Raw genomic sequence first — 57,671 nt, forward strand, 5'->3', positions numbered from 1 at the left:
GTCATGCAGCGGGTGGAGGTGAAGGAGGGCGTGCTGACTGCAGCTGACGTGGCCTCGGCCGATGAGGTGTTCGTCACCTCCGCCATCCGTGGCGTGGTGGCTGTCCGCGAAATCGACGGGCGGAGTATGCCAGCCGGGCCTGTGACGGTGGGCCTGCGACGCTAAAAAGGCCCGACCATTTCTGGCCGGGCCTCGGAAAAGGGAACGTGTGTAACCGGAAGGCTCAGTCGATCGGCTCGAGTTCCTTCACGCCGAGTTCGGCGGCGAGCTGGTTGAACTCCATGAGCTCGGCGGCGGTAAAGTGGAGGCCGCCGGCGTCGTCCGACTTCTTGCGGGCTTCGGCTTCGAATTGGCCGGGGAGGATGCAGTTCTCGTTGCCGTGACCGAAGATGTCCTTCAGCACGACCTTGAGGTTTTCCATCTGATCGCGGCCCTTGGCGAAGTCGCCGGCGGAGAGCGCGTCGGGGTGGATGACTTGGAAGTAGAAGGAGGCGGTGGTCTTTTCACCGGCCGGAGCCAGCGCGGAACGACCGCGGAGGGTCGGCAGCGAGCCACCGATGAGACCAGCGTAGAGCTCGTTGAGCAGGCACATGGCGTAGCCCTTGTGCGCGCCGAAGGGCAGCAGCGCGGCGACCTCATTCGGATCGGTGGTCGGCTTGCCATCCTTGTCGACGGCGGCGCCGGGAGGCAGGGATTTGCCCTCGCGCTTGAGGACCTGGACGCGGCCCATGGCGACGGTGGAGGTGGCCCAGTCGCTGACGACCGGGAATCCGACCGCCTCGGTCGTGGGGAAGCCCCAGGAGTGAGGATTGGTGCCAAGGGTGGGGAACTTGCCGCCGAAAGGAACCACTTCCGCGAGGGTGGAGGTGCAATTGGTGTAGGCGATGTAGCCGCGCTCGGCGGCCTCCATCACGTAGCCGCCGCCCCACAAGTAGTGGAAGGCATTGTCCACGCTGACCTGGCCGATGCCGTATTGGTCGGCGAGCTCGATGCAGCGCTCGATGGCCTGGTAGGCGACGCTCTGGCCGAGCTTGCGGTGGGCATTCCAGATCTCGGAGCCGGCAAAGCGGGACTTCACGACCTCGATCTCGGCACCCGGGACGCAGCCGCCGGTGGCGCTGCCGAAAAGGTGGTCAAGGTGCAAGGCCTTGAGCGCGTGGTGAGTGCGGATGCCGTGCCGGGCCGCTTCCGCGGCCAGCTTCGCTCCCTCGGCCGCTTCTTGGGCGGTGTAGCCACGGGATTGATAAGCGGCTTCGACGAGCTTGTCGTGGGCTGCGCGGGAGACGGTCAGGAATTCGGAAAGCACTGCGGAGGACATACTATGGCAGGCCGAAAGTAGACGACAGGTTGTCTTACAACTCAAGCTCGGATTCCTAGCTCGATTGGGTAGGTAGGAAGGATTCTCAGAAAAGGCTGACGATTGCGCCAATCATCAGGAGTCCGACGAGGACCAGCCCGATTTTCCCTCTAGACTATTGCCCAAGCAAGCGGACTAGAAGGCGGCTACAAAATGATTTGGACTTCTTAAAGTTCACAAATCTCAACAGGTGGTATCTAAAATCGAAATAGACCACAATATGTGGAGCTAATCCGGCCGGAAGCTTTCCCGTGGGGATTTCCGGGTTACGGTGGCCGATGTCCGGAATCCCTCTCGGACTGAACCTCTAACCCGCTTCTGTCGCATGTATTTAAAATCGCTGGAGATGCACGGCTTCAAGTCCTTCGCGGACAAGACGCGTATCGAGTTCCACAAAGGAGTCACCGGCATCGTCGGCCCGAATGGCTGCGGCAAGTCGAACGTGGTGGACGCCATCCGCTGGGTGCTCGGTGAGACTTCCGCCAAGGCCCTGCGCGGTGGGGAAATGTCGGACGTGATTTTCAACGGCACCGAGAAGCGCAAGCCGCTCGGGATGGCCGAAGTGACCATGACGATGGCCGATTGCGAGGCTGCGCTGAAGGTGGACTACAACGAGGTCTCCCTAACACGCCGGGTCTTCCGCGATGGCAAGTCCGAGTACCGGATCAATGGCACGCTCTGCCGCCTGAAGGACATCCACGACATGCTGATGGATACCGGGATCGGCCGCACCGCCTACTCGATCATGGCGCAGGGCCAGATCGACCAAATCCTTTCCTCGAAGCCGGAAGAGCGCCGCATGGTTTTCGAAGAAGCCGCGGGCATCACCAAATATAAGCGCGAGAAGAAGGAAGCGCTACGCAAGCTGGAGTTCACCGAGGCGAACCTGCTGCGCGTTTCCGACGTGCTCGCCGAGCAGGAGCGCCGGATGAACTCGCTGAAGCGGCAGGTCGCCAAGGCGCGCCGCTATCAGGCGCTGGCCGGCGATGTGCGGATCCTCGACACTCATCTCGGTCACAAGCGCTTCGTCGAGTTCACCGCCGAGCGCGATGAGCTGAAGACTTCCATCCGCTCGCTGGAGTCGGCGGAGTTCGATCTTGAGCGTCAGATGGCTCCCAAGGAAGAGGCTGTGGCTGACGCCCGCCTCGATGCGCGCAACTTCGAAGGCGAACTGGCCGACCTTCGTCAGCAGCTCAACGCCCATCGCAACGCGTTGTCCGCCGCGCAGGGTCGCGTCGCTTTCAATGAGGAGCGCAAGGCTGAACTCGAAGGCCGTATTTCCCAGAACCGCGAGGAGATCGAGACGACCCGTGATAAGCTCGCGCAGCAGGAGTTCGATGTCGTCGCGGCGAATGAAGCGCTGGAGCAACTCGCCCGCCGCATCGCCGAGCAGGAGATCCAACTTGGCGATCAGGAAGAGCGGACTCGGATGGCACGTGGCGGTCGTGAGGAGATCGAGGCCCAGCTCCGCGAAGCCCGCGCCGAAGCGAACCGCGCTCAGACGATCATTGCCTCCACGCAGGCGCGTATTGAAAGCTCGCTGGCTCAGCTTGAGACCAGCCGGGAGCGCGCCCGCATGCTGGCGGATGAAGAGCAGCGCCTGAACCTCGAGATCGAGGAAGCGAATGAGCAGCGCAATCGCATCGTGGTGGAGTTGGAAGAGCACTCCGCGCGTACCGGCGAGCTGGAGGAGGCCTTCCAGAAGGCCGAGCGCACCTATCAGCACACCCGCGGCGACCTCGATGCCTCGCGCACCGCGGCGACGGAGGCGAACAAGATTTTGGCCCAGCGCGACTCGCGCCTGAAGGTTGTCCGCCAGCTTGTCGCCAGCGGTGAAGGCTTTGAAAAGGGCACCCGCAAGGTGCTCGATGGACTCGACGATGCCGAGCGCTTCAAGCCCGGTATCCACGGCGTGCTCGCCGGCTTCATCGAGGCCGACCGCTCCTGCGCTCGTGCGATCGAGACTGCTCTCGGCAAGCACTTGCAAGCCGTTCTGGTTTCGGATGAGAAGCTCGCCGATGCGATCATCTCACGCCTTACCGAGAAGCGTCTCGGCGTGGCTTCGATCCTGCCAGAGTCCTTTGTCGGTCATTCGGTCAGCACCCAGATGGAAGCTGTGCCGGAAGGCGCGATCGGCTGGGCGCTGGACAAGGTGAAGTCTGATCCGCGTGTCGCCCGGGTCATCGAGAAGCTGCTGGAGAAGGTGCTCATCGTTCCAAATTACGCGACCGCGATGCGCCTGCGCTCGTCGTTGGCCGACGTGACGATGGTCACGCAAGCCGGGGAGCTGATCGGTGCCGAAGGCGTGATTCATGGCGGCGATGCCGGTGAAGGCAATGTTTCGGTCCTTGAGCTGCAGAACGAAGTCCGCGACCTTGAGACGGAGGTCGCAGGACTCGTCGAGGCCGAGGAAGCCGCCCGCCAGCGCGTGATCGATCTTGAGGCCTCGCTGTCGCAGCTTCAGGAAGAAGTCGAGATCGCCCGCGAGCGCATCCAGCGCCACAAGGTCGAGCTCTCCACGCTGCAAGGCCAGCTCACGCTCGCGACGCGCGAGGTCGAGAGCGTGCAGACGAAGATCGAGAACGTGCAGTGGGAACGCGGCGAACTTGAGAATCGTGAGCAGGCCGCGAACGACAGCCGCAGTGGACTCGAAAGTGAACTCGCGATGGCTCGCGAGCGTCTCGAGGGTCACGAGGAAGATCAGCGTCGCCTTCAATCGCAAGTCGAAGGTTCACAGCGCGACGAAGCGGAGCTGGCCCAAGCGCTCAATGAGCTGCGCACCTCGCTCGCCGTCGAACGCCAGGCGAAGCACGCTGCCGAAGCGCAACAGCAGCCGATGGAGGCGCGCCTCAGCGAACTGCGCGAGCTTTCGATCCGCCGCGAGACGGAGATCGAGTCCTTCGTCCAGCGCATTGAGTCCGCCGCTGCGGAGAATGCGCGCCTCGCCGAGGAAGTCGAAACCCACCAAGCCGAGGCGGAAGACCTCGCGATGGAGATCGAGTCCCGCTCGGCTCGCCGCAACGAGTTGCTCGAAGCGATCGACAAGGCCGAGGCCGAACTTTCCGAGGCCCGTCGCCGTCACGCCAAGGCTGCCGAGCAGCGCGGTCGCGAGGAAGTCGCAATTACCAAGATCGAGCTGCGCCTCGAAAGCCTGGTCGCTTCCATTCTGGAACGCCACCAAGTCGAGCTAGCTACCTTCGAGCCGGATGCGCATGCGTTGCTTTCCTGCATCGCTTCGCAAAAGTCGCAGCAATCGCGCGGCGGTCGCCAGAGCTTCGTGGAAAACGAAGGTGATGGTGAAGGCGAGGAGGATGAGCAGCCGATCATCGTCGTCGATGCCTCGAAGAGCAGCGACGAAATCGAGCTTCCGCCGCAGATGACCGGGGAGCCGGATTGGCAATTCGTCGAGGCCATCGTGGGCGACCTCAAGCGCCGTCTCGACGGCATGGGTCCTGTCAATGTCGACGCCATCGAGGAATACGAGGAACTCGAAGAGCGCTTCAACGAAGTCCGCTCGAACTACGACGACCTCGTCAGCTCCAAGGCGAACCTCATCGAGGTGATCGAGAAGATCAACGAGGAGACCCAGCGCCGCTTCTCCGAGACCTTCGCGCAGGTGAAGATCAATTTCCGGGATATGTTCAAGGAGCTCTTCGGCGAGAAGGGCCAGGCTGACCTGCTGCTGCAGGACGAGAACGATCCGCTTGAATCCGGCATCGAGGTGATCGCCAAACCGCCGGGCAAGAAGCTGCAAAGCATCTCGCTGCTTTCCGGTGGTGAGCGCTCGATGACCGCGGTGGCGCTGCTGTTCTCGATCTACATGATCAAGCCCAGCCCATTCTGCGTGCTCGACGAACTTGATGCGCCGCTCGACGAGTCGAACATCAACCGCTTCGTCAAGGTGCTGGATCGCTTCATCGATAACAGCCAGTTCATCATCGTGACCCACTCGAAGCGCACCATGGCGCGCGCCGACGTGATGTATGGCGTGACGATGGAAGAGTTCGGCGTTTCCAAGCCGGTGGGCATGCGCCTTACCAGCGCCGACGACGTGGCGAGCAAGGGCGAGGCGAAGACCGCCGCACAGAAAGCAGCGCTGCGACTCGACGCTTAACAGACAAACGGTTCTTCCGACAGAAGAGGGATGAGGGACGGAGGGTAGACCCGGGTGGGTGTGCTTTCCGTCCCTCGATTTTTTTGAGCTGTAGTGGCGGTCTATGACCGTTGCGCCAATCGGCCCTTCATTTCGCAAACGCGATCAGCTTGCCGGTTTGGGTGAGGATCGCGAAGCCGCCGTTACCTCGCGAACACACCGCCAAGGGATCGCCGGCATCGCGTGGATAGGTCAGGGTGGCGTTGGCTTTTAGTCTAACACCTGGCGCATAGACTGATCCACCGCCGCGATGCGCGACGACGATGGAGCCGTCAGGCAAGTAGCACGTGGCAGGAGGGAGATTGGCAAGAGGATCAGAGAAGAGATTCACCGGCTCGGGGTCCTTGCCCGGCTTCGGGAAGTCGATCACCAACACTTCCCTGCCCACCGACACCAATGCCTCGAAAGTTCCACTCCTTGGAGAGAGGTGAAGGCTTGAAGGGCTTTCTCCCAGGCTCATGGTGGTGAACTGGCCGTCGGGAAAACGCCAGGCTACGAAGCCTGCGGTGGCGATGCAGAGATGGCCGCCGCGACCGGCGATGTGCCAGTCGAGTCCGGTCACATCGGGCGGTGCGAGGTCGATCGGGATTGCCCGTCGCAGCTCGGCCATCTCCGAGTAGATGTGGACGCACAGCGACGAGGTCGCGGTGTACTGCAGCAATGCGAAGTCTCCCTCGTCGCCGAATGGGCCTGCGGCCAGGATGCCGCGCAGTGTGCCAAGCGCGTCGTCGCCGGAATGCCTCACGCGGTCGAGCGCGCGATAGTGCAGGCGGCCGAATTTTGTAAAATGAAACAGCCGGCCGCTGCCACGCGCCGAGGTGACCGCCAGGTGCCGGACCGGCGAATCGCCCGGATCATCCGACGTTCGCAGCGCGGAGGTGTGGCAGCCATTGTCACGGAGCTGGCCGACGGCGAGCATCTCCTGGCCATAACCGGCGATGGAGATGCCCCTCGGCAGGGGCGCAATCGAATCCCAGCGGATGTGGCTGGAGACCGTGATGATCTGCTCCGGCTTCAGAGTGCCTGTGGGCGGGCCGGACTTGGGAACCCGGGGCGGGTTCTTCCGGATCGAATAGCGCTTGGCATCGCGCTGGAGCAGCAGGTCGTCAGGGTCGAGTTTCGGCAGGAAATCGAGCAGTGCCTTGCTGTCGTTACTTTGGGCTGTCAGCGCCTCGCCGATTCGCCGGTAGGCTTGCCTTTCCAAGGCCGCTCGCAACTCCGGGGTGTTCCAACCATTTGATTGTGAGAATCCGATTTTCAGCTTCGCATCCAAGGGTAGTGAGCCGACCCGATGTTCGAACATTGAGTCCAACAGATCCACGCTGGCGGTCAGATCATTGTCCTGGCGGAGGGTGCCAAACATCATCTGCAAGGCTTCTTCCGGACGGTTTCCGCTCTTCCAGGTCTGGTCTAACAACGCCAGCGCCGCCGGCCGGTCATTGAGCTTGGTGGCGAGCAGCCGTCCCTTTTCCAGCGGGTCACGCTGCGCTTCGAGTTCCGCGAGCCACATCTCCCGTGCTTCGGCGTGGTTGCCGAGTTTCGCGTGGAGGTCGCCGGCTTTTTCGAACTGCTTGGCTTCCGCATAGGCGGCGGCGGCCTGCAGCAGCAGGCCCGCGTCTTCCAGGCACTTTGCGGCGGCGGCGCGGTTATTGAGCTTGTGGAGGTAAATGGCCACGGCGTCGCGGTAGCGCCCCGCATCGGCCAGCGCCTTCGCCGCGCTGGCCCAATCCCCTAACAGATTTCCATAAATGTAGGCCGCGCGTTCATGGCGGCCGAGCGCGACCTCGCGCTTGGCGGCTTCACGGTACTGCCGCTCAAGTTTCAGCCGGGCGTCATTGGCGATGTCCCAGCCATCGATCGCTCCACCTCCATGGCCCATCTTGAAGCGAGCGTCTTTCATGCCGAGCTTCCACGTGGGGCGCGCGGTGCCGCGCGATTGTTCGATGCCTGCGAGAGGCAGCGCATAACGAAGCCCCTCATCGGGATTCGTTTCCATCAATTTCATCAACCGATCAATCTCGCGATTGCGGCTGTCTGCGAGTTGCTCCCAATGCTTTTCGGCCCATTCGCGGAGGCGGTCGAGTGCTCCCGGCCCACCGGAATGGCGAGTGCTCCCGGGGCCATGGCCGCTCCCAAGCAAGCTTTCCGCCTTGCCAAGTGCTCCGATGATCCAGCCCGCGCCGAGCATCGCCCCACCAGCAAGCCCGAGTCCCAGCGTGGAGGCCTTGTCCATGAGACCGCTGCCGGGCTTGGGCAGATCCGCGCGGTCGCCGATTTCCTGCGCCGCTTCGTCGAGCATCGCCTGCGGATCGGGTGGCTCGGCGACCAGGATCACCTTCAACTCCGGCGCGAAACGACCCACCGGCACCGCATGGTTCCAGTAGGCTTCTCGTTCGGATGGCTCCTCTAACAGATTCGCCGGTGCCAGCTCATCCTTCGGATCGAAGCCGACCAGTCCGAGCGACGGATGGAAGAAGTGCAGCGTGTAGGGAAAGAAATAGCCGCGCTCATTGGGCGGCAGGCCCGCGGACAAGGCGGCATCGGCTGGCGCGTGGACGCCGGGCTGCAATTCGACAAGCTCCTGCACACGAGGCCGAAAGGAGGGAACCTTGCCGCGAGGTATGAGGAGGACGCCGGCAGCCCGTGGGTCCGAGGCCGACCGTGCTACCGGATAGAGAGCGACATCGGCCCCTTGTTTCTGGCAATGCGCGACCTCTCGCAACCACTCGACCGGATCCGGCGACGCAAGCCATCCCGCCGACACCACGGGTGCCGGTCGCGCGACGCGGACGAGGGTGAGGGGATGGGTCATCTCGTGATGGGGGAGGCGGAGTTGGATTTGAGAAATGCCAGCAGAAGTCCGGCCGACCATCCCTGGTCTCTCGTGGTGCCTGGGGGCATGAGTCGCGGGTCGATCGAGTCCAAACCGTGAGTGGGGATCCATGCGCTCGCGGCCGGGGTACTAAGAAGGATACTCCAAAATTGGTTGGGCTCTTGTGCATCCATTTGCCGGAGGTGCAGGAGGCCTCGTGAGTCAAGCCATGCTTCCAAGCGACCTACCTGCGCGACTCGCAATGTGACGCCGCTGGCAGGAGAGTGATCGCTTTCCTTGAAGGCAGCAAATCGAGCCGGGCCGGCCTTCCCATTTTCCCAAGCCAATTTCCACGGGTTGAACTGATAAACGTTGCTGCCGCACATCAGGCGCAGCACGCCCTGCTCAATCGAGATCTGGTCCGGCGAAATGAGACGCGGCCACGAGCTATCGCGCAGGCTCCAGCCATCGAGTCCAAGACTGGCTTTCATGCCAGAGTCGAAGACGCGGATCGTTTCACCATCGAAGTCGACCACCGGATTGGCGGGCAGCTTGGCGACGGTGTTTTCAGCCACACGCCGGCCGGATTTCAACGAGAAGGCCTCGGCTCGGTCTGCGTAGACGAGCACCACCGCGCCACCGCTGACTGCTGCATGGCGGGGGAAGGCGTGGAGAGAGGGTTCGATTTCGATCTCTCGCAACTGCTGATCACGGAGGTTGAAGGCGCGGACATGGCCACCAGCTTGCTCGGCGGAGGCAATGACGATCTGCTCATCACCTGTCCCGCGACCGAGCCAATGCTGACGTCCGGGAAGCTTTCCCGGAACCACCTCCAATGCGCCCCATCCCGGCTTCGGCCATCGCATCAGCCGGTGGTCGAACGAAACCCCCATGCCGCCTTCTTGATCACTGGCTCCCGCTCCATCCGGCAGATACGCTGAAGCTTGTGGGATCACGGGAAACAGGAACGGCAGTTGCTCTTCCTCATAGATCGGCAGCAGACCGTGAAGTACATTGGCCTGTGCGCGTAGTGGTGGAGGGGCGGGCTTCTTTGGAAGCGGTTCGGCAGTCGGCGGCTTGAGGATCTCGGCGAGATCGATCATGCCATGGAAGAGCGTGTGATTGCCAGCGGGTGACCATGCCTGCACTTCGAGATTCCCCAAGCGATCTACGGCAACCACCTGGAAGCGGCCGGCCCGCTCGTGGATCCACCCGGCGATCTCGCCTAACAGCCTGCGTGTCGTCGCGTCCTCGAGATGCTCTTTTGCGGTGATGAACGAGACGTCAGGAATCGCGACGTCATCGACGATCCGGGCAACATCCCACCAAGCGATGAGGAAGGCATTCGGCGAAGCTGCGGGCAAGAGCACTTCCAGTGCTGAGCGCACACCGGCGGGCGTGGACAAATCCAGAGTCTCGTAAAGGTCGGTCGTGGCTGCAACTCCTCCAAGGAATTCTCCTGGACCATTCAAAGCAGGGTGGTGCCACAGTCCGAGTGCGACTCCGAGCGAGAACACCCGGGCCGTGCCCCACAGCCGCAGACCGCGATCCAACAGAATCATGTGGCTGACCGCCACATGCTGCGGGGGGATTTCGCGGCGGAAATAGAGAGCCTCGTTGTGAACCAAGCGGGCTGCGAGCACGAGATCATCCCAGGCGAGTTCGCCGGGGAGCAGGCGATCGATGGTGCCGCGGTTGGTGATGTCGGCGATTCCACCCACGGGCAGGTCGAGCGGCGCGCCGAAGCGGCCGGGGAAATTCATCATGGCGATCGCCCGCTTCGCCACCGCTGCTGCCGCGCCGCTTTCGCCGCCGGATGAAATGAGGTGGTCGAGCAACAGCCGGGGCTCGATGGGATCTTCCGCAAGTGAGGGAAGCAGCGGTTGGTGGAACCCCGAATTCTCGATGCCCGTGCGAAGCAGGTTTTCAAGGCTCTCCGCCCCGTGGCGGGCAAGGCCGGTCTTCAACGCACGCAGGTCCCGCTGAAGACGCGCCTTTGCATCCATCTCGGGTTTCCTCTGGCTGGTATCGCCAATTCCAAAGACGGAGAGATCTCGCAACACCAGCTCGGACTCGGAGCGAGGCAGACAGTAAGGACCGCCCTCGAAGAGCGCGGACACCAGATGGCACTTCGCGGCCAGAGAGGATCTCAAGTCCCTTGGCAAGGCGTGGATTACATCGAGCCCCGTGATGAGGATTTCGGCGGAGTCGGGGGGGATGGGATCGCTGTCGCGAATCTCCAAGGCTTTCCGAAATGCGCCATGATTCAGAGGCCGGTGAGCGATCCACTCATCGCGGCATGCCGCCAAGACGAGCAGCACGGATCCGAGAGGCGGGACTCCGCTGTTGTTGCCGATGAAATCGAGGATCGTGTGAATCTCGGGCCACAAGGCGAGCGTCCGGCCATCTTTCCACTCGATCGCATCGTGTCCGCCACTCCACTTCCAGAAGTGGCCTTCGGGAGGGACCGCGTAGTTCGTGGTGCGGCGGGAGGTCATCGCTCGCTCCTTTCACGATTGATGCTCTCCGTCGTTCTTACTGCCGCGCGAGTGGCGGGCACCAGGTTCTCTTCATCCAGTTTCTCATGGCAGCCGTCGGGGTGGAACAAGGCCACGCGGTTGCGCCCGAGCTTCAGAACACCCTCTAACAGCTCTGGCCACGTATGATCCGGCAGCTTCCAGCCGCAGGGCAGCCACAGCTTGCCGATGGGGTAGAACGAGGCACCCGCGATCGCCGGCAACGGATGCCCTGTAACAAACACGCGGCCATCTTCCGCCGCCGCGAACCGCAGGCCTGCGAAGCGCGGCGCCAGCGCGCTATCCGCCCAACTGGCGAAGTCGGCCAGGCCGCAAAGCAAGGCACCAGCCGGTTGCATTTCGGCATCCGGCTCCAGGCGAAAGGACACCGCGGGCGGCGGCATTCCCGGAGCACCGCGCAGGGGTGGCGTGATGGCGATCACGGCGGCGAGCGTCTGCCAGCTATCTGCGGGTAAGAGCGCTTCGGCCACGAGTCGTCCGTCGCGGATGAGCCGATATTCGGAATCCATCGACCATCGGCCAACGAGCGGCAGCTTGCGGAACAGGTCTTCGTCCGCGGCCGGGACGCGCAGCCAGTGGAAGCCGGAGCCATTGCCCTCGTCACGCAAGGCCCATCCAGTCCGGTCGCGAAAGGCGGCCAGCACGCCGAGGTCGGCGGTGGCTATCCGGCCAACCCGTTGTTCAAGGGAGCTCAATGTCCGGGTGCTTGAGTGACCTTTGCCCACAGTGTGGCTCCGCGTTCGGCAAGGGCGTCTTTCGCCACGCCAGCGGGCAGCCAGTCGAGGCGGCTGGCAAGGAGGCGGAGTTCATCAGCGGCTGCCGCGTTCGCCGGATCGACCGCGAGCTTCGCTTCCACGTCGTCGAACCCGCGGGCGATGGCATCAGGATCCGGGGTGCGGTCGGCGCGTGATTGGGGATGATCCGCGACGTTGGCCTCGGCGCTCGCGAGCACCGCGGCGACGATCGATTCGATGACTTCGATTTGTTCCTCGCGATCCCACACATGGCGCAGCACCCACAAGTCGGACACACGGGCTGCAAGACGACCACACAGCAGGGCACTGGCGGCGATGACCCGCTGCAAGCGCACTGCGCGGCGATCGGAGATGTCCATGCCGGCGTGGCGCAGCTTGAAGACGAGATCGAGATAGGTTTCACGAACTGGCGAAAGATCTACCGATCGCACCGCCTGTTGGAATGTGCGAAGGTCGCCAGCGGTGATCGTCGCGGGAGGCAAGGCATCCGCTTGCTCCAAGTCCCAGCCCGCGGCGAGCACGCGGCCAAGCTGGCTTTCTTGGACCGGGCCGCAGCGGACGCGCAGCAGGAAGCGGTCGAACAAGGCGCGCAGGGCATCGTCTTCCGGCAAGTGATTGCTCGCTCCCGCGAAGAATAGCGCAGGGATCGCACGCGTCTCGCGACCGCGGCGGAAGATGCGCTCGTTCAAGGCCATCAAGAGGCTGTTGAGGATGGCGCTGTTCGCATTGAGCAGTTCGTCGAGGAAGACGATGTCGGCTTCCGGCAGCATGCCTTCGGTATTGGTGACCAGGTCGCCCTCGCGCAGTCGCCGGATATCGAAGGGGCCGAAGAGTTCGTTCGGCTCGGTGAAGCGCGAGAGCAGGTAGTCGAAGGTGTGGCCGTGAATGCGTGCGGCCAGCGAGTGAACCAGCGCGCTCTTCGCCGTGCCAGGCGGGCCGTAGAGGAAGAGATTCTCGCGGGCGGCAAGCGATACGCCCATGAGGTCGATGATCTCATCCTTGCCAACGTAGGCATTCTTCAGGGGATCGAGCACTTCGCTGGCGAAGCGTCGGGCGAGATCGGCGAGGGTATCGGGCGTCATGATTCAGTGGCGGGTGAAAGGAGGCCGCGTCCCAACTCCGAGGTGTAGGCCCCGAGTTTCGAGCGGACGAAGGAAGCGATCGCAGGTTGGGCGAGACAGGTGGTGTCGGCGCGTTCGAGCGCGCGCTCGGCATAGGCTTGCCGTAGTCCGGTATGGGTGAGCACCGGGTGCTCGACTGCGAGGTGCATGCCGGGTGCGGACAAGGGGATCTCCTTTGCGAGATCATGCATGGCCTTCACCAGTGGATCGTCTTCCGAACGCGCGCGGGCCATGCGGTAGAGGTCCGGCCAGTGGCGCAGGCAGAGGTCCGCGGAAAAATGAGCAGCGGGATCTTGTGAGTCCGGCAACGGCTCACGGCGGAGCAGAGCGACGATATCCGTCACCTCCATCTCGCGGAAGCAAACCAGGCAGGCCGCGCGAAATAGCATCACCGCACCCCACCATGCTGCGGCGGGATGGAACGGCAGGGGTGGTCCGGACAAGTCCAGCACTGCCTCCCGATGCCATCCCGCCAGCAGTTGAATGGCCTGCTGTCTTTCCCCAGCATCGTTGGCTGCCGCGGTCACCACCTTCGACCACTCGCGTCCGGGAGGCACCAGTTCGGCCCGGCCGGAATCGTGAAGGGACTGGAGAAATCGGAGCAGCACGCGGGTGAACGTCTGGGCGAATGCTGGCGGTCCCGCGGAAATGCGCCAAGCCGCAATTGGTGAAATGATAACTCGATGGTTGGGCATCGATCGTTCCCTGGCTTTCCAAAGTCGTTCGTTTCGTGGTCCACCTTCTCCGCCTCCGAAAATTGGCGCTTGGCAGGCTGCGGTGCGTGCTTACCACTCCGCGCATGGCGAAGGTGCTGGTGGGACTTTCCGGCGGAGTGGATAGCTCCGCCGCGGCCGCGCTTTTGATCGAGCAGGGCCACGAGGTTTCCGGGGCCTTCATGAAGAACTGGGTGAACGCCGAGGGTATTCCCGGCGATTGCCCGTGGGAGAGTGATTTGGAGGACGCACTCGCGGTGGCACGCACGCTCGGCATCGAGTTCCGGGTGATCGATTTGATCGACCAATACAAGGAGCGGATCGTCGACTATCTGGTGGAGGGCTATCGCAGCGGGATCACGCCGAACCCGGATGTGTGGTGCAATCGCGAGATGAAGTTCGGGGTCTTCCTCGACTATGCGCTGGAGCAGGGTTTTGAGAACGTGGCGACTGGTCACTACGCACGGAAGCGGACGCTTTCCGATGGCAGCCCGGCCATTTTACGTGGCGCGGATCCGAACAAGGACCAGAGCTATTTCCTCTCGCTGATGACGACGAAGCAGGCGAGCCATGCGATGTTTCCCGCAGGCGAACTGTTGAAGCCGGCGGTGCGCGAGGTGGCACGACGCTTCGGCCTGCCGACGGCGGAGAAGAAGGACAGCCAGGGGATCTGCTTCATCGGCGAGATCAAGATGAGCGATTTCATCAGCCACTACATTCCGGACAAGCCGGGGGAGATCGTCGATACGACGGGCAAGGTGATGGGTGAGCATCGCGGGCTGCACCTCTACACGCTGGGTCAACGCAAGGGCCACGGTGTGGCTTCGCCGCGCGAGGGCATGGCGTATGTGGTGGTGGGCAAGGATTTGGAGCGGAACCGCTTGGTCGTCGGCTGGGATCTCGGTGAGACGCCCGGGCTCTATGCGAGGGAGTGTGTCGTTGGCAGTGTGTCTACCATCGGCAGCTCCTTGGATGGGCCGCAGTGGTTGGAGGCCCAGCCGCGCTATCGGGCAAAGGCGGAGCGGGCGGAAATCCGGCCGGGCGACGACGGCAAGCTGTTGCTCCGGTTTCAAACGCCGCAGCGAGCGATCGCTCCCGGGCAGATCTGCGCCTTCTACGACGGCGGCCGCTTGTTAGGCGGCGGCGTCTTCGAGTCGATCACGGCCTGAGCGTCGCGAATCGCGACACCAGAAAGAAAGGGGAAACCGCTGTGCCGTCCTAGGAGCTGAGAGCCACGTTCCAGTTGCTCAACAAGTGGGAGTTCCGATCCTGGTAGGTTGTCCTGAGAAGGCATAACCCGTATTCCGGATTCGGTTTGATCTCCCCGTTTTAATACATCGGTCCGGGCATGCTACCTTTTGTGGCGAACACAGCAGTCGGGGGTGATTCTATGCCGCCAGCGGGTGCTGGCAACCCATTTCATGAAGAGAAGCACTACGCGTTTTTGCGTTCCGCATGGACGAGAATTTCCTTGTAAACGCGTGCGATGTTTTTCGCGTCGTCGATTCCCCGGTGAGGCGTGCCGGTGAAGGTCAGGCCGAGGCGGTGGAGGGCTTGTCCCAAGCCAAATCGCTTTGGTGAAGCAATGGCGCTGGAGAACTCCGCCTTCAGGTTCCGGTGGCCGTTGGTGAAGGGAAAGGGCTGGCCGTGAAACTGGCAGTCCTTCTCCAGTTGCTTCCGGTCGTAGTCGCCCCATGAGCAGAATACGGGGCGCTCAAACCGGGCGAGCCATGCTGCGAATGCGGCCAAGGCCTCCGGGAAGGCGGGTGCTGCATCGACCTCATCCTGAGTGATGGTGGTGAGGGATTTGCAGAAGCCCGTGAGCGCTGGATTCCGGACCGGACGGATGAAGGTGCTGAACTCGGAGATGAGGTCGCCGGTGATGGCATTCACGGCGACGCTGCCGATTTCGATGATCTCCATTTCCTCGCGAGGAAAGGTCTGCTGGTCGCAGCAAGTGGCCTCGAAGTCGACGATGGCGAGGACGGTTGAGTATTCTTTCATTTTGATGACGCTAGGTCGGTGGATTAAGCGTTGGCACTCAATGCCGGGTGAACCACCACGAGTAGCCGGCAGCTCCGAGGCCGGCGAGGCCTAGCAGGATATCGACAACCGTGCCGTGGGTGATTCCGGTGAGCAACAGGCCAGCTCCAGTGAGCAAGACCACCACGAAGCAGATGGCGCGCTTGATGGTGCTTTCGATATTCAGCGATGCGAAGAACGCCGAGACGGCGATGGCAATCCGGAAGGCATAGCTGGAGGGGCGAAGCGCAATCAGATCGGCGAAGGGGAGGAGATTTGAGAAATCTTCGATCATGGAGGGAAGGGAATGGCCGTCTCTAATGGAAGATGGCCGGTTTGTCATTCGCGGGTAATCTTCCACGGGCTGCTTGACGGAACGGGCGGTGTCTCGCTTGCCTCGCTCGCGGGCATATGTCCGCGAATCCATCGATGGCGGGACTCATGCACCTTCGGCCAAAGCTCATCGCACTCGTGGTGCTGATGTCGGCTGCCGTGGGGTGTGCGTGTGCCTTTTTCCTATGGAGCTTGGACGAGGTTACGACGGTTCGCTTCGACCATCCGTGGTTGGTGTGGTTCCTGCCGGTGGCGGGGATGGCGGTGGCGTGGCTCTACCATCGCCACGGCGGGAGCTCGGACGGGGGGAACAATCTCATCCTAGATCGCATTCATGATCCGGGCGGCGGGGTGCCGCGGCGGATGGCTCCGCTGGTGCTCTTCGGGACGCTGGTGACGCACCTTTTCGGCGGTTCGGCGGGGCGAGAAGGGACGGCGGTGCAGATGGGCGGAAGCATTGCCAGCGCGGTGGCTCGTCGTTTTCAAGTGGATGCGGATCAATTGCCGGTGCTCCTAATGGCGGGCGTGGCAGCGGGATTCGGCGCGGTTTTCGGAACTCCGCTCGCCGGGGCGGCGTTTGCGGTGGAGGTGGTGGTGATCGGCCGTCCGAAGCTGTGGGCGTTGCCGATTTGCCTGCTGGCGTCCTACGCGGGGGACTGGACCTGCCGTGCCTGGGGCGCGGCGCATTCGCATTATCATATCGATGACGTGGCCGGGTCGATGCTGGCCGGCCTCGGGAATGCCGGGATGCTGGGAAAGGTCCTGCTGGCTGCGGTGGCCTTTGGCTTGGTGGGTTGGCTTTTCGCGGCTCTCTGCCACCGGCTGTCGGCAGGGCTGAAGCGGTGGGTTCCGGATCCAGTTTGGCGTCCGGCGGTGGGCGGCGTGGCGGTGATCGTCCTGTTTTTGATCGTGGGCCGGGCGGATTATTTGGGCCTAGGCGTTCGGTCGCCGGACCCGCATGCTGTGACGCTGACGTCGCTGTTTGCGTCGCCGGAGATCCATTCGTGGGCGTGGGCGTGGAAGCTGGCGTTCACGGTCGTGACGGTTTCGTCCGGCTTCAAGGGGGGGGAGGTGACCCCGCTGTTTTTCATCGGGGCGGCCTTGGGGAATGCGCTGGCGGGCGTGCTGGGAGCGCCGCCGGAGCTTTTTGCGGGGCTGGGAATGGTGGCTATTTTTGCCGGGGCCAGCAACACCCCGGTGGCTTCGACCCTGATGGGAATCGAGCTTTTCGGGGCTGGCTATGCCCTGCCGATCGCCCTTTCCTGCGGGGTGGCGTTCCTGTGCAGCGGCCACGCGGGGATCTACCGGTCGCAGCGATTTGCCCTGAAAAAGCCGTTCTGGAGGCGTCCGGTTTGACCCGGGCGGGGCGGGCGGCGTTTGAAAAGATGGGCATTTCCCCTTGCTACCGGTCCGTTACGCGGATTAAACCCCTCGCCACCAACACCATGGGCCAGCAAACCAAGACCATCGTCAAACGCCGCCGCCGCAAGCTCTACCTCAAGCGCAAGAAGGAGCAGGCGAAGACGGGCGGCATCGTGAAGAAGACCTCCACCGCCAAGAAGTCGGATGAGGACAAGAAGGCCGCCAAGAAGGCCCCGGCTGCGAAGAAGGCCGCCGCCAAGAAGGCTCCGGCCAAGAAGGCCGCAAAGAAGGTGGAAGACGAGACCTCGACCCCGGCTGCCGAGGCTCCGGAGAGCAGCGAGGAGTGAAGCCACTCAGACGCTAAATTTTTCCGAGGGCCGGTTGCGATACGCTTCCGGCCCTCTTTCTTTTGCGACATGGAGCAGGAACAACTCCTCATCGTCGACGGGCACAGCGCGATTTTCGGCATGGAGGATCTGCGGGAGCTCCACCACGGTCCGAAGCGGCACCTCGCGCGGATCGAGTTGATTAAGCGCCTGCGAGACATCGGGGACCGGGGTGAGTGGAAGGTGGTGGTGGTTTTCGATGGCCGCCAGATGGAGCGCGGCTACGAGGGTGGGAACGACGAGGGCATCCTGATCATCTACTCGAAGGCCCGCGAAACGGCGGATGCCGTGGTCGAGCGGCTGGCCGCGCGTTTCTCGGAGAAGGGAGACCGCGTCCGGGTGGCGAGCAATGACGGCATGGTGCTGCTCACGGCCACTACCTTCGGCGCGGAAGGAATGCGGATCGAAGAACTCGAGGAGTGGTGGGAGAGGGGAGGCAGCGACTAACTGCCGACTATTCGGCCGCGCCCTTCGACCAAATCCGGAGCTTGATGTCCGTGCAGGTGCCGGCGAGCCGGCCATCCGGCAGGAAGGCGATGGTGTGCACACCGAAGCCTGAACGCGGGTGAACCCATACCGCTTCGCCGGTTTCGACGTCGTATTCGCTCACGCAGCAGTCGGGGTCATCGCTCGCGACGAAGATGGACTTTTCGTCGGGAGAGTAGACCGCGCAGTTGGACGGCTTGGCCGTGCGGGCGATCACGCGTTCGTTGGAGAGCACGCCATCCTTGAGTGACCACAGGTACGCAAAGCCGTTGCGATTGGAGGCCAGCAGTTGGCTGCCGTCCTTGTTCACCCGCAGCGTGTTCGGGCGATCGGCGACTTCGATTTGGCAGACGTATGCCCCGGTTTCGAGGCTGCGGACCCAGATGAAGTCCGGCTCGCCGCTCTTATCGAGCGAGATGATCATGTATTTGCCGTCCGGAGTGAAGGTGAAGGCGTGGCCGATGTGGGGCAGCTTGAACTCGCCCGGCAATGGCTCGTAAGTGGAGGGATCCCAGAACTTCACCGTGAAATCCAAGCTGCTGGTGAGGAGCTTGTTGTCCGGTGTGATGCCGACCCATGGCACCGGGACGGCCTGGTAGACTTGAGCTGTTTGTGTCGTCCCGTCGGGCATCTGCATGGTCCGGGTCTGGGGCGTCGCGGTGGGCACCATGTTCTTCTGCTCACCGGTGGCAGTGTCGTTGATCACCACGTTGCCGCTGTTGTCGGTCGAGATCAGCGTGCCGCCATCGGGAGAAAGCATCAGCGAGATCATGGGCGCGACGTTGACCCAGGAGGTCCCGGTGGAAAGTTCATTGCCCATCAGGAGCCCGGGCTTCAAGGTCGTGAGATCCCATTGCCGGACGCCGTCCTGGGAGCGGGTGTAGAGCTTCTGGCCCTTTTCATCCACGACCATGGCGCCGAGCTTCCGATTGGTGCCCGCCGTCTCATGGCCGCTCAAGGTTGCGTCAAGAATCCAGCGCACCTGGGCGATCGAACCTAACAGACCCTCCGCACGCAGCCGTGCTTCCGGCGAGGCAGCTGACTTTGCTGCTTCTTTCAACGCGGCCTGAGCCTGGGGCATCCTCCTCAGCTTTTCCTCTGCCTCGTCGCGCAGGCGGACCTTTGGCGCGCCGAGCTGCTCGATCAATGTGGCGATCTCCTTTTCGTTCTGACCTTGGGAAAGACCGGTCGTGAACAGGAAGGCCAGCGTGGCAACGACGGGAATCATCGAGCGGCGGCGCAAGGCCCACTCCAAGCAAAGCAAGCCGAGGATGGCAGCCAAGAGCGGCCACTTCGGCCACAGCGGCTTGTTCCAAGCAACGGCCGCCTGCTTCTGACGTTCGGCCGCGACTTCGGCTAGCCAGGTGGCGGCGTCTTGTGGGGTATCGAGCACACGGCCTGCTCCGGCATCGGCGAGTTCCTTCATAAAGTCGGCATCCGGTTTGGTTTCGGTAAATTCCAAGTGCGAGCGGCGCAGGCCGATCGGCACGGCATCGGTGAAAGCGATACCATTCACGGTGGTATCGAAAAAGACGGTGACCTGTTCGCCTTCCGCTCCGGCGGGCACCGGCACGTTGCCCACGAACTCGCGTGCATCGCGATCATACTCCAAGCGCACTCGGGGTGTGCCGGGGATGTCGAGCCGTGCGCCGACGTCGAGCGCGAGGAGGTCATCGAGCTTTGTCACGGCCAGCACCTCGACGGCCACAGGTAGCGAATCGCCCGGCTTGGCTGAAGCTGCCTTGGCGCGGCCCGCGAGCTTGTCGCGGTGCCAGCGGATGCTGTTTTCGCCGAGCCACTTCACGAGGTTCACCCAATACTTGCCGTACCATGGTGACGGGTGAGGAGGAGTTGGGCCGGGAGGGATTTTGGCGGCGGCTTCCTTGAACCGGAAATTGCCGCCGTGGCCGAGTTCGGTCTGTGGGCCGAGCGGCGGGCTGCCGGGTGGGCCCCAGTGCACGTATTCCTTGGCCCAGCCGCCGTTCGGGTCAGGAAGCCATGCGATCGAGCGACCGCGGCCATACGACTGCGCAGCGATGACCGGCTCATTATCATCGGTGTCCGCTCTAACAGCGAGGACGATCGCTCCCGGTTTGGCGCGCTTGACGCGGTTCATGCCGGTAAAGATCGGATGCGCGGCGAGTGCCTGTTCGTTTTCAACGGGATCATCGGAAACCTTCCACAAGGGATGGCTTCTCACCGCGTCCGGGATGCGGATGGGGAAGGGTTTTTCCATGAAGCCCGCGCCATACGCGAGCATGTCCACCGGCGTGATTTTTTCCCACGGCGTCTGGTCGTAGTTGCCCACATCGAAGGTGGTGTAGCCACCACCCATCAGGAAGCCGCCGCCGCGTTCATTTACCCAATCGACGACCCACTGCATTTGCTCGGTGGAGAAGTTTCCGACCGGCACGTCGCTGATGAGCATCACGTCGTAGCGATAGAGTTCCTCGCGGGTGGAGGGGAATGACTTCGAGGGATCCTGCCGCATCTCGCCATTCTGGAAACTCACGCCGACGAGGTTCGGCGAGTCGTTGTATTCGCTGACCGGGGTGAGGCATTCGTATTCGATCTCGCCGGTCTCGTCCCATGCCCGGGTCATCAGCTCCATGTCATTCCACCAGTGGCCGTCCTTGCCGACTGTGCGCTTCACGTGGGTGCCTTCGACGAAAAGGATGCGCAGTTTGTTAGAAGAGACCTCGACGGTGAAGCCGAAGTGATTGTCGTCCGTGGCGACCTCGCTCATCGCGGGCACCAGCTCCAGAGAATACTTGGTGGTGCGCAGGCCGATATCGAAGGTCAGCACCTTTTCTGACGGGCCATCGTCGGGGCGCGGGCGGAAGTCGGTGCGGGCGACTTCCTTGCCGTCCGGGCCATCCTCGCGCAGCACCAGTGCCAAGGGTTCGTCCGCAGGCAAGCCGGTCGAGGCGACATCGACATGTACGGCGACCTTTGCCTTCGGGCGTACGCTGCGGGGTGCCTGCACGGCGGCGATCCAGGCATTGCGCGGAGGCGTGTCGGTGCCGATGACCTTGGTGGAAATCTTCGCTCCAAGGTCGCGCGCAGCGGCCAGCGCCTTTGGCAATTCGCCGCGGTCGTGGGTGCAGCCGTCCGACACCACGAGGATCTGACGCGGGGCTTCGTCGCCGCGCTCGAACAGGTTGGCGAGCGCGGAGGAAAGGCGGGTTTCGTCACCTTGTGGAGTCACGGCGTCGAGGTCGGTGACGTTGGCGAGTTCTTCATTGAAGACGGCGAGAGGCGGCACCGGTTGGCCGGTAGTCTCGATGGCTTGCTTCGATGCAACCGTCCATGCCTTGGCATCGCTCCAGCGGGTGGTCTTGTCGCCGGTGGCCAGCTTCATGCTCGCCGACTTGTCTAACAGAATCATCGAGCTGCTTTCCGGTGCTTGCAGGGTGATCCGCTCGATCGGATTCAGGAGAATGAAGGCGAGCAAGGCGATCACGACGAGTCGCAGCAACACCGCGGGTCCTTGCAGCCATGCAGGCGTCATGGGTCGCCCGCGGACGGCACGGTAGATCGTGAACACGGCCGCAGCGCCGGCGAGCACTGCGATGACCGGGATGGGGAAGGCAGGATCGAAATCCGGAAGAGTCATTCGGCTCGGAGAGTGGCGATTTCCTTCTGCTTGTGATCTTGCACAAGACCCGTCGTGAGCAGGAAGGCGAAGGACGTGACCACGGGGATCATCGAGCGGCGGCGCAGTGCCCACTCGAGGCAGAGCAGGGCGAGGATCGCTCCTAGCAGCGGCCACTTCGGCCATAGCGGCTTGTTCCAAGCGACGGCAGCCTGTTTCTGGCGCTCGGCCGCGACTTCGGCCAACCACGTTGCGGCGTCCTGTGGCGTATCGAGCACACGGCCTGCTCCGGCTTCGGCGAGTTCCTTCATGAAATCGGCATCCGGCTTGGTCTCGGTGAATTCCAAGTGCGAGCGGCGAAGTCCAACCGGCACGGCATCGGTGAAGGCGACTCCATTCGCGCTGGCGTCGAAGAACACGGTGACCTGTTCGCCTTCCGCGCCGGCGGGCACGGGCACGTTGCCCACGAACTCGCGTGCATCGCGGTCATACTCCAAGCGCACGCGCGGCGTGCCGGGGATATCGAGCCGCGCGCCGACATCGAGCGCGAGCAAGTCATCGAGCTTCGTCACCGCCAGCACTTCGGCGGCGACCGGCAGCAGGTCGCCGGCCTTGGCGGAGGCGGACTTGGCGCGGCCCGCAAGCTGGTCGCGATGCCAGCGGATGCTGTTTTCGCCGAGCCATTTCACGAGGTTCACCCAATATTGCGCGTAGTAAGGTGAGGGGTGCGGAGGCGTGGGGCCGGTGGCCACTGGACCTCTCTGGAAACTGAAGCCGTCGGCATGTCCTATTTCGAGCTGCGGACCAATCGCCGGACCGCCGGGCGGTCCCCATTTCATGACCTCCTCACCCCAACCTCCATTCGGGTCAGGGAGCCATGCGATGGAGCGTCCCCGGCCATACGACTGTGCCGCGATCACCGGTTCATCGCCCTCTTTATCCGCCCTCACCGCGAGCACGATCGCCCCTGGCTTGGCACGCTTCACGCGGTTCATCCCGTTGAAGACCGGAATCATGGCGAGCGCCTTTTCGTTCTCGGCGGGGTCTTCTGAAACCTTCCACAGCGGGTGGCCTTTCACGGCATCAGGGATGCGGATGGGATAGGTCTTTCGCAACAGTCCCGCACCGTAGGCCGCCATGTCCACCGGCGTGATGCGCTCCCACGGGGTCTGGTCGTAGTTTCCCGTGTCGAAGCTGGTATTGCCCCCGCCCATGAAAAAGCCGCCGCCACGCTCGATCACCCAGTCGACCACCCACTGCATCTGCTCGGTGGAGAAGTTCCCCACCGGGATGTCGCTGACCAGGACCACGTCGTAGCGGTAGAGTTCTTCGCGGGTGACGGGGAAGGACTTCGAGGGATCCAGGCGCATCTCACCGTTGTCAAAGGTAACGCCGACGATGTTGGGCGAGTCGTTGTATTGGCTCAGCGGTGTCAGGCACTCGTATTCGATCTCGCCGGTCGCGTCCCAGGCCCGCGTCATGAACTCCATGTCGTTCCACCAGTGCCCGTCCATGCCGACGGTGCGCTTGGCGTGCGTGCCCTCGAGAAATAATACGCGCAGCTTGGCCGACGAAACCTCAACCGTGAAGCCGAAGTGATTGTCGTCCGCGGCGACCTCGTTCATCGCGGGTATCAACTCCAGCGAGTATTTCGTGGTGCGCAGACCGATCTCAAAGGTCAGCACCTTTTCTGTCGGGCTGTCGTCCGGGCGTGGACGGAAGTCGGTGCGGGCGACTTCCTTGCCGCCCGGTCCATCCTCGCGCAGCACCAGTGCCAGCGGCTCATCGGCAGGCAAGCCGGAAGAGGCGAGGTCGACTTGAACGGCGACCTTTGTCTTCGGTCGGACGCTGCGCGGCGCTTGCACTGCGGCCATCCAGGCATTGCGCGGAGGAGTATCGGTGCCGACGACCTTGGTAGAAATCTTCGCGCCGAGATCGCGGGCAGTGGCGAGCACCTTCGGCAACTCGCCGCGGTCGTGGGTGCAGCCGTCCGACACCACGAGGATCTGGCGCGGGGCTTCATCGCCGCGCTCGAACAAGCTGGCGAGTGCGGTGGAGAGCCGGGTTTCGTCGCCTTGTGGAGTCACGGCGTCGAGGTCGGTGACGTTGGCGAGTTCTTCATTGAAGACGGCGAGAGGCGGCACCGGTTGGCCGGATGTTTCGATCGCTTGCTTCGATGCAACCGCCCATGCCTTGGAATCGCTCCAGCGGGTGGTCTTGTCGCCAGTGGCCAGCTTCATGCTGGCGGACTTGTCTAACAGGATCAACGAGCTGCTCTCCGGTGCCTGCAGGGTGATGCGCTCGATCGGATTGAGAAGAATGAAAGCGAGCAGTGCGATCACGACGAGCCGCAGCAGTATCACCGGCCCCTGTAGCCAGGACGGCGACATGGTCCGCCCCGCGAAGGCACGATACAGCGTGAAGACGGCTGCGGCTCCGGCGAGCGCCGCGATGACCGGAATGGGGAAGACTGGATCGAAATCCGGAAGAGTCATTCGGCGCGGAGAGCGAGCGTGTTTTCGACGCGGTTGAGCCGGGTTTGCACTTTGTTGACGCCGTTGCGCAGCGCGGTCTCAAGCGAGGAGAGGTCGGTGATTTCGGTGCCGTTCACGGCAATGATCACCATGCCCGCTTCCAGCCCGGCTTTCTTTGCTTCCGGAGAGGTCACTTCGCCCACGAGGATTTTGCCGTCCTTCACCTGGAAGGTGACGCCCTGCAGCTTGTCAATGCGGGCATTGTCGAGATTCGCTTCCTTGGAAGGCTCGGTGGCGGAGATGAGAGACGCGGTGTGCTCTGCGCCATCGCGCCAGTAGACGAGTTCGATCGCGTCACCGGGCTTCACCAGCGAAAGCTCGAAGCGCAGGTCGCCGCGCGAGATCACCGGCTTGCCGGCGGCTTTCACGACGATGTCGCCAGCCTGGAGGCCTGCCTTGCCGGCGGGGCTGTTCTCCATGACCGCATCGATGGCGGCTCCGGCCACCTTCGGCAGCTTCACCTTTTCCGCCTTCTTGTCATCGACGCCGCTGCTGCTGATGCCGAAGAAGCCGCGCGTCACCTTGCCGTCTTCGGCGAGCTTGGCGGCGATGTGGCGGACGAGATTGGAAGGGATGGCGAAGCCGATGCCGACATTGCCGCCGACACCGCCCCAGATGGCGGTATTGATGCCGACCAGGCGGCCGGTGGCATCGACGAGCGCGCCGCCGGAGTTGCCCGGGTTGATGGCAGCGTCCGTCTGGATGTAGCTCTCGAAGGCGCTCGATCCGCCGATGCCGAGATTTGACCGGCGGGTGGCGGACACCATGCCCATGGTACAGGTGATGCCAACTTGGAAAGGATTGCCGACCGCGAAGACGAGGTCTCCGGCTTTCACCTGTTCGCTATCGGCGAACTTGAGGGGCGAGAGGTCTTTCGCGTCGATCTTGAGCAGTGCGAGGTCCGTCGCTGAATCCGCGCCGGCGATGGTGGCATGGAAACGACGGTGATCGTATAGTTCGACAAAGAAGGTATCGGCGATCTTGCCATTCTGGAGGTGCACCACGTGGCTGTTCGTCACGATCCAGCCGTCGTTGGAAACGATGACGCCCGAGCCCATGCTGGTGATCCTTTCCTGCGGGCCTTCGGATTCGTTATCGGCTTCGCCTTCCTTGCCGAAGAAACGTTCAAGCGGTCCGGCCTCGGTGGGATCGGTCAGGATCATCGCGGGGAAGATCGAGACGACCGACGGGGTGACCTTTTCTAACAGCGGCGCGAATGAGGTCTGCCGGGGAGCTTCCACGGCGGGTGCAGGGGAGGCATCGAGCTGGCAAAGGCCGGCCGCCTGGTCGGCGGGGAGGCGTGGGGGGTCGGCGGCCGTGGCGGTGAGCGCGAGGCCTAACAGGAGAAGCGGTTTCGGGTGGAACACGGTCTTGGGTAGGAAAGGAGAGACGACATTCGTGTCGCCGATGGGGTTGAAAAGGGTGGGACAGGAGTGTCCCATCCCCTATTGCTTCGTTTCCCACACTTCGCCGCCGAAGTCGTCGGAGAGGTCGCGGAAGTAGTCTTCGATTTCGCGGCGGCTTTCCTCGGGAAGCTTGCCGCGGGCGGAGGCGATGCCGGAATCGGTCGGGATCTGATCGATCAACTCCTTGAGCCGCTGGTCGGCGGCATCGACGAGAGGAATGGTGCTGCGGTCGAAGGGTGCTGCGCGCAGCGGAAGGACCATGCGACCGACGCCTCCTTGATCGGGAATGCGCTCGAGGGTGTCGGCGAAGCGGTGGAGAGCCGCACCACCCAGGCCGGGTTGGTCGCCGCCACTGCCGCCTTTTTGATCGCTGGGCTTGTCACCCGGGCCTCCTTGGCCCTTGCCGTCCTTCGACGCCAACTCGCCTTGGCCCTGACCTTCACCGGGCTTGTCGCCTTGACCTTGGCCCTTGCCCTCGCCGGGTTTCTCGCCCTGGCCTTGGCCTTCCTTGGAAGCCATATCGCCTTGGCCTTTGCCCTGGCCTTCGCCGGGTTTGTCTCCTTCGCCCTTTCCTTCACCCGGCTTGTCACCTTCGCCCTGACCCTTGCCGGCGCCTTCTTTGGCGGCGACGGCACCTTGGCCTTCACCGGGCTTCTGGCCTTCGCCTTTGCCCTTCCCTTCGCCCGGCTTGTCGCCTTCACCCTTGCCCTCGCCGGGTTTCTTGCCTTCGCCTTTGGCGAGGTCTTCCTTGAGCTTGGCGGCTTGTTCGCGGGCCTTGTTGAGTTCTGCGAGCAGGCTGGCATCGAGGTTGGATGCGGCGTCGCGGAATTCGCGGGCCATGGCGCCAAGGCGTTCGGCAAGCTCGGCTTGTTGCTCGGCAGTGCCTTGGCCTTCGCCGGGTTGGTTGCCATTGCCCTGGCCTTCCTTCTGGGCCTTGGCGAGTGCTTCGAGATCTTTCGCCAGTTGGGCGACGTCGGTGCCTTTCTTCAGTGCTTCCAGCGCGACTGCGGCGGGGCTCTTGGCGGCCTCTGCGTCCGGATCTTCTTGTGCAGCCGGATTGTCTGCAGCTTTCTTGGCCAGTTCCTCGAGGATCTTGTTGGTCAAGTCAGTGGCTTGAGCGGCTTTGGCGGCGGCTTCGCCCTGCTCCTTGGCAGAAGCGTCGCCGGGCTTCTGGCCTTCCTGGCCCTTGCCTTCACCTTTCTTGTCGTTGGCGGCTGTGGCCTGGTCTTTCGGTTCACCTTTGCCTTGGCCTTCTCCCTCGCCTTCGCCTTGACCTTCTCCTTGCCCCTGACCTTTGCCTTTGCCCTCGGCCTTTGCCTGAGCCTGGGCTTGAGATTCGGCGGGGGATTGGCCCGGCTTTTCACCTTCGGGTGCGGGTTGATCTCCCTTCTCCTTTTCTTGTTCCTTCGCGTTCTTCTCCGCGTTGTCGGCCAGCTTGCGCAGGGTGTCGGAGAGCTTCTGCAAGTCCATCGACTCCAGGAAGATCGCGAAGTTCAGGAGATTGTATTCGGCTGTATCGAGTTCAGGCCACGCATTGACCGGCGTTTCGGAGCGGAGTGTCTTGTCAGCCTTGGCCACTGACTTCTCGGCCAAGTCCATCAGGCGAAGCGCGCCATCGGTGCGTTCCGGGTGATCGACCAGCTTGGAAAAGAGTTCGCCGGTATCCGCGAGCGCGACTTCCTGCTGCCGGCGGGTGGCTTCGATGTTATTGCCTTTCGCCGCTTCCGGCAGGATCTGGCTGGCGACGTCCTTTTCCTCGGCAGCGATGCGGCGGGCTTCCTTGGCAAGGTCCGCCAATGGCGGCGGGGGCGGCTCGGGTTTGCCGGGCTTCTTGCCCTTTTTCTTGCTGATGATGGTCATCAGTTCCTTGCGCAGTTGTAGCAGCGTGGAAAGAGCGCGATCCGCGGTACCGAAGCCCTTCACCAATTCGGGCATTTCAAGGAATCCCGCGGCTTCCGCCATCTGGATGCCGGCGGTGCCAAGCAGAGCCACGTCGTCAGCCTCCAGTTGTCCGCTTTGCTCCCAATCCATGGCGGTGCGTTGCGTTTGGCTGGCGAGTTCCTGCTCCCGGGTCGCTTGGTCGGCGGTCTTTGTCAGCGCTTCCGGTGTGAGGTTGGAGCGGAAGGATTCCTTCGTTTGGAAGATGTCGGAGACGATGCCGCGCTGTGAGCCGATGATCTCGTCCAGCTTCATGAGCGCGTCGCTGACCGCCTCGCTGTCGGGGCCTCCTTCTTCCTCTTCTTCGGGGCCGCCCTCACCGCGGTCGAAAAACCAGCGCATCTGGAATTGCTTAATGTCCACCGAGCGCAGCGGGCTCACCGCACGCGGGCCGCCGCGTGGCTTGTGGTCGAGCGCGTAGGCGTGAATGCGGACGTTGTCGGTGATCTTGAGCGGGATCTGATCGAGCATCATCTGCGCGATCTCGCTGACCTGCTTCTGGTTCTTCGCGTCGATGGTGGTCTCCACGATCCAGCGGCGCTCACCGGCGGCATCGAGAATGAGTCCGATTTCGGCGACGCCGAAGTCGTCCTTCGCACGGATGCGGATCGGCATCTCGGCGGTGGAGATGAGTTCGAGGTCCTTCTTAGGCTCGATGATTTCGACGACCGGCAGCTTGTCGACCACGCCCTCGATCTCGAATCGCCAGGCATCGAGACGCTCGCCATCGGCGTGATAGACGGCCAACTCTCCCTGAACCTTGCCAACCTTCACCTCGGTGGAAACCGAGTAGGTCACGCTCTTGTTCAGGCCTTCCTTGGCGGTCAATTCGACGGGGGGCTCGCCGCCGATGCTCCAGGTGACACGGTCGCCCTTGGCATTGAAGGTGAAGTCCCAGGTCGCGGTGCTGCCTTCCACGGTGCGCACGTCCCCCCCCGCGACGGTCTCGGCTTCCAAGCCGGTGTATTCAGGATAAGCGATAACAGCCTTCGATTCGATCAGCTTCGGGATGGGGCGATAGGCGATGGTCTTTTCCTCCACCTTCGCGTCACCGGCCACGACCTTCACCTCGATGTCGGTGGTCTTGCCGGTGAAGACGACGTCCCAGGTCCGGCCATCCTCGCGGCGGGTGAGTTCGACCGGCTTCCAGTCCTTGCCGTTCTGGCGGATCAGTAATTCCGGCTGGGCGGTGCGGCCGTTCACGGTGAATTCGAGGCGCGGCGGATGGCGTTCATCGAAGCCCTTCGGCAGCGATTTCCAATCGACGGTCGTGTAGGTCAGGTCGCGGGTCGGTAGCAGGATGCGCTTCAGTGCGTGGCGATAGTCGCCCCACATCAGGGCGACCAAGGCCACCGCGGCGAAGGCGGCAAGAGCGAGGGCGCGGCGGCCCCAGAGTTGCTTGGAAGGGACGAGCTTCGACCACGGCGCCTGCGTGAGATCCTTGCCAGTCTCGCGCATCAGGCGGTCGGTGAAGAAGGCGTCAATGGGATCTTCAGCGGTGGGACGGGCGGAGACTTCCAGTGCGGTGCGGAGTTTTTGGCCGATCTCGGGGTGCGCTTCCTCGATCACGCGGGCGGCTTCCAGTGAGTCGTGCTGCTTCGCGAGGCGGAGGCGCTTCGCCAGAAGTACGAGGGATGCCGTAGCAATCACCGCGACGAGGACCGAGCGGACGGGCGACTTCCACTCCATCCAGGTATCGAGCGCGGCGACGATGCCGGCTACCGCCACGACGGCGGCGATGATTCCGGCGATGGCAATGCCGCGGGCATGGCGGCGGCGGGCTGCTGCCAAAGAGGCAAGAGGGGCAAGGACGGGCGACGGAGGATTCATGCGTCCACTGGGGCAGGGGTTTCGAGGCGGGCGGATTTGCGGGTGGCAACCGCGCATTCGAGAGTTAGCAGGGAAAGGAGAACGAGCGCGAGCCATGGCCACCATTCACCGGTCTTCGGGCGCTCTTCGCCCTGATGATTGGCGGCGACGGTGGGGGCTGGCGGAGGAGCGCTGGCATCGGGCAGGGCGTAGGCCTTGCAGAAGGCGGCGGTATCCACGGCGGCGACATTGGCTTCGGCGGGATCAGCAGCGACGACCTCGGCGGTGCCATTGGCCGTCTGGTAGTAGCCGATCTCACGGGTTTCCCGGGCACCGGGGTAGTGGACGTTCGCGCTGTGCTGGCGCGCTTCGTAGCGAGTCAGTGCATTGAAAAGACTCTTGGCGAGGGGCACGAACATCGGTTCGCGGGGAAGGTCACCCCACTCGCGGGTCAGCGGGTGGGCCAATACCATGACGCGGCCGGCAGTCGGATCATTCGAAATCTTTTCCAGGAGCAGAGGGTGGCCGCCATCGAGCGTCGCCAGGATCTTCCATCCTTCGCCGGGCTGGATGGTGAAGGCGTCCCGCCACAGGAGCTGGCGCAGATCGCCGCCGTCCTTGCCATCGAAGCTGGCGAGGGCGGGGTGCTTGCGGTCCGAGGTGGCGATGCGCCGCTGCTGCATGCCGCCGGTGAGTTCCACGGAGGCGGGGAAGAGGCCCGCATTTGCCAAGGCGGCGGTCGCTTCCTTGGTCCAGCGCTCGTCGATGCAGATGAAGAGCCCAGCTCCCTTCGCGACGTGGGAGGCGATGGCCTTGGCTTCGTTTGCATGCATCGGCGTGGTGGGGCCGCAGATCGCGATGGCGGAGAAGGGTGTCAAATCGACCGCGCCTGGCTTCAGCGGCACGTCTTCGGCAGCGCTGGCGCCACTTCCCGCACCCGCGCCGGTTCCGGTCCCGCTTCCCTTGTTGCCGCCGAAGAGGCTCTTGAAGCCGCTGCCGATCGATTGGGGTGGTGCTTCCTCGGTAGTGGCGGCGGCAGGGGTCGAGCCATCGTCGCGGCCGTCGATACCGTATTTCACTTCGGGCCGGAAGGGAGAGAGACCGTGCGCCGCACCGGAGGCAGTGAGCGCTTTCTGGAGGAAATAACCTTGGCCTTCAAAGGGCGTGCTGCCGGGGAAGCCATCGAGGATCAGCACCGGCTCCGGCTCGACCCACTGCATGGCGAAAGGCCGGCGGTCATCGGCGGGCCACTGGTCCTTGCCTTCCAGCGAGATGAAGCCGCGCACTTCCTCACGTGGCGGGCGGAAGGAGAAGAGCACTCGCTCCACGCCGGGCGGCACGGTTTGCTTCAAGTTGATCCCTTCGGAGGACAGCGTGACTTCGCGGGATTTGTTAGATGAGGTCACGCGGGCCTCGATCTCCATGTTCGCCGCGGCAAAAGGGGTGAGGAGTTCGACGGCCTTGACCGCTTCGTTGTGAAGGTCGGGAGGCTGGATCGCGATGGCTTCCACCTGTACGCGCGGCGGCCAGACGCGCGGCGGCGCGGAGGGGAGGGCGGACGACGCGAAATGTCCGATGATCACCACGCGGGCATTCTCGACGCCTTCGCTGCGGAGGTGATCCAGCGACCAGCCGAGTGCCTTGTTGAAGTCTCCGGATGCACCCGCCAACGGATGATAATCATCCAGCGAGGAAAGCACCTGCACGCCATCGGTGAACTGCGCCATGGTCACCGCGCCGTGTTTGCTCATCGCTTTCTTCGCAGCATTGGTCGCCTCCTCGGCCATCGAAGCGGTCACGCTGCCGGAGCCATCGAGCAAGATGATGGTCTTTTCCTGAGCGGCTTCGGTCTTCTCGCGATCGGAGAGGAAGGGCCGCGCGAACATGAGTGCGAGCAGGGCCACCGCGGCGATCCGCAGCATCAAAAGAAGCAGTTCCTCGATCCTTAACCGGCGGTGCCGTTTCTTCTCGGCGATCTGCAGGAAGCGCAGCGTGCCGACGTCGAATTCCTTGAACTTCCGACGCTGGCTCAGGTGGATGATCACGGGAATAGCCGCGACCGCCATGGCGAAAAGGAAGGCTGGATGGAGGAGGGGCATCTGAAGTTCGATTCAGCTACCAACTTTGTCTGGCATAAGCAAAGGAAGAGTTGCGTCTTCGAGGCGTCTTGTTAGCGTCCGCGACCATGCCGGGAACCCCCGCCTTCATGTGTGATGCAAAACGCCGCCGATTTGCGCGTGTGTCGCTGATTTCCCTGTCGTTGCTGGCTTCCACGGCGTTTGCGGGACCGAAGGTCTGGATTTTCGGCGGCGACCCCGGGGATGAGAAACATCATGAACTTTATCAGAAAAATCTGACTTCCCTGCGAAAGATATTCACCACGACTTACGGCGTCGCCTCGAAAGACCTGAAAATTTTCTACGGGCCGAAGGACGCGGGCTACAATGGCATCTGCACCAAGGAGGTGTTGCTTGCGGAGTTGAAGGAAGCTGCAGCCGCCACAAAAGATAAGTCGCCGGTGTGGATCATTTTCCAAGGACACGCGAATTCGATTCCGGGCGGCGTGCTTTTCAACATCCCAGGACCGGACGCTTCGGCGCGTGAGATCGCCGAGGCACTGGAGGGTGCGGTGCCGGAGACGCCGCTGGTCATTTTCGCCACGACGGCGGCGAGCGAGCAGTATTTGAAACCGCTGGCTGCTCCCGGCCGGATCGTGATCACGGCCAATTCCGCCGGCGATCCGGAGAATCAGAACGACTTTCCGATCGCGCTGACGGCTGCACTGGAATCCAAGGAGACAGATACCGACCACGACGGACTTGTCACGGTGACCGAACTTTTCAAGGCCTGCCACGCGCAGATCGAGGCGATGTGTGCGAAGGAAGGCTTCATGGTTCGCGAGCATTCGCAGATGGATGGCAATGGCGATGGTCGTGGTACCAGCCGGCCCGCCATCATTGACGCGGAACCTGCGTCGAAGACCGGGCTGCGGATCGGCGGCGAGAGGACCGACGGTCCGGTTCCCGGTTTTGACTGAATAAGTTTTCCTCTACTTTCGTTCCTTTCCTTTTACCCAAGACATGTCGACCAACCCCGCCCAAGCCTTGTCCGCCGCGCGCGAAAAGCTGCGTGCCGAAGTCTCGAAATGCATCATCGGCCAGGAGGAGACGGCGGAGATGCTCTTCCTCACCTTGCTCTGCGGCGGTCACGCGCTGCTGCTCGGCGTGCCCGGAGTCGGCAAGACGCTGATGAGCGCCACGCTGGCCCGCGCGCTTCATCTCGATTTCCACCGCGTGCAATTCACGCCGGACCTGATGCCGGCGGACATCACCGGCAGCGAGGTCCTGGAAGAGGATCCGACGACCGGTCGCTACCAGCGCGTGGTGATGCAGGGGCCGATCTTCGCGAACGTGCTGCTCGCCGACGAAATCAACCGCACGCCGCCGAAGACGCAGGCCGCGCTGCTGCAGGCGATGCAGGAAGGCGAGGTGACCATCGGCCGCGAGACCCACAAGCTGAAGCCGCCGTTCCTGGTGCTGGCCACGCAGAACCCGATCGAGATGGAGGGGACATACCCGCTGCCGGAAGCCCAGCTCGACCGCTTCCTGTGCTGCATCAAGGTGGGCTATCCGACGATCGACGAAGAGGTCGCGATCGCCACCACGGGGCCGGCGGGTGCGCTTTCCGAGGTGAAGGCGGTGCTTGGTCCGGATGAAATCCTGTCTTTCCAGCGTGCGGTGCGCAGCGTGCCGGTTGCCAAGGATGTCGCGCGGTATGCGGTGAAGCTCGTCACGTCGACTCGTACCGGCCAGTCGCCGGATGGCATCGCCGAATATATCGAGTGCGGAGCGAGTCCGCGTGCCTCGCAATCGCTGGTGCTCGCCGGGCAAGCTCGTGCGCTGCTTCATGGCCGCGTGCATGTGGACTTCGCCGATATCCGTGCGCTTGCCCCGTCGATCCTGCGCCACCGTCTGGTGCTGAATTTCCGTGCGCGTGCCGAGCGGATCGATGCCGACCAAGTCGTCGCCCGTCTCCTGGAGAAGGTGAAACCCGACTGAGCTGATTCATGACTGCGACGTCCGTCATGGATCCCGAGGTATTCCTCGCGGTGGATGATCTCGAACTCGTCGGCCGCGGGTTGGCCGAGTCCGTCTGGCATGGCCGTCATGGTGCGATGCGCAGTGGTTCGGGGACCGAGTTTCATCGTCACCGCGGCTACCTGGCCGGGGATGATTTGCGGCGGGTGAATTGGGCACTCTTTGCGCGGCACAAGAAGCTCTACACGAAGGAAAGCCGGCTTGAGGCGCGGCGTCCGCTTTATCTTCTGATCGATGCCACCGGCTCGATGGGAACTTCGCATGGCCCGTGGACGAAGTATCACTACGCGGCCCGCGTGGCTGCGGGGATTTCCTGGCTGGCTGAGTGCCAGGGGGATTCCACGGCGCTTGGCTTGCTGAGGAATGGACTGGAAGGCGTCGTCGAGCGCGGCAGCGGCCAGCGGCACTTTGCAGGCGTTTGTGCGAACCTGGCGTCGACCAAGGCGGGTGGAGAAGGGAATTTCACGAAGGTTTCCGACGAGATCCCGATGTTTTGCAAGCAGCCGGGATTCGTGGTGATGGTGTCGGATTTCTTTGATCGCGAGAACGAGCTGTTAGGCGATCTGGCCGGATTGAAAGCGCGCGGTCATGACGTGATGGCGTTGCAGCTGTTAGACCCGGTCGAGGCCGAGTTGCCGGAGAAGGGAGATTATGAATTCATCGACCTTGAGTCCGGTTCGCGGCTGAAGACCAGTGTCGAGTCGCTGCGGGCGGAGCATAAGGCGACGGTGGAAGCATGGCGTCGCGGGCTGAAGACGAAGGCGCATGCGAATGGCATCCGCTGGGCGAGTGCGACGACGGCCGAGAGCATCGTGCCCTTGCTGCGGACGTGGTTGGATGGGCATGGGTTGTGAACATGATTCTTCGAATGTAGCGGCGCGTCTGCGACTGTCGCACTCTGGCGGCATGAGCCGCATCCCTGTGGACTCGAACGTCGTTTCATGAGGCAAGGGTGGAGGTGGCCGTTTCACATTGAAGGCCGGGAATCGGGAGTTCCACGATGCGGCTGGATGCCGCCAGTCGGCGAGGGTCATAGACGCGCCGCCAGATGGGAAAAGATGAACGTTTCTGAAATTCGGCGTTGACCGGGTGAGGCTGGATGCATATCTAGCCGCAGCTTCATTCCGCTCCGATGCGTCTCCACCGATCCAAACGCCAAAACCGCGAGGTCCTCGTTTCCGAGGTCTCCTCCCTTTGGTGCCGGGTCATCGGTTCCGCGATTACAGGTTTCGCAACGCTGTCGTATCAAGGAATGACCCTCGCCGATAATCCGGCACCCAACCGAAGCAGGATCAGGTCGCTAACGGCCTGAAAAGCCGCCTAAATCCTAGGATTTTCCGCCGCCCTGCTTCCACTGGAAGCGGGGCTTTTTGTTTCCCGACATTTCGTCCCCGACTTCAACCCCAACCTCTTTCCCGAATTGATCACCTCGACCACTTGTCCCGACTAGCCCGGTTCGCCTGAGCGAACCACTCCGTCCGTTTGCGACGGTTCTCTACCTTTCCGGTCCGGAAGCCGACTTTCAACCTGATGCCCGCGAGTTCGGGATTGGTTGAAAAGGCATATCTCGGTTCGTTGGAGAATTGTTGTCTTTTTCCGAGGATCGCCACTGCGGTCCGGGAGCGATGGAGGGCGTCACCGGCCAGCACCAATTCTTTTCCTGCGACCATGACCTTCCCCGATCTCCAACGAACGACCGTTCTCGTGCTGAACCGGCACTGGCTTGCTATCGATGCCGTCACCCCCATCGAAGCCTTCGGCCACCTGGCCTCCGGCACCGCGCGGGCGCTGCAAATCGAGGGTGACTCGATGCAGCCCTTTGACTGGGCGGACTGGCGGGAGCTGCCGGTGCATGAGGGCGTGCCTGTCATCGGCACGCCTCGCGGCCCGGTGCGGATTCCCACGGTCATCGTGCTGACCCGCTTCGATCGCGTGCCTTTGCACCGCCCGAAGTTCGGCTTCCGGGCTCTCTGGGAGCGGGACGGCGGGCGGTGCCAGTATACCGGTCGCAAGCTGACCCCGGCGGAAGCGAACATCGATCACATCCTGCCGCGATCCCGGGGCGGGCGTGACGAATGGGGCAACTGCGTGCTCTCCGACCGCGCGATCAATAGCCGGAAGGGAGCGAAGACCCCCGCGGAAGCGGGCCTCCGCTTGCTCTCCCAGCCCCGCGCGCCGCGAGCCATGCCGGTCACGCTGCGGATCCGCAACATCTGGAACATCCCCGACTGGGATCACTTCCTCCATCACTGAACCCCGGGGTGAGGGGACGAGACGTTTCCTCACCCCATTTCCCCTGACACCACCATGGACGTCGCCACCCTCATCCTCGCCTTCCTGGCCCTCGCCTTCGCGGCGCGGTTTGCCTGGCTCGAACTGCGCGGAAACTGAAGCCGCGTGCTCCAACACACCAACCCCTTTTCAAATTATGAAGACTACTCTTACCACCGTTTGCCCCGTCCTTGAAACCGAACGCTTGCGACTCCGCGCTCCGCACCGCGGAGACATCGAAGCGATCATTCGCCACGCCGGCGACCCGCGGGTTGCCCTGAAGACCACTCGCATGCCGCATCCGTATCGCCTCAGCGATGCGACCGGCTGGCTCGATGAGATCGAGCAGGAGATCGAGCCGACCTTTGCGATCGAATTGAAGTCGCAGCCCGGACAGATGATCGGGGTGATCTCGTTGATGCCGCGCGAAGATCGCGTCAGCGCTGAGGCCGGCTATTGGCTGGGAGTGCCGTATTGGCGCCGCGGCTACATGACCGAGGCCTTGCGAGGGGTGCTCCGGCACGCCTTCGAAGAGCGCGGACTGCTTTACATCACCGCCTGTCACATGGCCGGGAATCCGGCTTCGGGACGGGTGATGCAGAAGGCGGGCATGAAGTTCGAGAACATCGTCGCTGGCGGCCTCGTTCGTGAAGGGGTGCCTTACGACAAGGTGAACTACGGGCTTTTTGCCGATGAATGGAGAGCCCTCCACTGTTAAAGAACCCATTGTATTTTGTGAAACTGGAGACTGAGAGACTGATCCTGAAACCGCCGGTGGCCGAGGACATCGACGCCATCGTGGCGGTGGCGAATGACCCGTGGATCGCTGAGATGACGCTGGTGCCCCATCCTTACCTCCAGCGCGACGCTCTTGAGTGGATCGCAAGGGCGAGGGAGAATTGGGAGAAGCAAGGCTACGGCGGCTTGGTCGTGTTCACCCGGACCGGCATGGCCTTCGTCGGCGCGATCGGGCTGCGCGCCCTCGATGAGCCTGGCGTGGGCAGTGCCGGTTATTGGTTCAGTCCTGTCGTGTGGGGACGTGGCTTTGCGACCGAGGCTTTGCGGGAACTCCTGCGCTTTGGATTTGAGGTCGCGGGCCTGCATCGGATCGAGGCACGGCACGTCATCGAAAATCCGGCATCCGGCCGGGTGATGGAGAAGGCGGGCATGGGCCACGCTGCTCCCGAGGATCTCCCGGATCGCGACGGTGACGGCATGGTGCCGGGAATTGTCCGCCATCTCACCGCCAGCGAATGGCGGGATCTCCAGCTCCAACCCTCCTTCTCTCCATGAAGCGACCTTTTCTTAAAACGAACCGCCTGATCCTCCGGCCGCCGGTGCCGGAGGATGCTCCGGCGATCCAGCAGTACGTCAGTGACCGGCGCATTGCGGAGACCACCGCGCTCATCCCGCATCCGTATCCGGATGGTGGGGCGCTCGAGTGGATCCGCAGGTCGGAAGTGACGCTGCGCGAGGGCAGGGGGGTGGATTTCTCCATTCTGCTCCGCGACAGTGGCGAACTCATCGGAGTGGTCGGCTTGATCGATCGCGATGTCGAATCGTCACTGGGCTACTGGATTGCCGTCCCGTATTGGGGGAATGGGTATGCCACGGAAGCGGTGCACCGCGTGATCCGCCATGCCTTCAATGCGCGGGGGCTACCTTCGCTGCATGCTTACCACTTTGCCCACAATCCCGCTTCCGGCCGCGTGATGCAGAAGGCCGGGTTTCTTTACCAAGGCGTCGAACCGCTCGGGTCGTCCCGCGACGGAGTGCGCTATGACCGCGTCTGCTACGGCGTCACCGCCCGGCAATGGCGCGACAATCTCCGAGTCTTTTCCCTCGTATGAATCTCCTCTCCTCCCAGGACCTGATCGACGCCGGCTATGAGCCCGGGCTTCAAATGAAAGCGCTGCTTGAGAAGGTGGCGGAATACGAAGCCCGTGGCATCGCCGATCCGAAGTATGCCCTCAAGCTGCTAAAGCGCGACGTGACCCCGCCGCCGCCGAAAGGCGTGATGCGGGAGAATCCCGCGCCGCTGGCCCAGGCGATCGTGCCCGAGACCAAGGAGGAGAAGGTGAACGTTGAGGCCGTGAAGCGGCAGATGCACCAGCTTCTCAAGACACCGGTCATTGCCCGCGGCGTGATCTTGCCGGATGCGTGTCCTTCGGGGCTGGCACCGGCGGTGATTCCGGTCGGCGGGGCGATTGCCGTTGAGAATGCGATCATCCCGTCCGCACACTCGGCGGACATCTGCTGCTCGATGTTTGCCACCTTCTACGATGAGCGTAGTAGCGTGGGGAAGGAGCTTGATGCATTGATGTCGGCGACCCGTTTCGGGCCCGAGCACCGGCATCTGGATGACTTGGTTTCTGATCCGGTCAATGACGAGAACGTCTGGCAGAGCCGCTTCCTGAGCGGATTGCGGGACCGGGCTCGAACGCAGATCGCCGATCAAGGTGATGGAAATCATTTTGCGTATATCGGCGAGGTGGATGTCGATGAAACTTTCCTCGCGATGCTACGGCTGACAGGGCATGGCGATCTTGCTGATCGCTTTGTGCCAAGGCGCTACCGGGTGCTGGTGACCCACCACGGGTCACGCAGCTTGGGGGCGCACGTTTACAAACGAGGTCAGATCGCGGCGGAGAAGCATGTGGCGCGGACGGCACAGCACATTCCGCCCGCTGCGGCGTGGATCGATGCGAATTCCGATACCGGGAGGGATTATTGGCATGCGCTGCAGTATGTGGCCCGGTGGACGAAGGCGAACCACCGGGCGGTTCATCGGCGTTTTTTGGAGCGCATCGGTGGGGAGGTCGTGGCGGAAGTGGGCAACGAGCACAATTTCGTGTGGCAGCGGGGTGACATGTTTTTCCATGGCAAGGGGGCGACGCCGGCGTGGAAGGACGAGCAGGGAAGGCCGCAGCTTGGGTTGATCCCGCTGAATATGGCGGAACCGATCCTGCTGGTGCTAGGTGGAGACCGGGACGAGTTCCTGTCATTCGCACCGCATGGTGCAGGACGGAATCTCTCGCGCACGGCGATGCGGCGGAAGTTTCCGGACGAGGCTTCGCGGCGGACTGCGATCGAGCGCAGCACCAAGGATATCGACGTCCGATGGTTCTGCGGAAAGCCCGACCTGAGTGAGACGCCGCTCGCCTACAAGAATGCCGCGCAGGTGAAGGCGCAGATCGGCGAATTTGGTCTGGCGGAGGTGGTTGCGGAGATCCGTCCGCTCGGCTGCATCATGGCTGGGAAATCCGGGCGTTCATGGCGCGATCGCGAGGAGGAACTGACACCGAAACAGAAGCGTCAGATCGAGCACCGCGCCGAGCGCCGGCGAGTGAAGCAGGATTTGCACGACGACTGGTAGCAGTCACTTCCCCAATAGCTTCGCCACGTGTTTGGCGAGCAGATCGGCTTCGAGGTTCACGCGGGCGCCGGCTTTCAGGCCGGGGAGGTGAGTGACGTCGAAGGTGTGCGGGGTGATCCAGAAGCGGGCGCTGGTTTCGGTGAGTTCGGCGATGGTGAGCGAGATGCCGTCGACGCACAGCGAGCCCTTGTCGATGCACAGCTTCGCGATCTCGGGGGGCAGGGAGACATCGAAGATGTGGTCTTGGCCGCGTTGGTCCAAGGCGAGAACGGTGCCGGTGGCATCGACGTGGCCTTGGACGAAGTGGCCGCCGAAGCGATCGCCGGCGCGGAGGGCGCGTTCGAGATTCACGATCGAGGCGTCTGTTAGGTCGCCGAGCGAGGTGACGGCAAGGGTTTGGCCGAGGAGGTCGAAGCTGGCGCCTGTGGCGTCGATGTCGGCGACGGTGAGACAGCAGCCGTTGACGGCGACGGATTCGCCCATTTCGAGTTCGGCGGCGAAGGGGATCTCCAGCGAGAGGCGGGCTTGTTCGCCGCGGGGCTCAAGCGAGCGAACGCGGCCGATGGCTTCTACGAGTCCGGTGAACATGATCTGTTAGTGGGCGGGCGATTCGGTGGTGGCCTCTTTGGGCGGCGGGGCGGCGAACATCTCATCGATGCCGCGGTCGGGGAAAAACATCATGCAGGCGGCCACGATGATCGTCGGGATCAGTGCGCCGACGGCGAGTTTCATGGGCGATACGCCATCGCCGAAGAAGCGGCCGAGCAGGGCTTGTCCGGCGGGATTCGGGGCATTGGCGATGACCGTCAGGCCGCCGCCGGTCACGGCACCGGCGAGCACGGCATATTTCAATTGCGGGCCGAGACCTTCCACCTGGCTGGCGAGGAAGGTGATGGCGGCGTTGTCATTGAAGGAGGTGAGAAGCGTCGAGCCGAGGAAGAGCGGCCATTCCTTCAGGCTGGTGATGATCGGGCCGAGCCACCAGCCCTGCAGGCCGCCGTGCACAACGAGGCCGCCGAGGAAGAAGCCGACCAAGATGGGGCCGCGCAGGATCATGGCGGACTGGTGGTGTTCCGTGGCCTGTGAGAAGGCTAGGAAGAAGAGGAAACCGCCGATGAAGAGCGGCGGGTAGTGGGCGAATGCCACCGTCCAGGCCATGAAGGCGAGGTGGGTGAGGGTGACGAAGAGCGGCACCGGGCGATCCTTTTCGATCAGGTCGCCCTTGCCATCGCCGTCATGATCGCCGGAGCGGACGGCCATTTCGGCGAGTTCCTTGCGGAAGATCGCGAAGTAGAGGAAGGAGGAGATGAGGATCGAGACCACGGCCTTGTCGCCGTAGTGGAGGAGCATCTCGGGCGTGGTAAGTCCCCATTTCGAGGCGACCATCAGCACCGGGGGCGCGGCGAAATTCGTGAGGACTCCGCCGACCGAGACATTCACGAAAAGCAGGCCGAGGGTGGCGTAGGCGAAGCGCGGGGTGGGCTTCAGCTTGTAGAACTTCTTCGCCAGCAGCATGGCGGCGATGGTCATGGCGCCGGGCTCGGTGATGAAGGAACCGAGCACCGGTCCGATGATCATGATCGAGAGCCACCACGCGGCCGGGCTTTCCTTTCCGAAGCGAGCGAAGAAGCGCAGGCAGGCTTCAGCGAAGCGCAGCACCGGCCGGGTGGAGGCAAGCGCCATGATGACCACCACGAACAGCGGCTCCGTGAAATTTACTCCGCCCAGATAACCGGTGACCGTGTCGAGGTCGTAGAACCACAGCATCGCGCCTAACAGGACGACCACCCAGATGCCGAAGATGGCCTCTACCTCGCCGAGGAAGTGGAGCATGGTGGCCTTGAAGCTGACTTTGTTGCCCGGATGGGCATGGTCGTGCTCGTGCTGGACCTTGTGGGCCAGCTTGGTGATCGGGACCGCGACGAAGGTGTGGACGATGGCGAGCAGGAAGATGATCGTGGAGACGAGCAGGAAGGGCTGTTCCTTCGCCCTGAAGGCGAGCTTGTCGCCAATGCCCTGCATTCCTGCCGCGGCCTCTTGCTGCGGGAATGCCTCCATGCGGGTGAGGAATTCCGGTGGCTTCAGGTCGTGCCCGCCGGCCGCATGCGCCGCTTCCGGGAGCAGCAGTGCGAGCACGACGGTTAGGAGAAGGAGGACGGTCTTCACGGAAAATGGAGAAGCAGCCCGGGGGCGGAGGAGTTTCTCCGTAGAGCCCCCCGTCGCAAGGGAAACCAGCCGCATTGCATCCTCGCGACGGACCCTCTAGCGTTTCCCGCATGCGCTGGTTTTGTGTCATTCCCGTCCTGTCAGTCGTGCTCCTGTTGCCCGGTTGTGGCACGGGTTCGAAGAAAAGCGACAAGCCGGAGACGGTGGGTCCTCTCGGTGGTGGTACCGGCGGCGGAACTCCGGCCCGCGTGTATGGTCCGAACTCCTTCGGAGGGACGCCCGTCAAGCAGGGCGGAAACATTTCCCCGGAGGCCCAGAAGAAGGCGCTGGAGGGCTACAATCCGGACGACAACGTCTGGACGAACCCTGACGATCCCGATGCCGAAATCCCCGAATTGGACGGCCTGTTTTCCGCTCCGAAGCAGAAGGGACCGTGGGGAGATAGCGAAACCGAGGCGCTCCGCGAATCGAAGCGGACCGGTAAGCCGCTGCTGATCTGGTTTACCGATAGCCAGAACAGCACTGCCTCCAATCTCCTGCGGGACAAGCTGTTCTCGACTCCTGATTTTGAAAAATGGGCTTCGGAGAACACCGTCCGGCTGGTGGTGGACCAAAACGTGACCAGCAAGACTCTGGCGGACCTCGACGCGAAGAAGATCCACGTGCGGAATCTAAAGAAGAAGTACAAGGCGAGCGGCTATCCCTCGCTGCACCTCCTCGCTCCGTCAGGGGAGGTCATCGGGATCTACAAGAGCTACCGCCCCGGTCAGGAAGACTTCATCTGGGGCCAGCTCAAGCAGGGGGTTTCCGTTGCCAAGGAGAGCCAGAAATCGTGGCGGGCCTCGCTGGAAAAGAAGGGTTACCGTGATTGGTCGAATGACAGCGGCAAGGTGATTTTCGCCAAGCTGGCAGCTTACCACGAGGGACAGATGATCCTGGTGGAGCCGGACGGCCAACGGGTCCGCACGCACGAGAAGAGCCTTTCGGCGGGCGACCGGGTGTGGATTCAGGACGAGAAGCGGAAGCGAGGGATCAATTGATGGCGGGCGATTTCTCCGGTCTCCGATTCCCTGCTCCCCACAGTTGACGCGGGCAGTTTCCAACACGAATACTCCGCGGCCCCGACTCCCGAAGGACCATGGAAAACGTCATCATCATCGGCACCGGCTGCGCCGGCTACACCGCCGCGATCTACACCGGCCGCGCCAATCTCACCCCGCTCATGCTCACCGGTACCCAGCCCGGCGGCCAGCTCACGACCACGACCGAGGTGGAGAATTTCCCGGGCTTCCCGGAAGGCATCATGGGCCCGGAGCTGATGATGAACATGCAGAAGCAGGCGGAGAAATTCGGTGCCCGCATCGAGTATGCGAATGTCGAGAGCGTGGCGAAAAACGCCGATGGCTCCTTTACCGTGAAGACTTCATCCGGAGAGCATCACGCCCGGACGGTCATCATCGCCACCGGTGCGGCTCCGAAGCACCTGGGCCTGCCGAATGAGCACAAGCTGATCGGCCGCGGTCTCACGTCCTGTGCGACTTGCGACGGTGCCTTCTACCGCGATGTGCCCGTGGCCGTCATCGGCGGTGGCGACAGTGCCGCCGAGGAAGCGACTTTCCTGACCCGCTTTGCCAGCAAGGTGTATCTGATTCACCGCCGCGAGGAGCTTCGCGCCTCGAAGATCATGGCCGACCGGGCCTTGGCGAACGAGAAGATCGAGCCGGTCTGGAACTCGACCGTCACCGAGTATCTCACCGATGACGCGGGCGAAGTGCGCGCCGTGACGCTGAAGAACCTGGTCACCGGCGAGGAGAGCGAGCTGGAGCTGAAGTGCGTCTTCGTGGCGATCGGCCACGTGCCTAACAGCGCCTTCCTGGGCGACCTCGTCGACAAGGACGAGAACGGCTACATCATCCAGAATGCCGGCCGCACCTCGACCAAGACGGAGGGACTTTTCGCTGCCGGAGATGTGGCGGACCACTACTACCGCCAGGCCGTGACCGCTGCCGGACAGGGCTGTGCGGCGGCGCTGGAGGCCGAGCGCTACCTCGCCGAGCACGTTTGAGACTGCCGGATTCGGGGCTGGACGCCCTATTTCCGGAAGTTATGTTTCCCGCCTCATGCGTTTCAAATCCTTCGTCGCTGCGTGTGGCTTGCTCTTTGCAGGTCTTCAGGTGGCGTCGGCGCAGGATGGTTACCTCGATTGGGCCGAAGCCAATGGCTTGGCTGGTCCTTTCGCGGAGCCGGATGCGGATTTGGACACGGACGGGATCACGAATTTGATGGCGTATGCCTTCGATATCGCGCCGGTGAACGATCCTGATGCGTGGGAGAAGGTGCCTTCGCTGGCTTTCATCGGCGATCCACCGGAGCCGGTGATGACCTTCGTGCTGCCGCGGGAGATCCCGCGTGACGTCAGCTACGTGGTCGAGCTGGTGAAGAAGGATGGGAAGCGCGTGGAGATCGCCCGGAAGAATGGCCGCGGCCCGTGGAAGGGCACTGCGGAGGTCTTCCGCCGCAAGCTGGAGGACGGCTGCACCGAGATCAGCGTGGAAGCGCCGCTCGACATGCCAATCCCGGAAGGCGAGAGCCCGCTGCGGCTGCGGGTGGAGTTTTTGCCGTGAGGTGAGGGCGGGCTGGCCTGAAGACCGGCGGTCGTAGGGGCTTCAGCCCAATTTTCGGCGATCCTCTGCGGTCAGTTCCCGCCAGGTTCCGGGTTCGATGCCTTCCAGCCTCAGTCCGCCGATGGCTGCGCGGATCAGTCGCAGGGTGGGAAAGCCCACGGCGGCGGTCATTCTGCGCACCTGTCGGTTTTTACCCTCCGTCAGTACCATTTCGATCCAGCGGTCCGGCACGCTCTTGCGAAACCTGACGGGCGGATCGCGGTGCGGGTAGTCCGGCTCGCTGAGCTCCCGTGCCTCACAGGGCAGGGTGCGGTGGCCCTTCAGATCGATCCCGCCGGCGGCGAGCTGGCGCAGCGCTTCTCCGGTCGGCTCGCCCTCCACCTGCACGTGATAGGTCCTCGGATGGCCGTGGCGGGGATCGAGCAGCCGGGCCACCAGCCGCGGCTCATTTCCGAGCAGGATCAGGCCCTCCGAATCCTGATCGAGGCGGCCGATCGGGAAGATTCCTTTGGGAAACTGGAATTCCGCGAGCGTGCGCTGGCCGGGATGATCGGGCGTGAATTGGCTTAGAACACCGTAGGGTTTGTGAAAGGCGACCAGCATCGGGAAAGCTCGGGAGAGCGCCTCGATAGAAAGTGAATGGCCCCGCCAATCACAAGGACCGACGGGGCCATCTTTTCCCCCCCCAGGGAAAGCTTTTGGTTCGTTGGTGGCGTCGCTGACGTCAACCCTGAACTTGTGAATGTAATGCCACGGAACCGGGTTCCCAACAATGCGTGTTGATACTTACGGGAGACTACGTATCGTTGCGTTGCCACCCACTCGCCCTCCTAAACGTGCTCGGAACCTCCTATTTTGATCTGGCTCAAGCGATTTATCGGGCGACGAGCTTCGACGACGTCGTTGACCTGCTCGTTGCCAAATTACCCGGCCTGATCGGGACGGATGAAGCAGTGGTGATGGGAACGTCGCCGATCAGCGGGGTTTGTTCAATCTCCGATCATGGCCGGATTTCGAAAATCCTGAGGGAGCAGATTGATACGGTCAATCGCTTGGCGGCCAGCCATCCGATCCAGTCGCGGGTCAATTTCGATGATCCCGGGGATCTTGGCTTCGCCATGAGTGACCACCTCTCTCCCGAGGAATACCGGAATAGCGCATTTGCGCGGGAGGTTTTCGGCGAGCATGCCATGGCAGACGTGATGTTCGGCCTGCTGGTGGCCAGTGTGCGCCGCAAGGCATACCTGAACTGTTATTTCCTGGGGGCCGGGATCACCGTCCAAGCGCGTGAGCGATTTGATGCCATCCTGCTGACCGTGCGGGGAGTGCTCGACCGACTGGAGGCCCACAATGTCGAGCGCGTGGTCCGGCAGCGGATTTTCGGAGCCAGTGCTCCCTTGGCCATTTTCTTCCTTAATCAGTCGTCCGAGGTGTGTCCGCTCAATCACGCTGCCGTGACTTTTGCGGAATCCCGGTGGGCTCCGGATGAAGCGGTGCGCTCCCTGACTCCAGATCAGATCTCACAGGTCGACAAGGTTCTGGATGCTGCATGGATCAATCCGGTGACCGCCGATTGGCGGGATGTGACTCTTGATCTTGGGGCCGGGCCGACGCTCGTCCATGCGCTTCCAAAGCTCAGTGGCGAGGTGATCATGATGTTCCCGACCTCCGGCCACGAGCCCGCGGGAGAGGAAGCAGTGACCATCCTGACCCGCCGCCAGCGGGAGATCATGGACTGGATCGCCGAGGGCAAGACCAGCGCCGAGGCAGCCATCATTCTGGGCATTAGCCCGCGCACGGTGGAGAAGCACTTGGAAGCTGTCTTCCAGCGGCTGGGCGTGGAAAACCGCATCGCCGCGATGCGCCGCTATCTCGATCTCAAGCGAGGCCTTTGAGGCGGCGATCGAGCGCCGTCAGGAAGGTCGCGTCGCTGAAGTCCTCCGCGTTCAGCCACTCCGGCAGGAGCGGGTGCCAGAAGGGTTCGCAGAGGCAGACATTCCCTCCGATCACTCCGCCGAGGTAGCTGAAGGTGCTCTTCGCCACGAATAGCACGTCGCTGCGAACGAAGTGGTGGAAGCTCTCGAAGACGTCGTCATCGAGATGGAGCTGGGCACCGAGGTCGGTGAAGGCGCGGAAGTCATCGGGCTGGCCTTGGGAAAAGAGACGCACGGTGGCCTGTCCGGGACCGACGAGAGCGAGCACGCGGCGGAGCCGGCCGAGCACCAAGTCATCTGCGGTGAAACGCTCGGAGAAGCGGCCGCTAGAGCCCACGTCGCCGCGGCGGAGGTGGACGGCGATCTGGACCTTATCGTCATCGTAGCCCGCCAGCTTTGGCTTCGGGGAGAGCAGGTATTTCTCGCGGATCAGCGGCGCGATGGCGGCCCACTCTGCGGGGTGCTTGTCGGTGACCTTGTGGCAGTGGGCGACCACTTGCAGCCGTCGCGAGCGGGGGAAAAAGCGATGCGGCTTGGGGACCGCCACCACGGGGTAGCCCCGGCTCTCGATCTCGGCGGCGGTCACTTCACTCGCCCCGAGATTGAAGAAATTTTCCCACGCCTGTGACCACTCGGGCGGCGTGACGCCCTGCGGCACGTGGGCCACGTCGGAGACTGGCGTGTGGGCATAGGTCAGGCCCTTGAGCTTGGCGCAGATCATGGTGGAGATCCGCGCCGAGATCTGCGCGCCCCCGCCGTCGTCGCGATCGCGGCAGGTGAGGTAGCTATCCTTCGGGCGCAGGAGCAAGGGCACGACGGAGCATGGCCCGGAAGACCCCGGGACTGGCAACCCCGAAAGCCGCCGGGATCAGGGCCGCTCGAACACCAGCAGGTGCTGCCAGGGCAGCGGCTTCAGGTTGCCCGTGAACCGGAAGCCCGCGCTCTCAAATTCCAAGCGCGCCTGCGCTTCGGTCATTTTGTGGAGCGGCTTGATCGGGACGTTCGGGTCTTCGCCGCGGAACTCTAGCAGGAAGATGCGACCGCCCGGCTTCAATGCCTTGAGCAGCGAGGCGAGCATTTCGCGCGGATGAGAGAATTCATGGTAGGCATCCACCATCAGCGCGGCATCAAGAGAGCCGGCGGGGAGCTTGAGATCGTCGATTTCGCCGAGGTGGGGCTCCACATTGGTGATCTTGAGTTCGGCCGCTTTCGTCCGGAGGAAATCGAGCATCTCCGGCTGGATATCGATGGCGACCACCTTGCCGCGCGGGACCTTGGGCGAAATACGGAAGCTATAGTAGCCGGAGCCCGCGCCGATGTCGGCGATCACGGCATCCGGTGCCAGGTCGATGTCGGAGATGGCTTTGCTGGGGGCTTCCTCTTGTTCGCGTTCGGGACGTTCCAGCCAGTTGATGTGAGGATGGCCCATCACCTTGGCGATCTCGCGGCCGTGGAAGAACTTGCCGATGCCATCAGCACTGGCGGGACCGGTGGTGTAGGGGACTTCCTCAACGGGTGGGGGCGAGTCGACCTTGGCTGGAACCGGAGGGAGCTTGGGAAGAACCACCGGCTCTGCGGATCGGAACCACGCCCATGCCGAGATCACGGCGACGCAGACGAGGACGAGCAAGGGAACCAACCGGGCCATGGGATCGATACAATCACGGTGGCTGCGGATTTCAACCGGCGTCCTACTGCCATTGGGACGAAAGATCCAGCCGCGCAGGCTGTTCTTGCGGACTGGAGCGGGAGGCCTAGTTAAATGCGGGAATGGATCCCACCCCAGAACGCATCTTTCAAGTTGGCACCAGCTTTTGGTCTTCCAAGACCTTGCTAGCGGCCGTGGAACTCGAGGTCTTCACGATTCTCGGCGAGGCGCCTGCCAATGTGGAAACCCTGAAGCAGCGGCTTGGCTTCCAGGACCGCGGGGCACGGGACTTCTTTGATACGCTCGTGGCACTCGGCTTTCTGGAGCGGACGGATGGCGTGTATCGCAACACGCAGGAGACCGGCTTGTTCCTCGACAAGGCGAAGCCGTCTTACGTCGGCGGGATTCTGGAGATGGCCAGCCGCCGGCTGTATGGCTTCTGGGATCACCTGATCCCGGCGCTGCGCAGCGGCGAGCCGCAGAATGAAGTGAAGAGCGGCGAGGAGCCCTTTGCCACGATTTACTCCGAGCCGGAGCGCCTGCGGGGTTTCCTGCGTGCGATGACGGGCGTAAGCCGCGGTGCGAACCTGGCGATCGCGCGGAATTTCCCGTGGGCGAGCTACGCGACTTGTGCCGACGTCGGCACCGCGCAGGGTGATCTTGTCGCACAGATTGCGCTGGCAAACCCGCACTTGAAAGGCACTGGCTACGACCTGCCGGTGGTCGGCCCGGTATTCGACGAATACATTGCCGGCTTGGGGCTTGGGGACCGCGTGAAGTTCCAAGCGGCGGACTTCTTCCAAGACGAAATGCCGGCGGTGGATGTGATCCTGATGGGGCACATCCTCCATGATTGGGACCTGCCGACGAAGCGGATGCTGCTGGAGAAGGCGTGGCGTGCGCTGCCGCCGGGAGGCGCGGTGATCGTTTACGATGCGGTCATTGATGACGACCGCTCGCAGAATGCCTTTGGCCTGCTGATGAGCTTGAACATGTTGATCGAGACGCCCGGTGGCTTCGACTACACCGGGGCCGATTGCATCGGGTGGATGAAGGACGCCGGGTTCCGCGACTGCCGCGTGGAGCACCTGATCGGGCCGGACTCGATGGTGGTGGGGATCAAATAGGCGACCTATTCGCAATCCCGAATCGCCCGGATCTCCCCGGCGACACCGGTGGCCAAGTCCCGGGCCTGGCCGCCGAGGTCGTCCAAGCCGGAGTCGTCTCCCAAGCCCAACAGGGTGATCGCATGCGTCATCGGGTGCTCGGCGAGGAACCAATCGATTTCTTCCCGTGTCGCGAAGGCGAACAGCCCCGCGTAGAACAGCGGCTTGGGATCGCGCAGTACGCTCTTCTTGTAGCGGGTCAGGAAAAGCGCCAGCCAACAGGACTTCTCTAGGCGTTCGGCGTCGGTGCGCCGCAGGTGCTCGATCCACGCGGTGGCGGTGTCGCGCAGGTGACCATGGACGATCCAGCTCTGGTTAACGCGCTGGACCTTGATCAGGTCCATTTCGCCCTCGTCCGATAGGGGAACGGGCTCGGGCTCATGAAAGGAAGACATTGACGACTTTTTCGAGGGTTGAAGGACATGAACCCTAGCATCTGCGTCGAGTCCTTCAACCGGTCCTTGCGCCCGGGGCCGCGACTCCGTAGCGTCCGCGCCCCGCATCGCTCATGTCCGCCAAGATCCGCTTCACTTCCGCTTCCGCCACCAAGCTCGTTCTCGCGAAAATCGGCCACCCGCAGCGCGAGGAGCCGCTGCAGACCTCGAAGCAGGTCTATCCCATCGACGAGGCGGACCGGAGCACGCTGACCGCGATTTTTCTCAAGCCTTTCAAGAGCCTTTCCGGCTACCGCTTCCACCACCACTCGTCGCTCGACCAGCACGAGCTGAACTCGTGCGCGAAGGCGATTTTCCAGGATCCGGAGAAGCTGCTCGAAAAGGGCTGCGAGATTGCGACGCGGCTCTACACCAAGTCGAATCACCCGAACATCAAGTCGGGCGACCTGTGCATTGCCTGGGTCGACGACCTCGAAGTGGATGGCAATCCCGTCACCGGCCTGTGCATCCTGAAGTCGGAGAGCGTGGTGCCCTTCCTCAGCATCTCGACGCGTGATGGCGACCTCCAGCTTCACACCGAGCACGGCATCAATCCGGAGAAGATCGACAAGGGCTGCCTGATCCTCAACCACCACCCGAACAAGGGCTTCCTCGTTCTGACCTTCGATCGCACGGGTTCCGACTCGCGTTTCTGGGTGCGGGATTTCCTCGGCTTGGTTGCCGTGACTGACAGTCCTTTCCTGACCAACAAGTTCACCGACATGGCTGTCGCCTTCGCGAAGCAGGAGGAGAAGGCCAAGAAGGAGGCGAAGAAAGAAGCAGTCAAGGAAAGCGGCTCGGAAGCCGACTCGTCGGCAATTGACGACACGCCGCCGTGGGAAGCAACCACCGCCGCCAACGATGCGTTGGCCTATTTCGAAGGGAAGGAGCAGTTCAGCCTCCAGGAATTCGAAGAGGAAGTACTACGGACGCCGGAGGCGGTGGAGAAGTTCCGCGAGCACAAGGCCAAGGTGGAGGAAGAGCAGGGCCAGCGCTTCGACGACAAGTTCGAGATTTCGAAGAAAGACGTGACCAAGGCCAAGAAACGAATTGGCACTGTGCTCAAGCTCGACACCGGGGTGGAGATCCACGTGAAGCCAACCTTCGTTGATCAGTCCGAGCCGGTGATGGAGCGGGGCTTCGATGAAGAGAAGGGTAAGAAGTTCATCAAGGTGTTCTTCAACGAGGAAGTGGGTCGCTGATTCAGGAGCAGGCGATGTTGCGTGGTTGGCGCATTGGTGACAATGCGGAAGCAACGGAACAGCTCGCTTCAAGGGGCCACTCCGCGCTGTCACCAGCGCGCCTACGCGAAACAAAAAAGCCAGCCGCTGGTTGCGGCTGGCTTCAGAGTGAGAAGTGTCGATTTGCTGTCGGCACCGCGTGGACGGGAGTCCTCGCAGCTTAACGGCGTCCGCGTGGTCCGCGACGGCGACGTCCGGTCCAGGCTGGTGCCGGACCTGAAGCTTCGCTTTGAACTGCGACGCGTTCGCCTTGGGAACGACCATTCCCTTGGGAGCGGCCACCGCCTTGCGAGCGACCTCCGCCTCCTTGGGATGACCTGCGTTGACCACCGCCCGAGGATGATCCCTGGGCGACGCTGCCGCGGGCACCACGTTGGAAGCGTTCGACCAACGATTCAGCGTGCCAATGGTGATCGTCCCAGCGTGGGACAGCCATGCGGATGACCTTTTCGATCTCGCGAAGGTAGTCGAACTCCTCTTCCGAGCAGAACGACACCGAGCGGCCTTCAGCTCCCGCGCGACCGGTGCGGCCGATGCGGTGGACGTAGGCCTCGGGCTCGTTCGGCAGGTCGTAGTTGACCACCAGGCCCACGTCTTTCACGTCCACGCCGCGGGCGGCGACGTCAGTGGCGACGAGCACGGGTGTGAGTCCCTTGCGGAACCGCTCCAGAGCCTTCTCGCGTTGGGCCTGGGACTTGTTGCCGTGGATGGCGTCGGCTTCGAAGCCGGCGGCGGTCAGGCCTTTCGCGAGCTTGTTGGCGCCGTGCTTGGTGCGGCTGAAGACGATGGTCAGCTTGGATTCGCCGGCTTCCGCCTGCTCCTTCAAGAGGACTTCCAACAGGAACCGCTTGTGCTCCTTCTGGATGAACGCGACCTTCTGCTCAATGCGTTCGGCGGTGGTGGTCTGAGGCGCGATGCTGACCTTCGCCGGGTTCTTGAGGATGGTTTCGGCGAGCTGGACGATGTTCGGCGCCAAGGTGGCGGAGAAGAACAGCGACTGGCGCTGCTGGGGAATCATCGCGACGATCTTCTTCACGTCGCGGAGAAAGCCCATGTCGAGCATGCGATCGACTTCATCGAGGACGAAGAATTCGACGCCCGAGAGGTCGAGGTGCTTCTGCTCGATCAGGTCGAGCAGGCGTCCCGGCGTGGCGACGAGGACATCGACGCCACTGCGCATGGCAGCGACCTGTGGATTCTGGCCAACGCCGCCGTAGATCATCGTCTGGCGGAAACGGACGTGCTTGCCATAGGTGCTGAAGCTCTTCGCCACCTGGACCGCGAGTTCGCGGGTGGGAGCGAGGACGAGGGTGCGGGCGCTCTTTGGTTTCAGCGCACGCGGCTTTTCATGCAGTGCGTGAAGAATGGGCAGTGCGAAGCCAGCGGTCTTACCAGTGCCGGTTTGGGCGCAACCGAGGAGGTCGCGGCCTTCTAACAGCAATGGAATGGCCTGTGCCTGGATGGGCGAGGGCGTGGTGTATTCAAGTTCGCGCAATGCGCGGTGAAGGGGCGCGGCCAGCGGCAGCGCCTCGAACGTGGTCGGGGTCATGTAGTATGGGGCCTGCTCGCGCGGATTCCCGGCGGCTGGCGGATTCTCGATGAGCATTCAGGTAATCCCCGAACCATCTCTCATCGATGAAGACCGGAAAAGGGTGGGAACCGTCGAATGGCCCCCGTCGGCAAAGAGCGCCGACGGCCGGAGATTAGCGGAGAAATGCCACTTGGCAAGCTGAACCTTGGAAAGGGCTCTACGAGGTAGCGACGGTCAATGGACGCGCCGCTACGTGGCAGAAGTCGCTGCGATCCTTGCGGACGTCTCAGCGCTTTCCGTCTTTGACCGCTTTCTTCCAGTCTTCGCCCAGCTCCTGAAGCGTGCTGCCGGTCCAGTCTTTCCAGAGCTTCTCCTCGTATTTTCCTTCGCGGGCGGCTTCGTTGAGTTTCTGGAGCAAGGCCTTGTCCTTCTTGTCGACGACCCAGTCGAGGAAGTTTGCAGTGACCCGATAGCTGGCGTCGTACTTGGCTTGGTTTACATCGCGGACGTGCGCGCCTTGGCTTTGCGGCTCATAGAGGAACCAGCGGATGTAGTCGCAGATGCCTTCGGTGATCCAGCCGGGCGTGTTCTTCGGGTTGCGATTGGTTTGGGCAGCGCGCCAGTAGTTCTGCACCACGTGGCCCATTTCGTGGATCACGCAGCCCTTCGCCTCGCGCTTGAGTTCGCCCGGAAACCACGGTGCGCTCAGGGAGATCTTGTTGCCTGCGGCGTAGGCGGGCGTGCCGCCCATGTCATCGCGGTATTCGAAGGTCACCTGGTCCGGGGCGCGGTAGCCATTGCTGGGCAGCAATGCCACCAGCTTGGGATACCATTCCTCGACCACTGGCAGCAGTTCCTTCTCGCTCCATTCGGTCAGCGCGGGGGCCTTGGTGCTGTCGATGATATAGCGGAACTTGCCGTCCTTCGACTTGTAGTTCTTCACGATCTTCTCCAGCGGCTTGATCCGCTGGACTTCGGATTGCCCGGCATCGACCACGTCGATCTCGCTGAAGAAGGTATTGGCGAACGCATCCTCGGCCGTCTTAGAGATGTCGAAGAGCAGGTAGCGGTAGCTGCCGAGAGGGCGGCGGTTCTTGTTGGAAATCTCGGCGGCGTGTTGGCCGGCACCATCGCCGGTCTTCGGGCGGGTATCGACTTCAGCAAGAGGCACCCAGCCGCAGGTCGCTGGATCGGTGCCCTTTTTCGGAGCGGCGTTGAAGTTTTTCGCGCGTCCGTCGGCTGCGTAGAGCTTGTAGAGTTGGGGGCCGCGTTCCTTGTTGTGCCACGAGTAGGTGGCAATGCTTCTCAGGGAAGTGACGCTGCCGAGATCGACGCCGATCCGTCCGCCATCGCTGCCGTTTGCGAAAAAGAAGTTGGCGGATGGCTGGTCTTCGCTTTGCGGGATCTTGCCATCATTGAGCACGGCGAGGTCCGGGCTGGCACCGTCCTTTTGGCCGTCGATGATGGAAAAGGTCGCCTTGGAGGCGATGTCGTCGATGGCGGGCGGGAGCACCGGGTCGAGCTTGAAGCCGGCATCGGAAGGGCCGTAGCCCTTGGTCACCTCGGCGGCGGCGAAAAGGGCGGGGGAGGCCGCGAGCAGGGCGACACAGGTGAGAAGAGCGGATTTCACGGATTACTTACGACCGCAAATGCCGAAAGTTTAGTCGCTAAACCGCTGGCCGCGCACTTTTCAGTCTGCTGCCATCTCCCGCAACGCCTGCACCGTCCGCCAATTGCGGGTGGTGGCGCGCACTTTCAGGGCCTTTTCGAACCACGTGTTGTTCAGCTTGGTGTTGCCATAGCCGTGCGGGCAGTGGAGCAGAACTACCCCTTTGGAGAGAAGGGCGCGCTCGCCTTCCGCGGCGGGGAGTTTCAGCGCGTCGAAGGTCGCTTTTGATACGGGATCGAAAAGGAACGTGGCGTGAAAATGGGTCAGTTCGCCACCGGATTTCGGCCAGAGGGGATTGTGGGCGGCGACGTGTTCGATTTCCCCCGGCGTCAAAACGAGCACCGATACCTGATGGCCGAAGTCGTGGGAAATCGCGGCCTCGATCTCGCTGGCGAGTTTGGCGGGTGCCGTCTTTTTCTTGGTCCGGAAGACGACATTGCCGCTTTGCAGATAGGTCTTCACGTCAGCAAAGCCGAGACCGGCGAAGGTTTCCTTCAGCTTGGCCATCGGGACCGGGTTTTTACCCGAGACATTGATACCGCGAAGCAGGGCGATGTAGGTGTCCATGTTTAGACGTTAAGAAAGATACCGGGCGCACTTGGATTCAAGCAGCTTCACCAGCTCCTGGTCCATGAAATCGAAGTCATCGGGAATGCCGAGCACCACGACTTTTTTGCCCTTGAGATTGGGTCCAAAGTCACGATTGAGCCGGGTGCGATGGACCGCTTCCATCACCAGGATGAGATCGGCCCACTCGATCTGTTCCGGGCTCAGGATCGCAGCCGCATCCGGACTCAGGCCGGCGGAATCCGTCTCCACCCCGGGCCGGGAGAAAATGGCCTCGGCAGTGGGGCTCCGCAGGCGGTTGCGTGAGCAGAGGAACAGGAGGCGCTTGGACATCGAGACCGCAGCGTGAGCATGCCGGGACCCGTTGCAAAGGCATCTGGGATTGTCCTTCACCCTTTCGCGAGGTCAGACCAATCTCCGGCCCATGGCCACGCTCACCGAAGCTTTCACCGATCTCGCGACCTCCCGCGGCCCGATGCGGGTGCATACCTTCACGCCGGCGGGCGGTGGGAAGCACCCTGCGGTGATCTTTTTCTCGGAGATCTTCCAAGTCACCGGGCCGATCCGCCGGATGGCCGCGGCCTTGGCGGGTGAGGGGTATTTGGTGGCGGTTCCCGAAGTGTATCACGAGTTCGAGGAGCCAGGGTGCGTGCTTGCCTACGATCAGGCCGGCTCCGACCGCGGCAATGAGCTGAAATATGCGAAGGACCTCGCGTCCTACGATGAGGACGTGGATGTGCTGGTGAAGTGGCTCCAAGGTCACGAAGCCTGCACCGGGAAAATCGCGAGCCACGGTGTCTGTCTGGGCGGTCACCTGTCGCTGCGCGCCGGCTTTCACGAGGGCATTTCGGCGGTTGCCTGCTTCTATCCGACCGATGTTCATTCGGCCACTCTCGGTGCGGGGAAGAGCGATGACACGCTGAAGCGGATCGGCGATCTGGACGCGCAGATGCTGTTTGTCTGGGGTCGTCAGGACCCGCACATCCCGCAGGCAGGGCGCGAGCTGATCCATGCGCGCCTCGAGGAGGCTGGACGCGCCTTCGAGTGGCACGAATTCAATGCGGCCCACGCCTTCCTCCGCGACGAGGGGCCGCGTTACAATCCGGCCTTGGCGCGGGTGTGCATGGCGGTCCTGCTGAGGTTCCTCGGCGAGGCCTTGGAATGACTGGATTGGCGCTTTCCTATCAAGGATCGTGCGCCCCTGCGTGGATACCCGCAAAAATTGCGGCTGAGGTTTTTATTGCGGCGATTGAAATCCGGGGTCTATCGTCGCGGCCCGCCGTCGCGTCCGTCCTGCAGGGTGCCGGACTGACATGCTCGGCGGCTTTTTCGAGCCATGAATCCGGACAGAGCGACGCTGAATTTCCTCAACAGCTTCCCCGAGGAAGCACGCAAGCGCGGTGAGCGCCTTCAGAAAGACGGCGCGGTCACCCAGATCTTCGGAAATCACCTTTTCATCCAGGGCCGCGTCGAGGACGAGACCGGCACCTTCCGCACCAGCCTGCGCCTGCAGGGGAACCGCTGGTTCGGCTCCTGCACCGCCGAGGACGAAGTGATCGCCGCCGCGTGTCAGTACGCGACGATGATGGAGCGGATGCACCGCGGCGAGGACCTGCCGGAGTCGCCCAATGAATTCGACGACACGCCCGTTCTCGACATCATCGAGGAGAAGCTGGGCCGCGAGCTGGACGACAAGGAAGCGGACTTCGTTTCCAAGATCGAGAAGCGCTATCGCCGCTACGTGATCGAAGGCGAGCTGCACGACCACGACATGGTCCGCATCACGCCACGCTGGGAAATCACCACCTACGAGCCGCTCGAACTGTGGCCGATGCCGCCGGGCGATATCCTCGAGTTCTGGAACTACCTCGCCTACGCCTTCTACAAGAAGAAGCTCCCTTACCCGGAGTTCATGAACGTGATCACCGATCTGGCGCACGTTCAGAAGAAGATGGCGGATTGGGAGCAGGAGCGCGAAGTCGCCTCCTGGTATGACCGCATCGAGCAAGTCAACGAGCGCCCGCCGCAAGACCCGCCGGTGGAAGTTGCCTTCCGTCTCGTGGCCACGATCAACGAGGCCCGCATCGAGGTGAAGGAAGGCGCGAATGGCCTGTGGACGCAGATTCGCGAGAAGAACGACATCGAACGCTTTGTCACCATGCATCATCAGGCCGCGCTTCGCATGGATGCGCCGAGCCAAGTGCTGTGGGAGCATTTCCTCGCCTACTACCGCGACCATAACGACATCACCTTCGACTTCGATACCGAGGAAGCCTGCCGTTTCATGAACCGGGTGTTCCGCCAGCCGGCCTTGAAGGGCTACCTGGTGAACCTCGACGAGCGCGAGTTCAAGGTGGTCACCGACGCCCTCAAGTGGGTCTGCGAGGACGATCCGTACGATCCTAACAGCTTCGCGCTGCAACTCGTCACCGCCGGTGGTGAAAACGTTTCGCACTCGGTGCGAATGCTGCCGGGTCGCAAGGAACTCTATCAGTCCGACGAAACCGTGTTCCCCGGGCCGCCACGCTGGCTGGAGGAGACGGAAGTGATGCCCCGCTACCTGATTCCCAAGCGCGTCATCGACTCCCTTGAAGGTGTCGAGTTCCTCCGCAAGATCGGAGCCTCGCTGCCGGAGTCGCTGAAGAAGCGCGTCGTCGATCTGGAGCTCAAGCCGAAGTTCGAAATGAAGCTGGTGGCCGGCCTGACCGCTGCCGAGACCGAACACTTGGTGATCGACGTGACCGCGATCGAGTCCAAGGAGCGCCGCACCGAGCGACTGACCAAGGACGGTTGGGAGCTGGTCGAACAGCAGCCGCTCAAGGGCAAGCAGCTCCTCCGTTTCGCCCGCGAGGAGCTCTATCCCGTGCCCGGTCTGCTGGACGAAATGGGTCTCACTTACGACGAGAAGCTGCTTTCCTTCAAATCCCGCATCACCAAGCAGTTCCCGGAGAAGTTCGCCGAATGGATCAAGGCGATGCCGGAATCCGTCGAACTCGACATCGACCTGCGCCTCAAGTCGATCCTCAACGATCCGGTCACCGCGGCCGTTCGCTTCGAGGTGATCAATCAGGAGATCGACTGGTTCGACCTGCGGATCGTCATCGATGTGGAAGGCGTCAATCTGTCCAAGGCGCAGATCCGCCAGCTTGTCGCTGCGCGTGGCGGCTACGTCCGCATGGAAGATGGCTCGTGGATGCGGCTCGAGATCAGGCTCGATGCCGACCAGCGCGAAGCGGTCACCCGCCTCGGTCTCGATCCCTTCGACCTTTCCGGCGAAACGCACCGCATGCACGCGCTGCAGCTCGCCGATCCGAAGGCAGCGGATGTCTTCGACCCGAAGGCGTGGAAGCGCATCAAGGACCGCGCCGGTGATATCCAGATCGAGGTGATGCCCGACGTTCCGGACAGGCTCAACGCGACGCTGCGTCCGTATCAGGTTGATGGCTTCCGTTTCCTCGCCTATCTCTCGACCAATAATTTCGGTGGCATTCTCGCCGATGACATGGGTCTGGGCAAGACGATCCAGTCGCTGACCTACGTCCTGTGGCTGATCGAAGAGGCGGAGAAAAACAAGGAGATGCACCGCCCGGTGCTCGTCGTGTGTCCCAAGTCCGTCTTGGACGTGTGG

At 62.8% G+C, this 57,671-nt stretch carries 45 protein-coding genes (2 of these 45 running past the window's edge); 22 read left to right on the forward strand and 23 right to left on the reverse strand.

Annotated elements, in window-relative coordinates:
• On the forward strand, positions 1-165 hold the 3' end of the coding sequence (locus WKV53_RS16465) for an aminotransferase class IV (protein ID WP_341405869.1). The gene continues 618 nt to the left of window position 1, outside the view; the window shows 165 of its 783 coding nt (coding positions 619-783); its start codon lies off the left edge, out of view; its stop codon occupies positions 163-165.
• A 58-nt stretch (positions 166-223) separates the two neighbouring features.
• On the opposite strand, the gene WKV53_RS16470 is transcribed toward WKV53_RS16465, so the two are convergent.
• On the reverse strand, positions 224-1,306 hold the full coding sequence (locus tag WKV53_RS16470) for an Ldh family oxidoreductase (RefSeq protein WP_341405870.1): 1,083 nt from the start codon (positions 1,304-1,306) through the stop codon (positions 224-226).
• Positions 1,307-1,682: 376 nt separating this feature from the next.
• On the opposite strand from WKV53_RS16470, the gene smc reads away from it, so the two are divergent.
• Complete coding sequence (gene smc / locus WKV53_RS16475; RefSeq protein WP_341405871.1) at positions 1,683-5,471, forward strand: chromosome segregation protein SMC; 3,789 nt, start codon at positions 1,683-1,685, stop codon at positions 5,469-5,471.
• Between the two features lie 127 nt (positions 5,472-5,598).
• Here smc and WKV53_RS16480 read toward each other — a convergent pair whose 3' ends face one another.
• From WKV53_RS16480 to WKV53_RS16500, 5 genes are read right to left on the reverse strand one after another with little or no spacing between them, the layout of a single operon-like run.
• The gene (locus WKV53_RS16480; RefSeq protein WP_341405872.1) at positions 5,599-8,322 is read right to left on the reverse strand and encodes a bpX3 domain-containing protein; all 2,724 of its coding nucleotides are present in this window, start codon (positions 8,320-8,322) and stop codon (positions 5,599-5,601) included.
• A complete protein-coding gene (locus WKV53_RS16485) occupies positions 8,319-10,820 on the reverse strand; it encodes a hypothetical protein (RefSeq protein ID WP_341405873.1) in 2,502 nt (833 codons plus the stop codon). The genes WKV53_RS16480 and WKV53_RS16485 overlap by 4 nt, the downstream gene beginning before the upstream one ends.
• Positions 10,817-11,554: a hypothetical protein gene (locus WKV53_RS16490; protein ID WP_341405874.1), complete on the reverse strand. Its 738-nt coding sequence runs from the start codon at positions 11,552-11,554 to the stop codon at positions 10,817-10,819. The genes WKV53_RS16485 and WKV53_RS16490 overlap by 4 nt, the downstream gene beginning before the upstream one ends.
• Entirely contained in the window at positions 11,551-12,696 is a 1,146-nt protein-coding gene (locus WKV53_RS16495; protein ID WP_341405875.1) for an AAA family ATPase, read from the reverse strand. Before WKV53_RS16495 ends, WKV53_RS16490 begins: the two co-directional genes overlap by 4 nt.
• The gene (locus WKV53_RS16500; RefSeq protein WP_341405876.1) at positions 12,693-13,343 is read right to left on the reverse strand and encodes a conflict system bpX4 domain-containing protein; all 651 of its coding nucleotides are present in this window, start codon (positions 13,341-13,343) and stop codon (positions 12,693-12,695) included. Before WKV53_RS16500 ends, WKV53_RS16495 begins: the two co-directional genes overlap by 4 nt.
• A 173-nt stretch (positions 13,344-13,516) precedes the next feature.
• Between WKV53_RS16500 and mnmA the strand changes: the two genes are divergently transcribed.
• On the forward strand, positions 13,517-14,617 hold the full coding sequence (gene mnmA / locus WKV53_RS16505; RefSeq protein WP_341405877.1) for a tRNA 2-thiouridine(34) synthase MnmA: 1,101 nt from the start codon (positions 13,517-13,519) through the stop codon (positions 14,615-14,617).
• A gap of 265 nt (positions 14,618-14,882) precedes the next feature.
• Here the strand turns inward: mnmA and WKV53_RS16510 are convergent, their stop codons facing one another.
• Both WKV53_RS16510 and WKV53_RS16515 read right to left on the reverse strand, forming a co-directional pair.
• Positions 14,883-15,452, reverse strand: a complete 570-nt coding sequence (locus WKV53_RS16510) for a 3'-5' exonuclease (protein WP_341405878.1) — start codon at positions 15,450-15,452, stop codon at positions 14,883-14,885.
• Positions 15,453-15,489: 37 nt separating this feature from the next.
• On the reverse strand, positions 15,490-15,765 hold the full coding sequence (locus WKV53_RS16515) for a hypothetical protein (protein ID WP_341405879.1): 276 nt from the start codon (positions 15,763-15,765) through the stop codon (positions 15,490-15,492).
• Positions 15,766-15,911: 146 nt separating this feature from the next.
• Between WKV53_RS16515 and WKV53_RS16520 the strand changes: the two genes are divergently transcribed.
• The 3 genes from WKV53_RS16520 to WKV53_RS16530 all read left to right on the forward strand — a co-directional run bounded on the left by WKV53_RS16520 (position 15,912) and on the right by WKV53_RS16530 (position 17,998).
• Positions 15,912-17,159: a voltage-gated chloride channel family protein gene (locus tag WKV53_RS16520; protein WP_341405880.1), complete on the forward strand. Its 1,248-nt coding sequence runs from the start codon at positions 15,912-15,914 to the stop codon at positions 17,157-17,159.
• Positions 17,160-17,248: 89 nt separating this feature from the next.
• The gene (locus tag WKV53_RS16525) at positions 17,249-17,512 is read left to right on the forward strand and encodes a hypothetical protein (RefSeq protein WP_341405881.1); all 264 of its coding nucleotides are present in this window, start codon (positions 17,249-17,251) and stop codon (positions 17,510-17,512) included.
• Between the two features lie 69 nt (positions 17,513-17,581).
• Positions 17,582-17,998, forward strand: coding sequence for an NYN domain-containing protein (locus WKV53_RS16530; protein WP_341405882.1), 417 nt, complete (start codon positions 17,582-17,584; stop codon positions 17,996-17,998).
• A gap of 7 nt (positions 17,999-18,005) precedes the next feature.
• Here the strand turns inward: WKV53_RS16530 and WKV53_RS16535 are convergent, their stop codons facing one another.
• Genes WKV53_RS16535 through WKV53_RS16555 form a run of 5 tightly spaced genes read right to left on the reverse strand, consistent with a single transcriptional unit; the run spans position 18,006 to position 31,418 of the window.
• Positions 18,006-21,653 (reverse strand): glutamine amidotransferase, encoded by a 3,648-nt coding sequence (locus tag WKV53_RS16535; protein ID WP_341405883.1) that lies wholly within the window; start codon positions 21,651-21,653, stop codon positions 18,006-18,008.
• The gene (locus WKV53_RS16540) at positions 21,650-24,127 is read right to left on the reverse strand and encodes a glutamine amidotransferase (protein ID WP_341405884.1); all 2,478 of its coding nucleotides are present in this window, start codon (positions 24,125-24,127) and stop codon (positions 21,650-21,652) included. The genes WKV53_RS16535 and WKV53_RS16540 overlap by 4 nt, the downstream gene beginning before the upstream one ends.
• Positions 24,124-25,608, reverse strand: a complete 1,485-nt coding sequence (locus WKV53_RS16545; RefSeq protein WP_341405885.1) for a trypsin-like peptidase domain-containing protein — start codon at positions 25,606-25,608, stop codon at positions 24,124-24,126. Before WKV53_RS16545 ends, WKV53_RS16540 begins: the two co-directional genes overlap by 4 nt.
• Before the next feature lie 3 nt (positions 25,609-25,611).
• The gene (locus tag WKV53_RS16550; RefSeq protein ID WP_341405886.1) at positions 25,612-29,340 is read right to left on the reverse strand and encodes a hypothetical protein; all 3,729 of its coding nucleotides are present in this window, start codon (positions 29,338-29,340) and stop codon (positions 25,612-25,614) included.
• On the reverse strand, positions 29,337-31,418 hold the full coding sequence (locus WKV53_RS16555; protein ID WP_341405887.1) for a vWA domain-containing protein: 2,082 nt from the start codon (positions 31,416-31,418) through the stop codon (positions 29,337-29,339). Before WKV53_RS16555 ends, WKV53_RS16550 begins: the two co-directional genes overlap by 4 nt.
• 86 nt (positions 31,419-31,504) lie before the next feature.
• Here WKV53_RS16555 and WKV53_RS16560 point away from each other — a divergent pair, with 86 nt between their 5' ends.
• The 8 genes from WKV53_RS16560 to WKV53_RS16595 all read left to right on the forward strand — a co-directional run bounded on the left by WKV53_RS16560 (position 31,505) and on the right by WKV53_RS16595 (position 39,063).
• Entirely contained in the window at positions 31,505-32,356 is an 852-nt protein-coding gene (locus tag WKV53_RS16560) for a hypothetical protein (RefSeq protein ID WP_341405888.1), read from the forward strand.
• Positions 32,357-32,399: 43 nt separating this feature from the next.
• Complete coding sequence (locus tag WKV53_RS16565; protein ID WP_341405889.1) at positions 32,400-33,377, forward strand: AAA family ATPase; 978 nt, start codon at positions 32,400-32,402, stop codon at positions 33,375-33,377.
• 8 nt (positions 33,378-33,385) lie between these two features.
• Complete coding sequence (locus WKV53_RS16570; protein WP_341405890.1) at positions 33,386-34,270, forward strand: DUF58 domain-containing protein; 885 nt, start codon at positions 33,386-33,388, stop codon at positions 34,268-34,270.
• Between the two features lie 814 nt (positions 34,271-35,084).
• Positions 35,085-35,669 carry an HNH endonuclease gene (locus WKV53_RS16575; protein ID WP_341405891.1) on the forward strand — a complete coding sequence of 195 codons (585 nt, stop codon included), beginning with the start codon at positions 35,085-35,087 and terminating at the stop codon, positions 35,667-35,669.
• 175 nt (positions 35,670-35,844) lie between these two features.
• Positions 35,845-36,405 (forward strand): GNAT family N-acetyltransferase, encoded by a 561-nt coding sequence (locus tag WKV53_RS16580; RefSeq protein WP_341405892.1) that lies wholly within the window; start codon positions 35,845-35,847, stop codon positions 36,403-36,405.
• A gap of 17 nt (positions 36,406-36,422) precedes the next feature.
• A complete protein-coding gene (locus WKV53_RS16585; protein WP_341405893.1) occupies positions 36,423-36,980 on the forward strand; it encodes a GNAT family N-acetyltransferase in 558 nt (185 codons plus the stop codon).
• Positions 36,977-37,537 carry a GNAT family N-acetyltransferase gene (locus WKV53_RS16590; protein WP_341405894.1) on the forward strand — a complete coding sequence of 187 codons (561 nt, stop codon included), beginning with the start codon at positions 36,977-36,979 and terminating at the stop codon, positions 37,535-37,537. The genes WKV53_RS16585 and WKV53_RS16590 overlap by 4 nt, the downstream gene beginning before the upstream one ends.
• Positions 37,534-39,063 carry an RtcB family protein gene (locus WKV53_RS16595; protein WP_341405895.1) on the forward strand — a complete coding sequence of 510 codons (1,530 nt, stop codon included), beginning with the start codon at positions 37,534-37,536 and terminating at the stop codon, positions 39,061-39,063. Before WKV53_RS16590 ends, WKV53_RS16595 begins: the two co-directional genes overlap by 4 nt.
• Before the next feature lie 3 nt (positions 39,064-39,066).
• On the opposite strand, the gene WKV53_RS16600 is transcribed toward WKV53_RS16595, so the two are convergent.
• Positions 39,067-39,651: a riboflavin synthase gene (locus WKV53_RS16600; RefSeq protein WP_341405896.1), complete on the reverse strand. Its 585-nt coding sequence runs from the start codon at positions 39,649-39,651 to the stop codon at positions 39,067-39,069.
• 6 nt (positions 39,652-39,657) lie between these two features.
• Positions 39,658-41,229 carry a putative Na+/H+ antiporter gene (locus tag WKV53_RS16605; RefSeq protein ID WP_341405897.1) on the reverse strand — a complete coding sequence of 524 codons (1,572 nt, stop codon included), beginning with the start codon at positions 41,227-41,229 and terminating at the stop codon, positions 39,658-39,660.
• Between the two features lie 110 nt (positions 41,230-41,339).
• Here WKV53_RS16605 and WKV53_RS16610 point away from each other — a divergent pair, with 110 nt between their 5' ends.
• The 3 genes from WKV53_RS16610 (at position 41,340) to WKV53_RS16620 (ending at position 43,853) form a co-directional block, all read left to right on the forward strand.
• On the forward strand, positions 41,340-42,269 hold the full coding sequence (locus tag WKV53_RS16610; protein ID WP_341405898.1) for a thioredoxin fold domain-containing protein: 930 nt from the start codon (positions 41,340-41,342) through the stop codon (positions 42,267-42,269).
• Between the two features lie 98 nt (positions 42,270-42,367).
• Complete coding sequence (gene trxB, locus WKV53_RS16615) at positions 42,368-43,294, forward strand: thioredoxin-disulfide reductase (protein ID WP_341405899.1); 927 nt, start codon at positions 42,368-42,370, stop codon at positions 43,292-43,294.
• A 55-nt stretch (positions 43,295-43,349) separates the two neighbouring features.
• A complete protein-coding gene (locus WKV53_RS16620; protein ID WP_341405900.1) occupies positions 43,350-43,853 on the forward strand; it encodes a hypothetical protein in 504 nt (167 codons plus the stop codon).
• Positions 43,854-43,895: 42 nt separating this feature from the next.
• On the opposite strand, the gene WKV53_RS16625 is transcribed toward WKV53_RS16620, so the two are convergent.
• Positions 43,896-44,456, reverse strand: coding sequence for a pseudouridine synthase (locus tag WKV53_RS16625; protein WP_341405901.1), 561 nt, complete (start codon positions 44,454-44,456; stop codon positions 43,896-43,898).
• Between the two features lie 233 nt (positions 44,457-44,689).
• Between WKV53_RS16625 and WKV53_RS16630 the strand changes: the two genes are divergently transcribed.
• Positions 44,690-45,748: a response regulator transcription factor gene (locus WKV53_RS16630; protein WP_341405902.1), complete on the forward strand. Its 1,059-nt coding sequence runs from the start codon at positions 44,690-44,692 to the stop codon at positions 45,746-45,748.
• On the opposite strand, the gene WKV53_RS16635 is transcribed toward WKV53_RS16630, so the two are convergent.
• Both WKV53_RS16635 and WKV53_RS16640 read right to left on the reverse strand, forming a co-directional pair.
• Positions 45,732-46,601 carry a hypothetical protein gene (locus WKV53_RS16635; RefSeq protein WP_341405903.1) on the reverse strand — a complete coding sequence of 290 codons (870 nt, stop codon included), beginning with the start codon at positions 46,599-46,601 and terminating at the stop codon, positions 45,732-45,734. The genes WKV53_RS16630 and WKV53_RS16635 overlap by 17 nt on opposite strands.
• A gap of 54 nt (positions 46,602-46,655) precedes the next feature.
• On the reverse strand, positions 46,656-47,435 hold the full coding sequence (locus tag WKV53_RS16640; protein WP_341405904.1) for a class I SAM-dependent methyltransferase: 780 nt from the start codon (positions 47,433-47,435) through the stop codon (positions 46,656-46,658).
• Positions 47,436-47,557: 122 nt separating this feature from the next.
• Here WKV53_RS16640 and WKV53_RS16645 point away from each other — a divergent pair, with 122 nt between their 5' ends.
• Positions 47,558-48,562, forward strand: a complete 1,005-nt coding sequence (locus WKV53_RS16645; RefSeq protein ID WP_341405905.1) for a methyltransferase — start codon at positions 47,558-47,560, stop codon at positions 48,560-48,562.
• Between the two features lie 5 nt (positions 48,563-48,567).
• Here the strand turns inward: WKV53_RS16645 and WKV53_RS16650 are convergent, their stop codons facing one another.
• Positions 48,568-48,996, reverse strand: a complete 429-nt coding sequence (locus tag WKV53_RS16650) for a hypothetical protein (protein WP_341405906.1) — start codon at positions 48,994-48,996, stop codon at positions 48,568-48,570.
• Between the two features lie 113 nt (positions 48,997-49,109).
• Between WKV53_RS16650 and WKV53_RS16655 the strand changes: the two genes are divergently transcribed.
• Entirely contained in the window at positions 49,110-50,237 is a 1,128-nt protein-coding gene (locus WKV53_RS16655; RefSeq protein WP_341405907.1) for a nucleoid-associated protein, read from the forward strand.
• A gap of 199 nt (positions 50,238-50,436) precedes the next feature.
• Here WKV53_RS16655 and WKV53_RS16660 read toward each other — a convergent pair whose 3' ends face one another.
• From WKV53_RS16660 to WKV53_RS16675, 4 genes are all read right to left on the reverse strand, one after another.
• On the reverse strand, positions 50,437-51,882 hold the full coding sequence (locus WKV53_RS16660; RefSeq protein ID WP_341405908.1) for a DEAD/DEAH box helicase: 1,446 nt from the start codon (positions 51,880-51,882) through the stop codon (positions 50,437-50,439).
• A 211-nt stretch (positions 51,883-52,093) separates the two neighbouring features.
• Positions 52,094-53,437, reverse strand: a complete 1,344-nt coding sequence (locus WKV53_RS16665; RefSeq protein WP_341405909.1) for a basic secretory protein-like protein — start codon at positions 53,435-53,437, stop codon at positions 52,094-52,096.
• Between the two features lie 60 nt (positions 53,438-53,497).
• Positions 53,498-54,043, reverse strand: coding sequence for a DUF1697 domain-containing protein (locus WKV53_RS16670; RefSeq protein ID WP_341405910.1), 546 nt, complete (start codon positions 54,041-54,043; stop codon positions 53,498-53,500).
• 9 nt (positions 54,044-54,052) lie between these two features.
• Positions 54,053-54,376: a low molecular weight protein tyrosine phosphatase family protein gene (locus WKV53_RS16675; protein WP_341405911.1), complete on the reverse strand. Its 324-nt coding sequence runs from the start codon at positions 54,374-54,376 to the stop codon at positions 54,053-54,055.
• 91 nt (positions 54,377-54,467) lie between these two features.
• Here WKV53_RS16675 and WKV53_RS16680 point away from each other — a divergent pair, with 91 nt between their 5' ends.
• Complete coding sequence (locus WKV53_RS16680; RefSeq protein ID WP_341405912.1) at positions 54,468-55,208, forward strand: dienelactone hydrolase family protein; 741 nt, start codon at positions 54,468-54,470, stop codon at positions 55,206-55,208.
• Between the two features lie 171 nt (positions 55,209-55,379).
• A protein-coding gene (locus WKV53_RS16685) for a DEAD/DEAH box helicase (RefSeq protein ID WP_341405913.1) crosses the window boundary here: on the forward strand, positions 55,380-57,671 show its 5' portion. 1,203 nt of this gene lie beyond the right edge of the window; the window shows 2,292 of its 3,495 coding nt (coding positions 1-2,292); the start codon lies at positions 55,380-55,382; the stop codon falls past the right edge of the window.

It is taken from the genome of Luteolibacter sp. Y139 (assembly GCF_038066715.1).
GTDB lineage: Bacteria > Verrucomicrobiota > Verrucomicrobiia > Verrucomicrobiales > Akkermansiaceae > Haloferula > Haloferula soli.

Bases quoted from the DNA above. Each gene is read 5' to 3' on its own strand.
- WKV53_RS16675 (WP_341405911.1), bottom strand. From the start codon at position 54,376: ATGTCCAAGCGCCTCCTGTTCCTCTGCTCACGCAACCGCCTGCGGAGC.
- WKV53_RS16620 (WP_341405900.1), top strand. From the start codon at position 43,350: ATGCGTTTCAAATCCTTCGTCGCTGCGTGTGGCTTGCTCTTTGCAGGT.
- WKV53_RS16550 (WP_341405886.1), bottom strand. From the start codon at position 29,340: ATGAATCCTCCGTCGCCCGTCCTTGCCCCTCTTGCCTCTTTGGCAGCA.
- WKV53_RS16610 (WP_341405898.1), top strand. From the start codon at position 41,340: ATGCGCTGGTTTTGTGTCATTCCCGTCCTGTCAGTCGTGCTCCTGTTG.
- WKV53_RS16570 (WP_341405890.1), top strand. From the start codon at position 33,386: ATGACTGCGACGTCCGTCATGGATCCCGAGGTATTCCTCGCGGTGGAT.
- WKV53_RS16575 (WP_341405891.1), top strand. From the start codon at position 35,085: ATGACCTTCCCCGATCTCCAACGAACGACCGTTCTCGTGCTGAACCGG.
- WKV53_RS16535 (WP_341405883.1), bottom strand. From the start codon at position 21,653: ATGACTCTTCCGGATTTCGATCCTGCCTTCCCCATCCCGGTCATCGCA.
- WKV53_RS16640 (WP_341405904.1), bottom strand. From the start codon at position 47,435: ATGGCCCGGTTGGTTCCCTTGCTCGTCCTCGTCTGCGTCGCCGTGATC.
- WKV53_RS16510 (WP_341405878.1), bottom strand. From the start codon at position 15,452: ATGAAAGAATACTCAACCGTCCTCGCCATCGTCGACTTCGAGGCCACT.
- WKV53_RS16680 (WP_341405912.1), top strand. From the start codon at position 54,468: ATGGCCACGCTCACCGAAGCTTTCACCGATCTCGCGACCTCCCGCGGC.
- WKV53_RS16530 (WP_341405882.1), top strand. From the start codon at position 17,582: ATGGAGCAGGAACAACTCCTCATCGTCGACGGGCACAGCGCGATTTTC.
- WKV53_RS16540 (WP_341405884.1), bottom strand. From the start codon at position 24,127: ATGACTCTTCCGGATTTCGATCCAGTCTTCCCCATTCCGGTCATCGCG.
- WKV53_RS16560 (WP_341405888.1), top strand. From the start codon at position 31,505: ATGCCGGGAACCCCCGCCTTCATGTGTGATGCAAAACGCCGCCGATTT.
- WKV53_RS16600 (WP_341405896.1), bottom strand. From the start codon at position 39,651: ATGTTCACCGGACTCGTAGAAGCCATCGGCCGCGTTCGCTCGCTTGAG.
- WKV53_RS16565 (WP_341405889.1), top strand. From the start codon at position 32,400: ATGTCGACCAACCCCGCCCAAGCCTTGTCCGCCGCGCGCGAAAAGCTG.
- WKV53_RS16650 (WP_341405906.1), bottom strand. From the start codon at position 48,996: ATGTCTTCCTTTCATGAGCCCGAGCCCGTTCCCCTATCGGACGAGGGC.
- WKV53_RS16555 (WP_341405887.1), bottom strand. From the start codon at position 31,418: ATGCCCCTCCTCCATCCAGCCTTCCTTTTCGCCATGGCGGTCGCGGCT.
- WKV53_RS16655 (WP_341405907.1), top strand. From the start codon at position 49,110: ATGTCCGCCAAGATCCGCTTCACTTCCGCTTCCGCCACCAAGCTCGTT.
- WKV53_RS16485 (WP_341405873.1), bottom strand. From the start codon at position 10,820: ATGACCTCCCGCCGCACCACGAACTACGCGGTCCCTCCCGAAGGCCAC.
- WKV53_RS16495 (WP_341405875.1), bottom strand. From the start codon at position 12,696: ATGACGCCCGATACCCTCGCCGATCTCGCCCGACGCTTCGCCAGCGAA.
- WKV53_RS16580 (WP_341405892.1), top strand. From the start codon at position 35,845: ATGAAGACTACTCTTACCACCGTTTGCCCCGTCCTTGAAACCGAACGC.
- WKV53_RS16625 (WP_341405901.1), bottom strand. From the start codon at position 44,456: ATGCTGGTCGCCTTTCACAAACCCTACGGTGTTCTAAGCCAATTCACG.
- WKV53_RS16515 (WP_341405879.1), bottom strand. From the start codon at position 15,765: ATGATCGAAGATTTCTCAAATCTCCTCCCCTTCGCCGATCTGATTGCG.
- WKV53_RS16660 (WP_341405908.1), bottom strand. From the start codon at position 51,882: ATGCTCATCGAGAATCCGCCAGCCGCCGGGAATCCGCGCGAGCAGGCC.
- WKV53_RS16595 (WP_341405895.1), top strand. From the start codon at position 37,534: ATGAATCTCCTCTCCTCCCAGGACCTGATCGACGCCGGCTATGAGCCC.
- smc (WP_341405871.1), top strand. From the start codon at position 1,683: ATGTATTTAAAATCGCTGGAGATGCACGGCTTCAAGTCCTTCGCGGAC.
- WKV53_RS16520 (WP_341405880.1), top strand. From the start codon at position 15,912: ATGCACCTTCGGCCAAAGCTCATCGCACTCGTGGTGCTGATGTCGGCT.
- trxB (WP_341405899.1), top strand. From the start codon at position 42,368: ATGGAAAACGTCATCATCATCGGCACCGGCTGCGCCGGCTACACCGCC.
- WKV53_RS16670 (WP_341405910.1), bottom strand. From the start codon at position 54,043: ATGGACACCTACATCGCCCTGCTTCGCGGTATCAATGTCTCGGGTAAA.
- WKV53_RS16545 (WP_341405885.1), bottom strand. From the start codon at position 25,608: ATGGGACACTCCTGTCCCACCCTTTTCAACCCCATCGGCGACACGAAT.
- WKV53_RS16590 (WP_341405894.1), top strand. From the start codon at position 36,977: ATGAAGCGACCTTTTCTTAAAACGAACCGCCTGATCCTCCGGCCGCCG.
- WKV53_RS16645 (WP_341405905.1), top strand. From the start codon at position 47,558: ATGGATCCCACCCCAGAACGCATCTTTCAAGTTGGCACCAGCTTTTGG.
- WKV53_RS16480 (WP_341405872.1), bottom strand. From the start codon at position 8,322: ATGACCCATCCCCTCACCCTCGTCCGCGTCGCGCGACCGGCACCCGTG.
- WKV53_RS16525 (WP_341405881.1), top strand. From the start codon at position 17,249: ATGGGCCAGCAAACCAAGACCATCGTCAAACGCCGCCGCCGCAAGCTC.